Here is a 57,199-nt window from a genome sequence, read left to right as displayed (position 1 = left end):
CGCGGGATCGCTCCCCGGCGACCTGCACAAGCTGTGGCGGGCCCGGTCGCCGCGGCAGTACCACGTCGAGTACGGCTACTCCTGCATGGGATACGAGATTCCGGCGGCCATCGGCGTCGCGCTCGCCGCGCCGGAGCGGCCCGTGTGGGCGCTGGTCGGCGACGGCACGTACCTGATGAATCCCACCGAGATCGTCACGGCCGTCCAGGAGAACCTGCCGATCAAGGTCGTCGTCCTGCAGAACCACGGCTACGCCTCCATCGGCGGGCTCTCGGAGTCCGTGGGCGGCGAGCGGTTCGGCACCGCGTACCGCTTCCGGGCGCCGGACGGGTCGTACACCGAGGGCCCGCTGCCCGTCGATCTCGCGGCCAACGCGGCCTCGCTCGGCATGCGGGTCCTGCGCGCCAGGACCGTCCGTGACCTGCGGGAGGCGCTGCGCGAGGCGCGCGGGGCAGACCGTCCCACATGTGTCTATGTGGAGACGGAAACGGCAGACACAGTGTCGGGGCCGCCCCCGGCGCAGGCGTGGTGGGATGTGCCCGTGGCCGAGACGGCGACCCGGGTGTCCGCGGTCAAGGCCAGGGAAGAGTACGACCGGCACGTCGCTGCCCGACGCCGCCACCTGTGAGAGTAGGGATGCTTGTCATGACGAAGACCGTCAATCACTGGATCGGCGGGAAGGCCGTCGAGGGCGCGTCCGGCAACCACGGCCCGGTCACCGACCCGGCGACCGGTGCCGTCACGACGCAGGTCGCGTTCGCGTCGGTCGACGAGGTGGACGCCGCCGTCGGCGCCGCTCGCGAGGCCTTCGCGACCTGGGGCACGTCCTCGCTCGCCAAGCGCACCGCGATCCTCTTCAAGTTCCGGGCGCTGCTCGACGCCAACCGCGACGCGATCGCCGAGCTGATCGTCGCCGAGCACGGCAAGGTGCACTCCGACGCGCTCGGCGAGGTCGCCCGCGGCCTGGAGATCGTCGATCTGGCCTGCGGCATCACGGTGCAGCTGAAGGGCGAGCTGTCGACGGAGGTGGCGTCCCGCGTGGACGTCGCGTCGATCCGCCAGCCGCTGGGCGTCGTCGCGGGCATCACGCCGTTCAACTTCCCCGCCATGGTCCCAATGTGGATGTTCCCGCTGGCCATCGCGTGCGGCAACACCTTCGTGCTCAAGCCGAGCGAGAAGGACCCCTCGGCGTCGATGAAGATCGCGGAGCTGCTGAGCGAGGCCGGTCTGCCCGACGGCGTCTTCAACGTCGTGCACGGCGACAAGGTGGCCGTGGACCGCCTCCTGGAGCACCCGGACGTCGCGGCCGTCTCCTTCGTCGGCTCCACCCCGATCGCCCGCCACATCCACGCCACGGCCTCCGCCAACGGCAAGCGGGTGCAGGCCCTCGGCGGCGCCAAGAACCACATGCTGGTCCTGCCGGACGCCGACCTGGACGCGGCCGCCGACGCCGCCGTCTCCGCGGCCTACGGCTCCGCCGGCGAGCGCTGCATGGCCATCTCCGCCGTCGTCGCGGTCGGCTCGATCGCGGACGAGCTGGTCGCCAAGATCAAGGAGCGCGCCGAGAAGATCAAGATCGGCCCCGGCAACGACCCGACGTCGGAGATGGGCCCGCTCATCACCGCGGCCCACCGCGACAAGGTCGCCTCGTACGTCACGGGCGCGGCGGCCGAGGGCTGCGAGGTCGTCCTCGACGGCACGGGGTACACCGTCGAGGGATACGAGGACGGCCACTGGATCGGCCTCTCCCTGCTCGACCGCGTCCCGACGACTGCCAAGGCCTACCGGGACGAGATCTTCGGCCCGGTCCTGTGCGTGCTGCGCGTCGACACGTACGACGAGGGCGTGGCGCTCATGAACGCCTCGCCGTTCGGCAACGGCACCGCGATCTTCACCCGGGACGGCGGCGCGGCCCGCCGCTTCCAGCTGGAGATCGAGGCGGGCATGGTCGGCGTGAACGTGCCGATTCCGGTGCCGGTGGGCTACCACTCCTTCGGTGGCTGGAAGGACTCGCTCTTCGGCGACCACCACATCTACGGCAACGACGGCACGCACTTCTACACGCGCGGCAAGGTCGTCACCACGCGCTGGCCGGACCCGTCGGACGCGCCGGCCGGGGTGGACCTCGGCTTCCCGCGCAACCACTGAGCCACCTCCCTCCGGCTCCCGAAGCCCTCGGCCCCCCGGCCGGGGGCTTCGCCGTTGGTTCACCGTTCTACGATGTGTGTGCACTACATGAAAGGCCGTGAGCCATGCCGCACATCGACATCGACTACGCCGACACCCTGTCCGGCGTCCTGGATCTGCCGTCCCTGGTGGCGGAGCTGCATCCCCTGGTCGTGGAGCGGGTGGACTCGGTCGGCGTCGGCAAGACGTTCTGCCGCTCGTCGGCGGCCTTCGTGGACGGCAGGCCCGGCGCACCCTTCGTGCACGTCACCGTGGGCCTGCTGCCGGGGCGCGGCCGCGCCGTGAAGGCGACGCTCTCCGACGACGTGCTGGCGCTGCTCGGCAAGCATCTGTCGGGGGTGGAGGGCGCGACGTACTCGGCGGAGATCCGCGACCTGGATCCTTCCTACCGGCTCCACCCGACGCACTGACCGCAGCCAACCGGTGACCGAGTGTGCATCAGGGCCGTCCGGATTCCGGACGGCCCTGATTCTTTTTTGACGCTCCCCTTGCGGTTCCCGTGCACAGGTCGCAATTCGGGCAGCTAAAGCCCCTGTGTTCATACGCCTGCAATATGAAGGTCATCTTCGGTAGCGGCATGTTCATTGAGGCCTGCCTCGGCAAACTCTTGGGAATGCGAGGCGACTTGGCGTCGGGCCGTGCTGCGGATTCCGTAGGTAAGTGACCGTTGACGTTCCGGTTGTCCCCGGGGTTCGATGACGCGCCGGGAGCCACAGAAACGCGCAGCTCAACCAGCCTTCGGAGGCGATAGCGCTCCCGCCGCATCCCAGACGCATCTCCTGCCGCACGAGTCGATCGGAACCGCGCTCCATGACCGATACGCTTCGCCCGCCCCAGTCCGCCACCACCGAAGCACCTCCGGTGCCGGTGGCCGTCCCGGGTGATCCCCAGAAGCTCAAGCGTTCCATCGGCGTCGTCGGCGGCACCCTCCTCACGCTGTCGTGCGTGACGCCCGCCTCCACGCTCTTCGTCGTCGTCCCCGACCTCTTCTCCTCGCTCGGCACCGCCACCGCGCTCACCATCGCGATCGGCTCGCTGCTCTGCGTGGGCGTCGCGTTCTGCTACTCCGAGCTGGGCACCCTCATCCCCAGCGCGGGCGGCGAGTACGCGATGGTCTCCACGATGGCGGGCCGCCTCGCGGGCTGGCTGGTCTTCGTCCTGTCCCTGCTGGTCGTGATGATCGTGCCGCCCGTCATCGCCATGGGCACGGCCGACTACCTGGCCCCGGTCGTGCACCTCGACCCGTCCTACGCGGGCGCGGGCGTCATGATCTGCGCGACCCTCGCCGGCCTGCTCGACCTGCGCGCCAACGCGTGGATCACCGGCATCTTCCTGGTCCTCGAAGTCGTCGCGGCGGGCGTCGTGGCCGTCCTCGGCTTCGCGCACGCCGAGCGCGGCCCGGGCAGCCTGGTCGACCTGACGGTGGCGTCCGGCTCCGGCTCGGGCGGCTCCGGCGGCGTCGACACCGTCACCGCCATGCTCATCGTCTCCGGGCTCGCCATCGCCCTCTTCGTCACCCAGGGCTTCTCCACGGCCGTCTACCTCTCCGAGGAGATGGACAACCCGCGCCGCAACGTCGCGCGCACCGTCCTCGCCACCCTCGCCATCTCCGCCGTGATCATCCTGGTGCCGGTCATCGCCATCACCATGGGCGCGGAGAGCCTCACGGCGCTGACCGAGGGCGACATCAGCGCCATGGTGGCCGCCTGGTCGAACTCGGCGGTCGGCACGTTCGTCAGCCTCTGCGTGGCCCTCGCGATCATCAACGCGGGCATCGTCATGGTCATCCAGAACTCCCGCGTCCTGTTCGCGTCGGCGCGGGACAAGGCGTGGCCCACCCCGGTCAACAAGGCCCTGTCCAAGCTCGGCGCGTCCGGCGCCCCCTGGATCGCCACGCTGCTCGTGGGCGTCCCCGGCGCGCTCCTCTGCTTCGTCAACCTGGACACGCTGTACGGCGTGACCGGCGTCTCCGTGACCGGCATGTACCTGCTGGTGGCCGTCGCCGCGCTGCTGGCCCGCCGCGGCTCGCACAACCACGCGGCGGCCTGGCGGATGCCGCTGTGGCCCGCGGTGCCGGTGGTGCTGATCGCGGTGCTCGCGTACGTGCTCAGCCAGCAGGAGGCGGCCTACCTCGGCTGGACCGGCGGGATCGTGGTGGTCGCCACCCTGTACTGGGCGCTGTACCTGCGGCCGCGGCGGGACACGCGGTGGCTGGTGAGCGTGCCGGAGGACGGGCAGGGCTGACGCGGCAGACGCGTGGCGGGCTCACGCCCCCACCCGCCGCTCCACCTCCGCCCAGTCCGCCGGGTCCAGCTCGATTGAGCCCGCCCCGTCGAGAAGGTCACGGTCCTTGAACCCGCTGGACGTGGAGACGCACACCACGGGCCCCTCCACGGCGGCGGGCCCCAGCTGCCGGTACCCCGCGAGCCCCGCCGCGGCGGACAGCTCCGCCCACAGCCCGCCCCGCGCCAGCTCGTCCCGCGCGGCCACCATCTCCGCGTCCGTGACGAGCAGCGCCGCGCCCCCGCTCTCCCGCACGGCGACGACCCCGCGGTACCCGCCGACCGACGAGCTGATGGCGTACGCGGCCGTCTCGCCGACCGGCACCTCCGTCGCGGGCACCCCGTCCCGCAGCGCCGCGGCGAGCGGCCCGCCGGCCGCGGGCTCGCAGGAGTAGAGGCGCGGCACCCGGTCGGTCACGCCGATCCTGACCAGCTCCGCGAAGCCCTTCCAGACGCCGAAGAGGAGCTCGCCGTACCCGGTGGGCAGGAACACCGCGCCGGGGACGCCGAGTTCGGCGTGGATCTCGTACGCGAGGGTCTTGTACCCCTCGGGCCCGAACGCGTGTCCGGTGTGCGTGGGCGTCACGTTGCTGACGGGGTGGTAGCCGAACCGCTCCACGATCCGCCGCAGCAGCGGCCAGCGCGCGTCCACGGGCACCGGCAGCACCACGGCGCCGTACGCCCGCAGGAACGCGTCGACCGCGGGAGGTGTGTCCGCCGAGGTGAGGACGGCGCAACGCAGCCCCGCCCGCGCCGCGTACGCCGCCGCGGAGGCGCCGTGGTTGCCGGACGAGGCGACGACGACGCCCTCCGCGCCCGCGCCGACCGCCGCGCTCACGGTGACGCGGTTGATGCGGTCCTTGTGGCTCCAGGTCGGGTTGCGGGACTCGTCCTTGATCCAGAGGCCGTCGCCGAAGGCCACGAGCGGCGTGCCGCCCTCGCCGAGTCCGGGGGCGTGCAGCGGCGGCAGGAGAGGGGCCCATCGGTCGTGGCCGTACGAATGGCGAGGTGCGGGGGTGAAGAGGTCGGCGGGCACCTGGCCGTAGGCGTAGTCGACCTCGACCGGGTACGACACGGTGTCCGTACTGGTGACCGGGCACCCGGCGGTGAGCGGCGGCCACAGCGGGAAGCGGACGGACGGATCACCCAGCGAACGCTGGCCGGTGGCGAGAGAGCCGAGCGGGTCGGGGGAGTTGGACGAGTCGGAGTCCCGGGATGTCATGACGCGACTCTATGGGGCGCGTTCAGGCGGGCGGGGAGGACTCGTTGAGGTAGGTCAGGACGGCCAGGACGCGGCGGTTGCTGTCGTCGTCGTCACTGATGCCGAGCTTGCCGAACATGGAGGTCGTGTACTTGCTGATCGCGCTCTCGCTGAGGAACAGACGGCGCCCGATGGCCTGGTTGGACAGCCCCTCGGCCATGAGGGCGAGGACGGAGTGCTCGCGTTCGGTGAGCCGGTCGAGGCCCCGCCCGGTGGAACCGGCGGACAGCAGTTTCGCGATGACGGCCGGGTCCATGGCGGTCCCGCCGCCCGCGACGCGCTCCAGGGCGCCGATGAACTGGTCGGCGTCGAACACGCTCTCCTTGAGGAGGTAGCCGACGGCGCCCGAGCCGTCGGCCAGCAACTCCCGCGCGTACAGCTGCTCGACGTGCTGGGAGAGGACGAGGACCGGCAGGCCCGGCATCTCACGGCGGGCGGCGAGGGCCGCGCGCAGCCCCTCGTCCGACTGCGTCGGCGGCATGCGGACGTCGATGACGGCCACGTCGGGGCGGAAGGTCCGCAGCGCGTCGAGCGTCTCGGGCCCGGTGGCAGCCGTCGCCACCACCTCGTGCCCGCACGCCTCGATCAGGCGGACCATCCCGTCCCGCAGAAGGTAGAGGTCTTCGGCTACGACGATTCGCATGGCACCGCCATCCTCACACGCGTCGGGCCGCCCGCGGGACTGCTGATTTCCAGAGTGCCGTCGAACACCGCGAGGCGGCGGCGCAGGCCCGCGAGCCCGCCGCCGTCCCGGGCACCGGCCCCGCCCCGGCCGTCGTCCTCGACCTCGGCGACGACGCCGGTGCCGTCCCGGGTCAGGGAGACGCGTGCCCGGGTCGCGCCGGAGTGCCGCACCGCGTTGGTGAGCAGCTCGGCGACGCCGAAGTAGACGGCGGCCTCGATGGGCGGGTCCAGGCGCAGCCCGTCGTCGGCGGTGACGGTCACGTCGAGCGGGACGTCCAGGGCGAGCGCGCGGACGGCGTCGACGAGTCCCCGCTCGGTGAGCACCGGCGGGCTGATCCCCCGTACCAGCTCGCGGAGTTCGGCCAGCGAGGCCACGGCGCCGGCCCGCGCCTCCCGCATCAGCGCCCTGGCCTGCTCGGGGTCGGTCGCCATCAGCTTCTCCGCGGTCGCGAGGGAGAGCCCGAGGCCCACCAGGCGGGCCTGTGCCCCGTCGTGCAGGTCCCGCTCGATGCGGCGGATCTCGGCGGCCTGCGCGACGGTCGTGTCCGCGCGCTGGGCGGTCAGCTCGGCAACGCGGTCGGCCAGCGCCATCGCGGGCGACGGGCGCAGGAAGCGGACAGCCACCGGTTCGAGGAGGCGCCAGGCGTACGGGGCCGTGGCGACCGCCACCACCAGGCCAAGTGCGCCGACGACGCGCACCCCGGCCCCCGCCCCGCCGAGCCCGACGACCGCCGCGGCCACTCCGGCCGGCGGCACACAGGCGGCCAACCCCGCCGTGAACGGCACGATCACCGTGAAGCGCAGGTCGCGCCAGGTGGCGGGATCGGCCCACCGGACCCGCCACTTCTGGTCCATGAGGGCGTCGCGCCGGGTCCGCTCGTAGCCGAAGCCGTTCCACCAGTACCCGGTGGACATCCGCGTCACCGGTCCGGCCTGCCGGTATCCGGCGGGGAGCTCCGTGCCCGTCCACCGCGCGACGAGGTGCCGTACCGCCCGGCAGAGCGGGCGGGACAGCGCGAGCGTGCCCCCGCACCCCAGCACGAACGGCGCGAGCCACGACCACGGGTTCCCTGGCCCCCACCGGATGCCCAGTGCCACGGCGGCGGCCCACACGGCGGGCACCGGCATGCTGACGACCACCACGGCGCACGCCCGCACGAACCCGGTGCCGACGCGCACCCCCGCCGCCCTCCACTTACTCAGCTGACGCATGTTTCTTCCTTCGCCTTCCGTCCCGGTGCTCCCACTCTGCACCGGACGGCGGCCGCGGCCGCCCTGATCGCCAGGGGAGTGGGTCTGGCCCCACCCACCCGTGCGTCCAGACGGATACTCCGCAGGTCACGCGCTCCTTAGCGTCGACGGCATGGAATCCCTCACGCACACCTTCCGGACGATCCGGCTCCTCGTCACCCTCTACGGAGCGCTGAGCGCCGCGCTGCTCGGCACGGTGGCCGTGCTCGCGGCGACCGGACATCCGGTGAACACGTTCATGTGGGTGCGGGCGGTCCTGCTGCCCCTGGTCGCCGTGCTGATCCACCGGCTGGCCCGCTCCGCTTCCCGCGGCTCCCGCCGGGCCGTCGAACGCGTGCGGATCCTCACCGTCGTCATGCCGATCGCCGTCATCGGCGTCGACCTGATCCCCGGCGTCTGCCCGCCGTGGTACGCGGTGACGCAGACCGTCTGCATGCTGCCCGTCATCGGGGCCGCATTCCTCACCTGGCGCTCCGCACCGCCCTCTGCGACGCGTTCCGGCCTCGGCTGACCGACGACCCGGATCCCCCCGCGTACCACCACCGCGGTACGTGGGGCGCGGAGTCTACTCCCCGGGGAGGCGCACGGGTTCAGACCGGCGGCTGCCCCGGTTGTCGGTCCCCGCCCGTACGGTGGACGGCATGGATCTACGACTGCCCAGGCCCAGGTTCCCCGTGCCGCGAGGTCCGCGCCGGCTGCTCGCCACCGCGGCCGCCGTCGCGGTCCTCGCCGGCGTGGGCACATGGTCGGCGGTCGCCTCGGACGACGGCCCGGCCGTGCACAGAGCGGACCGCATGGTCGACACCGGCGAAGCCCGGATCGACACCTCGTACTTCACGGCGGGCGACCCGGACGAGAAGCGGCCCGCCGTCCTCATCGGCCACGGCTTCGGCGGCAGCAAGAGCGACGTGCGCGCGCAGGCGGAAGACCTCGCCAAGGAGGGGTACGCCGTCCTGACGTGGTCCGCCCGCGGCTTCGGCAGGTCCACCGGCAAGATCGGGCTCAACGACCCCAAGGGCGAGGTCGCCGACGTGTCGAAGCTGATCGACTGGCTGGCGACCCGCCCCGAGGTGCGGCTCGACAAGGACGGCGACCCCCGCGTCGGCGTCACCGGCTCCTCGTACGGAGGGGCGGTGTCACTGCTCGCCGCCGGGCACGACAAGCGGGTGGACGCGATCGCCCCCCAGATCACGTACTGGAACCTCGCGGACGCGCTGTTCCCCGACGACGTCTTCAAGAAGCTCTGGGCCGGCATGTTCATCAACACCGGTGGCGGCTGCGAGAAGTTCGAGAAGCGGCTGTGCGCGATGTACGAGCGCGTCGCCGTGGCCGGCAAGCCCGACGCGGAGGCGCGCGAGCTGCTCGCCGCGCGCAGCCCGGTCGCCGTCGGCGACCGCATCAAGGTGCCGACGTTCCTCGCCCAGGGCCAGACCGACTCCCTCTTCCCGCTGAGCCAGGGCGACGCCATCGCCAAGGCCGTCCGCGCGAACCACGCGCCCGTGTCCGTCGACTGGATCGCCGGCGGACACGACGGCGGAGACCGCGAGCGCGACCGCGTCGAGCAGCGCATCGGCACGTGGTTCGACCGCTATCTGAAGGACGACAAGAGCGTCGACACGGGCCCGTCGTTCCGCGTCACCCGCACCGGAGGAATGGACTCCACCGATGGTGCAGCGCGGCAGCGTGGCGCGAGCGACGACCGCTATCCGGGCCTCAGGAGCGGTCCGCGCGCGGTGCCGCTCGGTGGGCGCGAGCAGACCTTCGACAACCCCGCGGGCGCGAGCCCGCCCGCGATCTCCGGGCTCCCCGGGGCCGGCGGCGGCTCGCTCTCCCGGCTGTCCTCCCTGGGCGTCGGCGTCTCCCTGGACTTCCCCGGACAGTTCGCCAAGTTCGACTCGAAGCCGCTCGGCGGCGACCTCCGCATCACCGGGACCCCGACGGTGCGCGCCCACGTGAAGTCCTCCAGCGGCGACGCGGTCCTGTTCGGGAAGGTGTACGACGTCGGGCCCGACGGCAAGCAGCAGGTCCTGCCCTCCCAACTCGTCGCCCCCACAAGGGTGACCGGCGCGAAGGACGGCAAGGACGTCGAGCTGACCCTGCCCGCCGTCGACCACGAGGTGCAGAAGGGCCACCGCCTCCGCCTCGCCCTCTCCTCGACCGACCTCGGCTACGCGTCACCCGTCGAGCCCGCCAAGTACACCGTCTCCTTGAAGAGCGACCTGAAGGTGCCGACCGCGCCCGGCGTGGAGACCGCCGCCGCGCCGCTGCCCTCCTGGGTGTGGTGGCTGCCCGCCGCCGCGGCCGTCCTCGCCCTCGGCCTGCTCGTCACCGCGCGCAGGCGCACCACGGCCCCCGCGCCCGACCCGGAGCTCGCCGAAGTCCCGCTCCGGATCACCGACTTGAGCAAGCGGTACGCCAAATCCACCGACCGGTACGCGGTGCGCGACGTCTCCTTCACCGTGGAGAAGGGCCAGGTCCTCGGCCTCCTGGGGCCGAACGGCGCGGGCAAGACCACGACCCTGCGCATGCTCATGGGCCTCATCCGGCCCGACGCCGGCGAGATCCGCGTCTTCGGCCACGCGATCCGGCCGGGGGCGCCCGTCCTCTCCCGCGTCGGCGCGTTCGTCGAGGGCGCCGGATTCCTGCCGCACCTGTCCGGCCGGGAGAACCTGGAGCTGTACTGGAAGGCCACCGGCCGCCCCGCCGAGGACGCCCACCTGGAGGAGGCGCTGGAGATCGCGGGCCTCGGCGACGCCCTGGCCCGCGCCGTGCGCACGTACTCCCAGGGCATGCGCCAGCGCCTCGCCATCGCCCAGGCCATGCTCGGCCTCCCGGACCTGCTGATCCTCGACGAGCCGACGAACGGCCTCGACCCGCCGCAGATCCGCGAGATGCGCGAGGTCATGATCCGGTACGCGCGCGGCGGCCGCACCGTTATCGTCTCCAGCCACCTCCTCGCCGAGGTCGAGCAGTCCTGCACGCACCTCGTCGTCATGGACCGCGGCCGCCTCGTCCAGGCCGGCCCGGTCGCCGAGATCGTGGGCTCCGGAGACACGCTCCTCGTCGGCCTCGCGACGGACATCCCCGACCCGCTCGTCGAGAAGGTCGCCGCGCTGCCCGGCGTCGCCTCGGCGGTCCGCGCCGACGACGGCATCCTGCTGCGCCTCGACGGCACGGAGCACGCCAGTGCCGTCCGCCTCCTGCCCGAACTGGTCCGCCTGGACGTGCCCGTGGAGTCCATGGGTCCGCACCGCCGCCTCGAAGACGCGTTCCTGACCCTGATCGGAGGCACCGCATGAGCGCCCCCACCTTGGAGCGCCCCACCGCGCCCGGCTACCGCGCGGGCCGCACCCTGCCCCTGCGGGTCGAGGCGGTCCGCCAGCTGAAGCGGCGCCGCACGCTCGTCATGGGCGGCATCATGGCGCTCCTCCCCGTCGTGCTGGTCATCGCGTTCGCCGTCGCGGGCGGCTCGCCGGGCTCCCGCAGCGGCGAGGTGACACTGATGGACACGGCGACGGCGTCCGCCACGAACTTCGCCGCGACGTGCCTGTTCGTGTCGGCGGGCTTCCTGCTCGTCATCCCCGTCGCACTGTTCTGCGGGGACACCGTCGCCTCCGAGGCGAGCTGGTCCTCCCTGCGCTATCTGCTCGCAGCGCCCGTGCCGCGGGCCCGCCTGCTCTGGTCCAAGATGGCCGTCGCACTCGGCATGAGCGCCGCCGCGATGGTGCTGCTGCCCCTCGTCGCCCTGGCGGTCGGCGCGATGGCGTACGGCTGGGGCCCCCTGGAGATCCCCACGGGCGGCACGCTCCCCGCGGGCACGGCGACTCGCCGCCTCGTCATCGTCGTCGCCTACGTCTTCGTCTCCCAACTGGTCACCGCGGCCCTCGCCTTCTGGCTGTCGACGAAGACCGACGCCCCGCTCGGCGCGGTGGGCGGCGCGGTCGGCCTGACGATCGTCGGCAACGTCCTGGACGCGGTGACCGCCCTCGGCGGCTGGCGCGACTTCCTCCCCGCCCACTGGCAGTTCGCCTGGGCCGACGCGATCCAGCCCCGGATGGAGTGGGGCGGCATGATCCAGGGCTCGGCGGTCTCGGTGGCGTACGCGCTGGTGCTGTTCGCGCTGGCGTTCCGTGGCTTCGCGCGGAAGGACGTGGTCAGCTGAAGCGAGGACGCCGCATCGCGCCCTTTCGACGATGCCGCATCGCAACCCTTCGACGATGCCGCATCGCAACCCTTCCGCAACGTCCCGGGCCGATCGTTCGACGCCCCCTCCGCGTCACAGTCGGGAAAGCCGACGACGACACGAGGGGGAGAGATGCGGACCCGGACGACGCGACACGGGCTGCTCGCCGCGGCCATGGTGGGCGGTCTGCTGCTCACCGGCTGCACCGGCGGCAGCAGCGGCAACGGCGCCACCGCGGAGGGCAAGGCCAGGGGCGACGGCTCCCGACCGCTCCCCGCGCCCGCGCCCACCACGCCCGGCGGGGACGACGAGAGCGGCCACCGGGACGCCGCGCCCCCGCCCGACCACCTCTCCACGTTCGCCCTGGACGTCGACACCGCCTCGTACGGCTTCGCGCGGCGCACCCTCGCCGAAGGGCGGCTGCCCGATCCGGCGACGGTCCGGCCCGAGGAGTTCGTCAACAGCTTCCGTCAGGAGTATCCGCGGCCCGACGGCGACGGGTTCAGCGTGAGCGTCGACGGTGCCAGGACAGGGGACGACGGCTGGTCGCTGGTGCGGGTCGGCCTCGCCACCCGCGGCGAGCCGGACGCCGGCGAACGCCCGCCCGCCGCCCTCACCTTCGTCATCGACGTATCGGGATCCATGGCCGAACCGGGCCGTCTCGACCTCGTGAAGAGGTCACTCGGGATCATGACCGACCAGCTGCGGCCCGACGACTCCATCGCGCTCGTCACCTTCAGCGACACCGCGGAGACGGTCCTGCCGATGACCCGCCTCGGCGCATCCGGCACCGGGGACGGTCGCCACCGCGTGCACGACGCCATCGACGGCCTGGAGCCCACCCAGTCCACCAACCTCGAAGCGGGCGTCACCACCGGCTACGACACCGCCGTGCGCGGCAGGCGGGCGGGCGCCACCAACCGGGTCGTACTGCTCTCCGACGCCCTCGCCAACACCGGTGACACCAGCGCCGACGGCATCCTGGAGAGGATCTCCGACGCCCGCCGCGAGCACGGCATCACCCTCTTCGGCGTCGGCGTCGGCAGCGACTACGGCGACGCCCTCATGGAGCGGCTCGCCGACAAGGGCGACGGCCACACCTCATACGTCTCGAACGACGAGGACGCCCGCGAGGTCTTCTGCGAGCAGCTCCCCGCCCACATCGAACTGCGGGCCCGCGAGGCGAAGGCGCAGGTCGCGTTCGACCCGGAGACCGTCGAGCAGTTCCGGCTCATCGGGTACGAGAACCGTGAGGTCGCCGACGACGACTTCCGCGACGACTCCGTGGACGGCGGCGAGATCGGACCCGGCCACACGGTGACGGCGCTGTACGCGGTGCGGGCCGAGCCGGGCGCGGAGGGCCACCTCGCCACGGCGAGCGTGCGCTGGCTCGACCCGGACAGCCGCGCGCCGCACGAGGAGTCGGGCCGGATCGAGGCCGCCGACCTCGACGGCTCACTGCGCGAGGCGGACGAGGGGTTGCGGGTCGCCGCGACCGCCGCCTATTTCGCCGACAGCCTGCGCGCCGCGTCCCCGGCCGGCGGTCACTCCGGACCGGAGCACGGAACGGCCCTCCCCGGCGCCCCGTCCCTGCGTGAACTCTCGGGGTGGGCCCACGCGTTGCCCTCCGGCGGTCGCGACAAGCAGGTACGCGACCTGACCGAGGCCATCGACAGGGCGGCGCGTCTGACCGGTGGGCGGCCCGATGGCGGTCGTGCCGGCTAGGACTTCGCCGGGTGGGTCACGGTGCCGCACAGCTCCCGCTCGGCCCGCACCGGGTCGTTCGGGAAGCGGAAGGACGTGAGGTCCGCGGCCCCCGTCAGGTTCCGCCAGAACCGCCCCGCCGTCAGCGGCGCGCGCGTGGCCGCCCGCAGCTCCGCGAAAGGAGCGCAGCGCAGGGCACGCCGGGCGGCGTCGACGCGGGCGGGGTCAAGCCCGGGGGGCAGGTCGCCCGGAACGCCGCGCTCGGCGACGATCCACTCGTCGGGGAGCCGCTTGTCGTGCCCCACGCGGCCGACGAAGCCCTCGGAGTGGGCCGCCAGCGGGTAGGCGAGCCCGATCGGGTCGAGGGCGGCCCCGGAGAGCGGGATCACGGAGCCGCTGAAGCCGAGCGTGTTGTAGACCCCGGTCACCCCGGGCTGCCGGGCTCCGACCGGTGTCTGGGCCAGGAGCAGCGTGGGCGCGCCGGCCCGCGCCCGGTCCCGTACGAGCCGGGCGTACGACGCGTTGCCCGGATGCCCCGCGAAGTCGTGGTGGAGGGGGTGCGGCGCGGCGTTCTGCCGTACGTACACCCCACGCTCGTCCGCGACGCCGCTCTGCCCGATGTACCCCTCGTACGGAACCCGCAGACTGGCCGCGCACACGGCGGCCCACACCCCGACCACCACGGCGACGACGCTCCACGCCCGTGTGACGGGCACGAGGAAGACGGGCAGCAGCATCAGCAACAGCCCCGGCAGAAACATCCGCCCGTGCATGAAGTCACCGCCCACCTTGATGACGTACACCCAGCAGAGGACGCCGGCGAGGACGGGGGCGAGGGCCGGGGCGAGGAGGGGGGCAAGGGTGGGGGCGGGCAGGCCTGCGGATGTGGGGGCGGGGGTCCCGGTGGACGCGCCGGTGGGGGAGGCAGCGGGACCCCCGGCGGAGGCGGCGGGACGGCCGACGGCTGCGGCAGCGAGCCCGGCGGAAGCCGCAGCAGGATCCCCGGCGGAAGCAGCGCCGGGCACCCCGCCGGACGCGGCGCCGGGAACCCCGGCAGCGCGTGTGGCGGCGGAAGTGGATCCCGGCGCACGCCCCTTGCGCCGCCCCAGCCCCGCCGCCAGAACCCCCGCGCCCAGCGCCGCCAGCGGCAGCCACAGCGCGTACGGACCGGTGAAGTCCCAGAGGTAGTCGAAGCCCCGGCCCCACAGGCTGCGCGAAGCTTCCTTCGTGACGCCGGGCAGCGGCATCAGATGCCCGTAGTAGCCCATGCGGAAGATCTCGTACGAGACGGGCAGCGCCCCCGCGACACCCGCCCCGGCGAGGACGCCTCGCCACGAGGGCCGCGCCATGAGCCACTGCGCGGCCAGGAAGACCGCCGACACCAGGGCCAGATCGGGCCGGACGAGCGGTCCGAGCCCCAGGACCGCGCACGTCACCAGCGACCGGGGCCGGGCGATGAGCGCGAGCCAGGACCCCGCGATCCAGCAGGTGGCCAGGCCGGTCTCCAGGCCGGAGGTGGCGAAGTCCCAGACGGGCGGCAGCGCGAGCAGCACGAGTGCCCCGCAGGGCAGCAGGAAGCCGTCCTCACCGGAGGGCCGGAGGGGGCCGACGCGGCCGACGCGGCCGACGCGGCCCACGCGGCCGATACGGCCCACGGAGCGCAGGGGAGGCACGGAACGCAGCAAGCGCCGTGCCCCGAGCGCGGCCAGCGCGAACCCGGCGGCAGTGAGCAGCAGCCCTCCGTACATCGCCACCGTCGCGATGTCGGCCCCCGTCGCCCCGCCCGCGACGAGCAGCCACTGCCACAGGGTGCCGGTGGACGACTCGGCGCGCTCGCCGGGGTTGAAGACGGGGCCGTTCCCCGCAAGCACCTGCCGGACCGTCCGTACATAGATGTGCCCGTCGTCGGACATCCACCGCCGCTGGAACCCGGCGAAGCCGATGACGAGAGCGGGCAGCAGGCAGACGGCGAGACGGACGGAACGGCCCCGCCATCGCCCGCCCCCGGGCGGCGCTCCGGGGGCGGGCCCGGCGACGGTTTCGGAGCTACGGACGGAGGAGTACGCAGACGTCGTCATGACCGCTACATCGGCGCAGGTCAACGACGGCTTGAGCCACGCCGACGCCCACGCCGGGGCCAGAATCGACGCCGACTCCGACTCCGACGCCGGGGCCCGGCGCCCCCCTCACGCTTTCGGAATGTCGAAGTAGCGCGTGAGCCCGGCGGCCAGGGCCACGTCACCCGCGATCTTGACCTTGCGCAGCATGAACAGGGTGACGGGGCTGGCGTTTCCGGAGACGAGCTTGAGGAACTCGGCGTCGGCCATGACGAGCGTGACCCGCGCCTCCGCGTCCGAGCGCCCCTCGCGGACCACACACGTGCCGTCGGCGATATCCGTCTCGTACACCACGTCGTCGTTGCCGCCGCTGCCCGTGACCTTCCAGCGGATGAGGGCCTTCAGGGAGCCCGCCGCGTCCGGCTTGAACTGCCGCTCCACGCGCCCGAAGACCTCCTTCAGGACGCGCCCGCGCAACTCGCCGTCGTGGGAGATCTCGGCGATCTGCCTGCCGGAGAGGCCCTTCACGATCCGGGCGAACTCCTCGGGCGTGACGCGGGCGAAGTCGAGCTCGGCGATCCTGCTGATGTCGGCGTCCGCCACGGCAATCTCCCCACTGATCAGCAAACTTACTAGGAAGTAAGGTATGTCGCCGCCCAGCCCTTCGCCAAGCGTGGTGATCCCGGCGACCGTCGCCGGAGCCCGCGGCGACCGGACCTGAGCGGACTGTGTCCGTCCCATTGAATTTCTCTTACGTGTCAGTAAGTTGACCCCTGAGTAAGTACCTGGAGCGCGCCGATCACCTGGGAACCGGAAGCCGGGAGCCGTCATGGGCGTACGCAAGGATCTGAAACGGGCACAGCGCCACAGCGGCCTGGCGGACCGGGCCGAGGTCGAACTCATCAGGGACGAACACGGCACGGTGCGCGAGGTCCGAGCCGCCGCGCTCGTGGCACCCGCCACCGCGGGCAGCACCGCCGACATCCCCTTCACCAACGCCGTCGAGGCCCCCGACGCCGTGGTCCTGCGCCGCAAGGAGGGCGGTCAGTGGCGCCCCGTCATCGCGACCGCCTTCGCGCGCGAAGTGACGGAAGCCGCCAAGGGATTGATCGCGGACGGACTCGAACCGGGCGGCCGGGTCGCGCTGATGTCCCGTACCCGTTACGAGTGGGCCGTCCTGGACTTCGCGATCTGGGCGGCGGGCGGCCAGACCGTGCCCGTCTACGCCACGTCGTCGGCGGAGCAGATCGAGTGGATCGTCCGCGACTCGGGCGTCCGCTTCCTCATCGCGGAGACCGCGGAGAACGCGGCGACGGCCGAGCAGGCGCTGGCCGCCCTCGCCGACCCGCCGCGCATCCGGCACCTCGACGGCGGCGCGATGGCGGAACTGACCGCTCTGGGGCGGGAACTGTCGGACGAAGAGGTAGCCAAGCGCAGGGCCGCGCTCACCCCGGACTCCATCGCGACGCTCGTCTACACCTCGGGCACCACGGGCCGCCCCAAGGGCTGCGTCCTCACGCACGGCAACCTGCACGCGGAGGCGGCGAACACCGTCGACCTCCTCCACCCCGTCTTCAAGGAGATCACCGGACAGGTCGCCTCCACGCTCCTCTTCCTGCCGCTCGCGCACATCCTGGGCCGCAGCATCCAGATCGCCTGCATGCTCGCCCGCATCGAGCTCGGCCACTGCCCGAGCATCAAACCCGAGGAACTCCGCCCGGAGCTGCGGGCGTTCAGGCCGACGTTCATCGTCGGCGTCCCGTACCTCTTCGAGAAGATCCACGACACCGGCCGGGCGACCGCCGAGAAGATCGGCCGCGCCTCGTCCTTCGACCGCGCGGAGCGGATCGCGGTGCGCTTCGGCGAGGCGTACCTGAACAAGTTCCTGAACAGGTCGCAGAGCAACAGGTCTCAGGGCAGCAGCTCCCAGAGCAACGGAACCCACGCCGACGGAACGCGTCCCACCAAGACCCCGGGCCCCTCCCTCGCCCTCTACGCCGGCTGGGCGCTGTACGAACTCCTCGTCTACCGGCGCATCCGCAAGGAGGTCGGCGGCCGGCTGCGTTACGCGATCAGCGGCGGCTCACCGCTGGACCGAAACCTCAACCTCTTCTTCTACGCCGCCGGAATCGTCATCTACGAGGGGTACGGCCTGACGGAGACCACGGCCGCCGCCACCATCACGCCGCCGCTCAGGCCCCGCCCGGGCACGGTCGGCCTGCCCGTCCCCGGCACGGCCGTGCGCATCGCGGACGACGGAGAGGTGCTGATCAAGGGTGGCATCGTCTTCGGCTCGTACTGGAACAACCCGGCGGCGACGGACGCCGTGCTGACGGACGAATGGCTGGCCACCGGTGACCTGGGCGCGCTGGACGACCACGGCTATCTCACGATCACCGGCCGCAAGAAGGACATCATCGTCACCTCCGGCGGCAAGAATGTCTCGCCCGCCGTCCTGGAGGACCGGCTGCGCAGCCGCGCCCCGGTCGGCCAGTGCATCGTCGTCGGCGACAACCGCTCGTACGTCGCCGCGCTCGTCACCCTCGACCCCGAGGCGGTGGAGCACTGGCTCACCGTCCGCAAGCGCCCCAGGGACACGCCGCTCGCGGAGCTGGCCCGAGACCCGCAGATGATCGCCGAGGTCCAGAAGGCCGTGGACCACGCCAACGCGGCGGTATCGAGGGCCGAATCGATCCGTAGGTTCGCGATAGTGGAGGGCGAGTTCACGGAGGACAACGGCCTGCTCACCCCGTCCCTGAAGATCAAACGGCATGCGGTGACGGCGGCGTACGCAGCGGAGATCGAGGCGCTCTACGGCGGCTGAGCACACGGCGAGTTGGTGAGGCCGGCGGCGCCGCCGGCCTCACAGGGCCAACGCCCGGGCGGGCGCACGGAGTTCCCGCGACCCGGTGGGGCCACTCCCACGCGGGGCCAAGGCTTTGGTCTTCCGCGCGGGACCAAAGCCACGGCCTTCTGCGCGGGACCAAAGTCCCGTCCTTGATCTCATTCACGTAACCCCGGGCGATCACTGTTGGTCATCTTCTACACATGTGTAAAAGTATGCGCGGCACCCCGGGCGGGGATCCTCTTCGAGGGCTCGGGGTGCCTTCGTATGCACTGAAACGGGAGGGACCCATGAAGAAGAGCACGCGGACGGCGCGGCGCATGACCGGCGGCCTCGTCGCGGCGGTGACGGCGGGGGCCGTCCTCGGGGCGACGGCCCCCGCGGCCGTCGCCGGAGAGGCACCGTTGGCGGCGGCACGGGCGGCCGCCGTGGTCGAGAAGGCGACCGGAACCGCGGATCTGACCGCGCTCGACGGCCGCCGTGGCAGCGGGCGGACGGACGAGGGGAACGTCACGGTCACCGCGCCCGCGAAGGCCGACGGCGACGTGCTGATCGACGCGCCGAACGCCGACGTGTCGCTCGGCGTCACGAAGACGAGGGGAGCCACCGGCGTCGCGGCCGGCGCGGGCACGGTCGTGTACCCCGACGCCGCGCCCTCGACGGACATCGCCGTACAGCCCACGGCGGACGGCGCCGCCCGCACCCTGGTGACGCTCAAGGACCGGAAGGCCCCGACCACGCACGACTTCTCGCTGACGCTCCCCGAGGGGGCGCGGCTGATGGAGGACGGAGAGGGCGGCTTCCTGATCGCCAGGAGCCACAGCGAGGACACCGAGGTCCTGGGCGCGATCGACGCCCCGTGGGCCAAGGACGCGGACGGCGAGGCCGTACCCACCCGGTACCGCCTCGACGGCGACAAGCTGACGCAGACGATCGACACCGACGCCGACACCGCCTTCCCGGTGGTGGCCGACCCGAAGGTCTCGCTCGGCTGGTCCATCTACCTCCGCTTCAGCAAGAAGGAGGTGAAGGACATGGCCAAGACCCCCATGTACCACTTCGCGGCGACGGCCACCGTGATGGCCTGCGCCAAGATCCCCAACGCGGTGGCGGCGGCAGGCTGCGGCGCCGCCCTGACCGCCCAGGCGAGCTCCCTGCGCGGCCAGATGCAGGACGCCGCCAAGGCCAACCAGTGCGTGGAGTGGAAGGTCAGCTACGTAGGGGTCATCACCAACTGGAAGCGCTACAAGTGCTGACGTCAGACCAGTCGACGTCAGACCAGTTGACGACAGACCAGTCGACGGCAGACCAGTTGACGGCAGACCGAGAGAGGAAGACGAAGATGACCACGAAGACGAGCACGAAGAAGGACCTGCTGGTCCTTACCGTCACCTACCTCGCACTCGTGGCCGTCGCCTGGGCAGTCATGGACGGGAACACCGCCCGCTGGATGCTCCTGCTGCTCCCGGTACTGGTGGCGGCCCGCGCCCTCATGCTCCGAGGCCGGGAAAGCCGCAGTACTTCGAGGTGACCGCCCCGGGGCCGGCCGACGGCATCACGGCGTGACGGCCCCCGCCATCAGCCGCAGGGCGTCGGCTGCGTCCGTGTGGGGCGGTACGACCAAGAGGTCCCACCTGCCCCGGCCGGGCGCCAGCAGGCACACCGTGGAAGGCGTGTGCCTGCTGGGGCTCCGGTTCAGTTGCAGGACGTGGTTCGCGATGAGTGTCCGGCCGGGAAAGTCGGACCATATGGCGCTGTTGACGGTGACGTGCGCGATCTGGGGCCAGCTGTGGGGCAGGGCCCCGAGCAGGAGCGGCAGTTCGGCCAGCAGGTCTCCCGTTCTGGGCCACCACACGCCGTCGATGCGGTGCGGCCCGCCGCCGACGGGGGACAGGCGTAGACGTACGAGGGATGGAAGGCGCGGCGGGGCGGGGAGGGGCGTACGGACTGGGGGGCTGAGTGGGGTGATGAAGGGAGTGCGGAGGGTCGTGCTCATGCCGGGCTCCTGCTCGGAGGCTGGTGGATCACGAATGTGCCGGGTGCGATCGGCGCGACGGTGAATGCGGTGGCGGGAGCGAAGGGGACGGGTGAGGGCGGTGCCCATGACCCGTCACTGCCCGTACGTCATGGCCGTACGCCCTGGCGTGGAGCCACCCTCCGACTCCCAGGCCTCCGCACCGGACCCGGAACCGATACCGGAATCGGTACTGAAACCGGTACCGATCCGACCCGCCCCTGTGGCGGCCGCGAGCTGTCCCGCCGCCTCGGCTGCCAAAAGGGCGCTGCCCGTGCGACGGTCCTGTGGATCGCAGGCCGCGGCCATGAGTCGGGCGGCAGCGCCCGCTTCGGTGTCGGGAGGGACGATCAGCAGGTCCCAGCGCCCCGCGCGGTAGGAACGCAGCATGAGTTGATGGGTGTCCTGCTCGTCGCGGAACCACCCGACGTTGACCGTATGACCGTGGACCGGCACCCTGTGCGGGATCACCGGCCAGTGCGTCGGATTGACCGTGACGCGCGTGATGCGTCCCCACGGCGCGTCCAACTGATCGCACAGGGCGGGCAGTTCGCGGTTCAAATCCCGCGAGCGGGGCCACCAGGCGCCGTCGACCAGCCCGGAGGAAGGGCCCGACGGCTTCAATGACAGGCGGGCGGGCGGCTCGTCGGCGGCAGGGGTGCCCAGGAGGGTGGGCGGGGGGCGTCGTTCGGTGAGCACCATCATGGTGTCGACCTGTCCCCGGGCGCGATGCACACGACCCGGTGCTTGGCCGAGGGAGATACCGGCAGAGGAAGCCGGTCAAGAAATGCCCTCGGTACTGTCAGCGTACTCCTGTGGAAGCCCGGACCACGGGTGCGCGACGGCTCCCCGGCTTTCCGGGCCCTGACCCAGGGCGCTTTCCGCCCGTCTTCGGCCCGGGGTTCCGCTTCCGTCTCCGCAGGCCACCGGATCCGCATCCGAACACCGCCGCGTCGGGGCTGGCGGGGGAGGCGCGGCGGGTGGCGGAAAGCCCTCGCCGCCTCCTGTGTCCCGGCGCGCGGTGTGCTTCGCTGGCGAGTCCGGCAGGCGGAACCCGCAGGGGCTGCAGAAGCCGCAGAAGCCGCAGAAGCCGCGGATGAGCCGGGCCCGCAGGGAAGGGAGGAGGGCGTCGGCATGTCCCTGTTGCCCATGTCGCCCCTATCGCCCCTGTCGTCGCTGCTGGCGGCCGCGTCCTGGCTGACCAGCCCCCTGTCCCCGGACGACTATCTCGGGCTGCTCGACCCGTTGCTGTCGGCGCGTCACCCCGCGGGCCGGGTCACCGCCGTGCGGGCGGAGGGGCCCGCGGCGGCCACCCTGGTGATCCGGCCGGGACGGGGCTGGGCGGGGCACCGTCCCGGTCAGTACCTGCCGGTGGGCGTGGAGATCGACGGCGTACGGCATTGGCGTACATACTCGCTCACCACCCCGCCCGACGCACCGGACGGCAACGTCGCCGTCACGGTCAAGGAGGATCCGCGCGGCCGGGTCTCTCCGCACCTCGTGCACCGCACGCCGCCCGGCACGGTCCTGCGACTGGGCCCGGCCCAGGGGGAGTTCGTGCTGCCGGACCCGCCGCCCGGACGGATGCTGTTCGTGACGGCGGGCAGTGGCATCACCCCCGTGCTGGGGATTCTGCGCACCCTGGCCCGTCGCCGCCGGGCACCGACCCTCGATGTCGTACTCCTGCACAGCGCTCCGACACCGGAACAGTGCCTTTTCCGCGCCGAACTGACCGATCTGGCGGCCCGCTCGCGCTGGCTCCGGCTGCACCTGACCTACACGCGTACGGACGGCCGGCTGACCCCGGACCGTATCGTCGGGCACTGCGCCGATTGGCGGAACCGGGAGACCTGGGTGTGCGGCCCACCGGGGCTCCTCGCCGCGGCGGAACGGCACTGGGCCGAGCGGGGAGTCCATGAGCGACTCCGCCTGGAGCGCTTCCGTCCGGCCCCCTTGTCCCCACCCGGCCCCGGAGTCACGGGCGGCCGGGTGCGGTTCGGCCGAACCGGTGTCGAGGCGGACGCCCCCGCGGCCGTGCCGCTGCTGGTGCTCGGCGAGGCCGAGGGCGTGGCGATGCCGTACGGGTGCCGGGCGGGGGTCTGCCACGGCTGTCTCGTCCCGCTCGTGGCCGGAAGGGTCCGCGATCTGCGGACCGGCGAAGTGCACGGCGAACCGGGCGGTTTGATCCAGACCTGTGTCAACGGAGCCACGGGCCCACTCGTCCTGGACGTCTAGGACCTCCCGAGGAGGCAACTCCCCATGGCCACCACCACCTCGACAACAACGACGATCCCCTTCGCCGCCGAAGAGGAGCCCCCGGAAGAGGCAGGCGGAGCAGCCCCGGCGGACGAAGGCGCGTCTGGAGCAACACCGGCGGGCGCATTCGGAGCAGCACCGGAAGGCGCGTCCGGAGCGCCCCCGCAAGGCGCCGAGCGCATCGAGGAGCTAGGAGCGGAACTGGACCGTCTCCGCGCCGAGATCGTCGCGGCGCGCGGCAAGGACGACGCCCGCTACATCCGCACGGTGATCGCCGTCCAGCGCGGCCTGGAGACAGGCGGCCGGCTCGCCCTGGCCGTCTCCCTGTTCCCGCCCGCCTGGCTCGCCGGCACCGCCCTGCTCGCCGCCGCCAAGACGCTGGAGAACATGGAGCTCGGCCACAACATCCTGCACGGCCAGTGGGACTGGATGGGCGACCCGGCCATCCACTCCACGACCTGGGAATGGGACTTCCTCACCCCCGCCGACGCCTGGAAGCACACCCACAACCACCTGCACCACACGTACACGAACGTCGTGGGCCGCGACCGCGACCTCGGCTACACCGTCCTGCGCATGAGCCCCGACCAGCCCTGGCGCCCGTTCCACCTCTTCCAGCCGCTGTACGCGGCGCTGCTGGCGCCCGTCTTCGAATGGGGCATCGCCCTGTACGACCTGGAGGCCGACGCGGTGCGGGACGGCCGCAAGAGCCCGCGCGCGTTCCTCGGAGACCTGGCGGAGCTGCTCGGCAAGGCGGCACGCCAGTCGGCCAAGGACTACGTCCTCTTCCCGCTGCTCGCAGGACCGTCCGCGCTGCCCTGCCTGCTCGGCAACCTCACCGCCAACACCGCGCGCAACATCTGGGCGCACACCATCATCTTCTGCGGCCACTTCCCGGGCGATGTGCGCACCTTCGCCGAGGAGCAGCTGGAGGGCGAGAGCCGTGCCCAGTGGTACCTGCGGCAGATCCAGGGCTCCGCGAACATCGAGGGCGGTGCCCTGTTCCACGTCCTCACCGGCAACCTCAGCCACCAGATCGAACACCACGTCTTCCCGGACCTCCCCAGCAACCGCTACGCCGAGGTGGCCCCGCACCTGCGCAAGCTGTGCGAGAAATACGGCCTGCCCTACGTCACGGGCCCCCTACGGAAGCAGTACACATCGATGTGGCACCGCATCCTGCGCCACGCGCTGCCCGGCTGAGCGAGGGACGGCGCGGCCAGGCGTATCCACGGCCTCTCGAGAGGGCTACGCTGCGAAGCGAGGCCCCGGTCCCCGGCAGCGCGGTCCCGTTCCGCCCGGGGAGAGCCCACTGTGATCCTGGGCGCGCCGACAGCCATGGCCAGAGCGGCGATGTGGCGCCAGGACCGTCGCGACGAGCAGCAGCACCGGTGAGAATCCCTCTCCGGTGCCCCGAGCGTTCCGTGACGACGACCATGAGGCCGCCGCCGGGCGGGCGCGATCAGCGCGTGGTGAGGCAGGTGTCATGGAACAGAAAGCAAGCCTCCAGGAAGACCGGTGGATGATGGCGACCGAGGTGGCCTGGGGCGAAGGGGCGCTGGACCCGGCGGTCGCCGAACTGCGCGCCGAGATCGCCCGGTTGCGCCGGGCTCTGGGCAACCGGGCCGTGATCGACCAGGCTCTCGGCATGATGATGGCCCTGGCTCCGTGCCCGCGGAAGGAGGCCGGCATGTTGCTGGCGGACGTCGCGCAGCGCTGCCGCGTCTCCCGCCAGGAGGTGGCCGCCACTCTCGTCGCCACCTCCGAGGGGAGTCCGTTCCCTGAACACTGGGACCATGCACTGCGCGATGCGCTGCGGCGCCTGCACACGGCAGGCGGGCGAAGGTCATGATTCGGCCGGCCGATGTCCGTGAGCGGGCCGATGTCCGTGAGCGGCGGCAGCTGACGCGGTGGACCCGGATTCGCACCAGACCGGCGTCCTCCAATCGATCTGAGCGGACACCACCACCGCTGAACCGGCTGTGGCCGCCGTGCGGACCGGCTGCCGGGAAAGCGCCGGTCGGCCAGGCCCCGGCGATCGGCACCGACGACGCTCTGCCCGCCGGGCGAGAGGCGGAGGGCCTCAAGCACCACGGGCCGGCCTACGCCCCCGGCACGGGATCACGGGGCGGGGGCAGGTAGACGGTGAGGGCGCGGCCCCTCTTGTCGAGGACGAGAGTGTCGGCGGCGGGACTCACCTCGCCGTCCCGGGTGTAGTCGCCTGCCTCACCCACACCGCCGATGCGCAGCCGGGTGGCGGTGCGCTCCTGGTAGACGCGAGAGCGGGCGAGGGTCCCGGTGAGGAAGGCCGCGATGAGGCGCGTGCGGGCGAACGGATGCTTTCCGTCGACGATGCGCAGGTCGAGGAGGCCGTCGTCGAGAGTCGGACGGTAGGAGGGAGCGAAGCCGGGTGGGTGGTAGCGGCTGTTGCCGGCGAAGAGCAGCCACAGCCGCCGGGGCCGTCCGTCGAGGGTGACGTCGATGGGGGTGCCGTCGGCGAGGACGCGGAGCAGGCCGATGGCGAGGGCCGGCCATTTGCCCAGGGACGTCTCGCGCGCTTCGCGGGCCCGGACGAGTTCGGGGTAGGCGCCGATGCTGAAGGTGTTGAGGAAGTAGGTGCAGGTGCCGTCGCCGGTGATCCGGCCGAGGTCGACGGTGCCGCCGTGGCCCGCCTCCACGGCCTCGGCGGCCTCCCGCAAGGTCGAAAGGCCGAGGTCGGCGGCGAAGTGGTTGAGGGTGCCGCCGGGGAACACCGCGAGCGGCAGCCGGTTGTCGACGGCCAGTACGGCCGCCGCGTTGACCGTGCCGTCGCCCCCGACCACCCCGAGCGCGCCGCCGCGCGCCTGCACCTGCGCGGCGGCCTGCCGGAACACGGTGTGCAGGTTCTCGCCGGCGGCACAGATCCGCAGATCCGCTTTCGGCAGCAGGGCCCGCAGTTCGTCCTCGGCCGGGACGCCGTCCCCGGCGTCGCTGTTGACGACCACGACAAGACCCTCACCGGACGGGAGAGCGGGAACCGGTAGCTTCGGCCAGGCGCTCTCGGCGGGCTCGTCGCGGTGCAGCGGCCACCACCGGCAGGTGGCGACAGCGACCCCCACGCCGAACACGACGTCCGCCAGCACGCGGCCGGGAGCGTGCGCTCCCGCACGGAGGCGGGCGAGGGCGAGGCTCGCAGCGACGGGGACGAGAGCGGTCCCCAGCCGGGGTGCCTCCAGGGTGGCGGCCGTCGCCAAGGCGGCGGCACCGGCCGTGCGGTGGGAGGACACGATCCCGCTCGGCGGGTGCCGGAGCGGTCGCCGCTTGTCGAGCACTTTGGTGGCGGTCCGGATGACGACGGAGGCAAGGGCCAGCGAGCCGGTGCCGCGCAGGGCGGCCCGGCGCGTGCTCCGGTCACCGGTCAATCTCTTCGCGGACAGGGAGGCCGGCTTCGTTCGTTCGCCGGGAAGCGGTTGAAGCGGTTCCTGGGTTCGCATGCCGGCCGAGTACCCCTACCGAGGGTGAACAGACCGCTGCGGGTATGACGCATCACGCCTCGTTACGGGGGCACTCGGCGGCCAGGACGCGCATCGCGCGCCCATCGCTGTGGGGAGAAACCTTGTGATGTCGTCTCAAGCACGGGGAAAGGCGCGGGGAAACGGCCAGGGCGGGGGGTCTGCCGCACACGCCGCCAAGGAAGAGACGCTGACCGCCGCTGGCCGGGCGGGTTTCATGGCGCGCGGGGTCGTGTACGTCCTCATCGGCGCCCTGGCGCTTCAGATGGCACTCGGCAGTGGCGGGGAGTCGGCCGACCGCCAGGGCGCCCTCGACCAGGTCGCCGAGCAGCCCTTCGGGAAGGTGATGCTGTGGGCGCTGGTGGTCGGCTTCGGTTGCATGGCTCTGTGGCGGGGCTCACGAGCGGTGCTCAGCAGGGGGCCCGAACGCAAGGCGGCCTCACGGCTTCTGGACGGCGGCCGAGCCCTCTTCTACGCGTCGGTCTGCTGGGCGACTGCCACCTTCGCCGCGGGCGGCGGCCAGGGATCCAGCGGTAACGCGCAGTCGCAGGACTGGACCGCGACGGTGCTGAAGCTGTCGTACGGACGGTTCCTGGTGGGCGCGGCGGGCTGCCTCCTGATCGGCATCGGCGCCGTACTCGCGGCCCGGGCGGCGATGCGCAAGTTCCTGCGCCAGATGGATACGGGCGCGATGAGCCACCGCACCCGGCAGATCGTGACGGGCCTGGGAGTGGTCGGTGGAGTGGCGCGGGGCACGGTGTTCGCTGCGGCGGGCATCTTCATCCTGACCGCGGCCGTCCGGTTCGACGCCGACGAGGCCAAGGGAGTGGACGCCACGCTCCGCAGCTTCACGCAGACCCCGGTGGGCCCCTGGCTCCTGGTCGCCGTGGCGATCGGGCTGATCCTCTTCGGCGCCTTCTCCTTCGCCTCGGCCCGCTGGCGCCGCATGTGAAGGAAAGTGGGCCAGCCGGACGAAGAGGCCCAGCCGGACAGAGGAAGGTCAGCGCCGGCGACCGCGCCCGCGGGCGGACCATCCGGCGCCCACGCCCGCCGAGTGCAGGGCGAGGAGCGCGAGTCCGACCAGCATGAGACTCGTCGGGCTGAAGACCGTCTCGGTCGAGGTCTCGGCCGCGTGAATGACGAAGGCGATGACGAAGAGCAAGGCCGCCGCGAAAGCCAGCATCTGTCTCCTCCTGCCGATGAACGGCGAACCACGGGCCGCTCCCGTGGCTGCACCGGTGGCTGCCGTGTACCCGTCACACGGTGGATCAGGCAGCGGACATCGCGGGCAGTCGTGGACAGTGGTGGCGGGCAGGCCAAGGCGCTTGGCGTCACAGCGATGACACGGCGACGGGCGTCCGGGGATGAAAGAGCCCCTCACGCGTTTCCGCAGGTGAGAGGCCATTTGCGCCCCCGGCAGGACTCGAACCTGCGGCCAAGCGCTTAGAAGGCGCCTGCTCTATCCACTGAGCTACGGGGGCCGGGTGTGGCCGGGTGGCAGGGGGTTCGGATGTGGGGGTGATCCGTGACCTTGCCGGGGACAAGGATAGGGCTCCCGGGGCCCTGTCCCTGGTGCTTCGCCTCCGCGCCGTGATGTGGAGGTTCGGTGAAGCGGTCCTGATAATCGCAGGCAGGTGCGAATCTCGCATCGCTTTTGGCGTCTCGCGCCCCGGGTGTTGTGCACTCGTTATGCCTGCGCCCCAGTCGCCCCTTCCATCCCCTGTGTCCGATCGGCGCGCAGAGACGGCCATATGCTTCAGAAAGCCGCCAAAATTGGGCATTCTTCGCATGTGGTGACCTTGGACGTACGGCCTCAATTGCTTGACGCACTCTCCGCCCTGCGCGAGCGTGTAGCCGCCGCACGCTTTCCGCTCCCCCTGCCAGGGGCGCCACGCGCGCGTGCCAACCGGGACGAGTTGCTGGCACAGCTCGATGACTATCTGGTGCCCCGGCTCAGGGCACCCGAAGCGCCCCTGCTCGCCGTCATCGGCGGTTCCACCGGCGCCGGCAAGTCCACCCTCGTGAACTCCCTGGTGGGACGGCAGGTCAGCGAGGCGGGCGTGCTGCGGCCCACTACGCGTACGCCGGTGCTCGTCTGCCACCCTGACGATCACCACTGGTTCTCGGGGATGCGGATCCTGCCCGACCTCACGCGCGTGTGGGTGCCCCGGCAGGACCCGGGGGAGGGTGGCGAAGGGGACGACGAGGGCGACGGCGAAGAGGACGTACAGGCGCTCGTCGGCGAGGACGAGCGGGCCCTGCGGATCGAGACCGCGTCCAGCCTGCCCTGCGGGCTCGCCCTCCTCGACGCCCCCGACATCGACGCGCTCGCCGCCGACAACCGCGTCCTGGCCGCCGAACTGATCTCCGCGGCCGACGTGTGGGTCATGGTCACCACCGCCTCGCGGTACGCCGACGCCGTGCCCTGGCATCTGCTGCGTACCGCCAAGGAGCACGACGCCACCCTCGTCACGGTCCTCGACCGCGTGCCCCACCAAGTGGTGACCGAGGTGTCACGGCAGTACGGGGCGCTGCTCACCAAGGCGGGCCTCGGCGACGTACCGCGCTTCACCGTGCCCGAGCTGCCCGAGTCCGCGGGCGGTGGCGGGCTGCTCCCCGCCACCGCGGTCGCCCCCCTGCGCGCCTGGCTCACCCACCGCGTCCAGGAACCCACGGCCCGCGCCCAGGCCGTCGCACGCACCGCGCGGGGCGTCCTGCGCTCCCTCGACTCCCGGATGCCGGAACTGGCGAGCGCGGTCGCCGCCCAGCACGCCGCCGCGCTGCGGCTCACCGCCGCCGTCGACGACGCGTACGAGAACGAGCACGCGCGCGTGCACCGCCGTTTGCAGGCGGGCGGTGTGCTCGCCGGCGGCGCCCTGAAGCGGTGGCGCAGCTATCCGCTCGACTGCGGGGCCGGTGAGCTGCTCGACGCCATCGCCGAGAGCCTGGAGGCGCTGCTGCTGTGCGCCGTCACCGCCGCCGACGAGCGCATCGACGATGCCTGGCGCCGCGAACCCGCCGCGGGCGCTCCCGGCCTCGCCGACCGCGACCCGGAGGCGGAGAGCGCCGAGCACCGCATCGGGATGGCCGTCCGCAGATGGCGGCGCGTCCTGGAGGAGTACGCCGAGGACGAGGTGCGCGGGTTGGAAAGGGTCGACAAGAACGCCCTTCCCGACCCCGAGGTCGTCGCCGCGCTGCTCGCCACGGCGCTGCTCGGCGGGCGCCGGGCACGGTCGGCCGGCGAGGTCCTCGCCGAGCGGATCGGCGCCCAGGGCGCGGTCCGGCTCCTCGACAGGGGCGGCCGCCTGCTGACCGAGTACCTGGAGAAGGTCCTCGCCGCCGAACGGGAGCGCAGGCTCGCCCCTCTCGACGCCCTCGAAGTGCACCCCGAACCCCAGGCCGAGCTCATTGCGGCCCTGTCCGTACTGCAGAAGGAGAGGTGACCGCGGTGACCGCCGTCACTGATCACGCCGACCGCGCCGATCACCCCGACCACAGCGACCGGACCGACCACGAGAGGCGCAAGGAGTCCCCCGGCGGCGGCAGCGAGCGTGAAAGGGCCTGGGACGACGGGCTGATCGCACGGCGCGTCGCGGGCGGCCCGCGGGGCTCGCGCTCGGGCACGCACAGCGGTGCCAGTACCGGCGCGGACACGGGAACCCGCTCGTACGCCCCCTCCGGCAGCCCCACTTCTTACGAAGGGCCCCTGCGCGCCCGGCTCGACGCGCTCCGCGAACTCGTCGGGCTCTCCCGCACCCGGCTCGACAGCGGCACGCTCGCCGAGGCCGGCCGGATCCTGGACGAGGCGGCCGCCCGCCGCAGACTCTCCGAACGGCACACCGTCGTCGCCATCGCGGGCGCCACCGGAAGCGGCAAGTCCACGCTCTTCAACTCACTCGCCGGGGTGATGATCTCCGACACCGGCGTGCGCAGGCCCACCACGGCCGCACCCATCGGGTGCAGCTGGACGGACGGTGCGGCGGGGCTCCTCGACCGGCTGGGAATCCCCGGGCGCCTGCGCCGCCGGCCGCTCCAGGGGCCCGGTGCCGACGAGCTCCAGGGGCTCGTACTCATCGATCTGCCCGACCACGACTCGGCGGTCGGCGAGCACCGTGAACAGGTCGACCGCATCCTGGCCCTCGTCGACGCCGTCATCTGGGTCGTCGACCCCGAGAAGTACGCCGACGCGATGCTCCACGAACGCTATCTGCGGCCCATGGCCGGGCACGCCGAAGTCACCTTCGTCGTGCTCAACCAGATCGACCGGCTCCCCGGGGACGCCGCCGACCAGGTCCTCGACGATCTGCGGCGGCTCCTCGACGAGGACGGCGTCGCGCTCGGCGAGCACGGGGAACCGGGCGCCACAGTGCTCGCGATCTCCGCGCTGACCGGCGAGGGAATGGGCGAACTGCGCGAGACGCTCGGCCAGTTCACCCAGGAGCGTGGCGCGGCGGCCCGCCGCATCTCCGCGGACCTGGACGCCGCCGCGGAACGGCTGCGTCCGGTGTACGTCTCGGGGGCGCGCGGCGGTCGGAACCGCGGGCGGATCGGGCTCAGCGAGGAGGCGCGCGAGGAGTTCGCCGACCGGCTCGCGGACGCGGTCGGCGCGACCGCCGCCGGGGAAGCGGCGGAGCGCGCCTGGCGCAGGCACGCGGGCAAGGCGTGCGGTGACCCCTGGCTGCGGCTGTGGCGCCTGTACGAGGCCCGGCGCTCCCCGCAGGGCGTCCCGACGCAGACCACCCACGTCCCCGCCGACGAGGAGGTGACGGCACGTCAGCGTGTGGAGCAGGCCGTGCGCACGGTCGCCGATCAGGCGGCGACGGGCCTGCCCGCGCCCTGGGGCCAGGCGGTGCGGGAGGCGGCGGTGCGCGGCGCCGAAGGGCTGCCGGAGGCGCTCGACGAGCTGGCGGTGACGGCGGGCGTGCCGACCGGGCGGCCGCCGCGGCCCGGCTGGTGGCCGGTCGCGGTCCTCGCCCAGGCGGCGATGACGCTGCTCCAGATCGTGGGTGGGCTCTGGCTTGTGGGGCAGATCATCGGGATCGCCACGCCGAACCTGGGCGTGCCGGTGCTGCTGATGCTGGCGGGGATCGTGGGCGGCCCGTGCGTGGAGTGGCTGAGCCGGATGGCGGCGCGGGGGCCCGCGCGCCGGTACGGCTACGAGGCGGAACGGCGGCTGCGGGACGCGGCCGCCGGGTGCGGGCGGGCGAGGGTCCTCGATCCGGTGGCGGCGGAGCTGCTGCGGTATCGCGAGGTCAGGGAGCAGTACGTGCGGGTGACGGGAGGGCGCTCCGCGATGGTCTGACGGACCACGTGCTCACCCCAGTGGCCTGACGGATGCCCCGATGGGGTGACGGAGTTTTCCACAACCGGGTGGTTGCCCACAGGGCTCAGCGGGATCGGCGCGACCGGTGCAGTCTGAGATCGCGGCCGTGAGAGCGCGGCGGCGGACACGGACGAGCGGGGGAGAGGTTCGACGATGAACGAGACCTTGGTGACGGTGGTGGGGAACGTGGCGACGACTCCGGTGTACCGGGAGCTGCCGTCGGGACCGGTGGCGCGATTCCGGCTCGCGGTGACGTCGCGGTACTACGACGCCGCGAAGAACACGTGGAACGACGGACACACCAATTTCTTCACGGTCTGGGCCTGGCGGGCTCTCGGTACGAACGTGCAGGGATCCGTGTCCGTGGGCGAACCGGTCATCGTGCAGGGCCGGTTGAAGGTCCGCGACGAAGAGCGGGGCGGGCAGCACTGGACGTCCGCGGACATCGAGGCGGTGGCCGTCGGACACGACCTGTCGCGCGGTACCGCCGCGTTCCGCCGCGTGGGCAGGGCCAACCCGGCACTGACGGAGCCGACGGCCGGGCGGGAGGAAAGCGCCGCCGGGGGACGGGAGAAAGAGCCGGCACCCGTGGGGTGACGACCCATCAGGCCAGGGGACCGAAGTGCGGCATATCGGCGAATCGATGTCGTTGATTTGTCGATAAGCCCAGCTCGGAGCGGTTGTTGGGGATAACGATTCCGAGTCGGATCCGCTGTCCGATGAGATGCGTGGGGCTCGTGATGCGCCGCTTCCTTAGGATGCCGGACGTAGCTCACGGGGCAGTTGGCAGGAGATGCCATGCAGGTGGCAGGCGTTCCTGCCCCTTTCAGTCTGCTGGCGGGACCACCCCCCACGTTGTGAACGGGTCCCGCCCGGAGGGGAATTCAGTGTTTTCTGCGTTGTCCATACGTAGTCGAGGTGCCGCCCGGCTCGCCGCGGTGACCGTGTCGGCGGGTCTGGCCGTGGCGGGCGGAGTCACCCTCGCGGGCCCGGCCGCGGCGGAGGAGGCGCCACAGCACCGGGGCGGCGCGATCGCGACGCTGGGCGGGCTGCAGACGTACGACCAGGCGATCATCCGTGACAACGGCAGCTCGCAGCAGGTGCCCGCCGGACTCTTCGAGATGTCCGTGGAGGGCGGCGGCACCCTGAAGACGTACTGCATCGACATCCTGAACCCCACGCAGAAGGACGCCAAGTACGAGGAGACCCCCTGGAGCGGCACCTCGCTGAACGGCAACCGTGACGCGGGCAAGATCCGCTGGATCCTGCAGCACTCCTACCCGCAGGTGAACGACCTCGCGGCGCTGGCCCGCAAGGCGGGCGTGGGCTCCCTCACCGAGCAGACCGCCGCGGCCGGCACCCAGGTGGCGATCTGGCGGTACTCCGACGGCGCCGAGGTCGACGCCCTCGACCCGAAGGCGGAGAAACTCGCCGACTATCTGTACAAGAACGCGCGCGGCAGCGCGGAGCCCAAGGCGTCGCTGACGCTGGAGCCGCCCGCCGTGTCGGGCCGCGCGGGGGAGCGGCTCGGTCCGGTCACCGTGCGGACCGACGCCGAGTCGGTGACGGTGACGCAGCCCGCGGACTCCGCGGCGAGCGGTGTGAAGGTCGTCGGCAAGAACGGCAAGGCCGTGCAGTCCGCGGGCGACGGCAGCCGCCTCTACTTCGACGTGCCGAAGGGCGCGCCGGACGGTTCGGCCGCACTCTCCGTGCAGGCGTCGACCACCGTGCCGGTCGGCCGGGCCTTCGCCTCCGAGACCAGGAGCCAGACACAGATACTCGCGGGCTCCAGCGAGTCGACGGTGTCCGCGACGGCGACCGCCGACTGGGCCGCCGAGGGGGCGCTCCCCGCGCTCTCCGCCGAGAAGAACTGCGCCGAGAGCGGCATCGACATCACCGCGGTCAACAAGGGCGACAAGCCCTTCACCTTCCGCCTGATGGGCTTCAAGCACACGATCAAGGCGGGCTCCTCACAGACCGTGACGATCCCGCTGCAGGAGGACCAGCCCTACGACTTCACGATCAAGGGGCCGAACGGCGTCGAGAACCGCTTCAAGGGCGTGCTCGACTGCCGGACGGCCGGCGACACGATAGACAGCAAGGCCCAGCCCGTCTCCGAGCCGAGCCCCGCCTCCGCGGGCGGCACCTACGGCGGTGGCGACCTGGCAGAGACCGGCAGCTCCAGCAACACCCCGATGATCCTCGGCATCGCCGTGACGTTCATCGTGCTCGGCGGCGCCGCGGTCTTCTTCCTGCGCAAGAAGGACGCCCCGGCCCAGGCTGCGGACACCTCCACCTCCACGGAGGAGTGAGGCGCCGGTGGCCCCGTAGTCCCGGCGGACAACCATCCGGTTTCCGCCGGGGGGTGGCCGTCAGGCAAGATGGGGTGTATCTGCCCACTCACTGATTGCCGGACGGTTTCTCTTGGCTGAGTACATCTACACCATGCGCAAGACGCGCAAGGCGCACGGCGACAAGGTGATCCTCGACGATGTCACCTTGAGCTTCCTTCCTGGCGCGAAGATCGGTGTCGTGGGCCCCAACGGCGCCGGTAAGTCCACGGTGCTGAAGATCATGGCCGGTCTGGAGCAGCCGTCGAACGGCGACGCGTTCCTCTCGCCGGGGTACACCGTCGGCATCCTCATGCAGGAGCCGCAGCTCGACGAGTCGAAGACCGTCCTGGAGAACGTCCAGGACGGCGCCGCCGAGATCATGGGCAAGCTCAAGCGCTTCAACGAGGTCGCGGAGCTCATGGCGACCGACTACTCCGACGAGCTCATGGAAGAGATGGGCAAGCTCCAGGAGGACCTGGACCACGCCAACGCCTGGGACCTGGACGCCCAGCTCGAGCAGGCCATGGACGCGCTCGGCTGCCCGCCCGGCGACTGGCCCGTCACCACCCTCTCCGGTGGCGAGAAGCGCCGCGTCGCGCTCTGCAAGCTCCTCATCGAGGCGCCCGACCTGCTCCTCCTCGACGAGCCCACCAACCACCTCGACGCCGAGTCGGTGAACTGGCTGGAGCAGCACCTCTCCAAGTACGCCGGCGCCGTCGTCGCGGTCACCCACGACCGGTACTTCCTGGACAACGTCGCCGAGTGGATCCTGGAGCTCGACCGCGGCCGCGCCCACCCGTACGAGGGCAACTACTCCACGTACCTGGAGAAGAAGCAGTCCCGCCTCAAGGTCGAGGGCCAGAAGGACGCCAAGCGCGCCAAGCGACTCAAGGAAGAGCTCGAGTGGGTGCGGTCCAACGCCAAGGGGCGCCAGGCCAAATCCAAGGCGCGTCTGGCGCGCTACGAGGAGATGGCCGCCGAGGCGGACAAGATGCGGAAGCTGGACTTCGAGGAGATCCAGATCCCGCCGGGCCCGCGTCTCGGCAGCATCGTCGTCGAGGTCGAGAACCTGTCCAAGGCCTTCGGCGACAAGGTCCTCATCGACGACCTGAGCTTCACGCTGCCGCGCAACGGCATCGTCGGCATCATCGGTCCGAACGGCGCGGGCAAGACCACGCTGTTCAAGATGATCCAGGGCCTCGAGCAGCCCGACTCCGGCAAGATCAAGATCGGTGAGACGGTCAAGGTCAGCTACGTCGACCAGGGCCGCGCCAACATCGACCCGAAGAAGACGCTGTGGGCCGTCGTCTCCGACGAGCTCGACTACATCAACGTCGGCCAGGTCGAGATGCCCTCGCGGGCGTACGTCTCCGCCTTCGGGTTCAAGGGGCCGGACCAGCAGAAGCCGGCCGGGGTGCTCTCCGGTGGTGAGCGCAACCGCCTCAACCTGGCGCTGACCCTCAAGGAGGGCGGCAACCTCCTCCTCCTCGACGAGCCGACGAACGACCTGGACGTCGAGACCCTCTCCTCGCTGGAGAACGCGCTCCTGGAGTTCCCGGGTGCCGCTGTCGTGATCTCCCACGACCGGTGGTTCCTCGACCGGGTCGCCACGCACATCCTGGCGTACGAGGGCGACTCCAAGTGGTACTGGTTCGAGGGCAACTTCGAGTCGTACGAGAAGAACAAGATCGAGCGCCTGGGCGCCGATGCGGCCCGTCCGCACCGCGCCACCTACAAGAAGCTCACGCGAGGCTGAGGCGGCTGTGGCTCGACACATATACCAGTGCCCGCTGCGCTGGTCGGACATGGATGCCTTCGGGCACGTCAACAACGTCGTCTTCCTGCGGTATCTGGAAGAGGCGCGCATCGACTTCATGTTCCGGCTCGCGCCCGGTGACGGGTCGCCGTCGTTCTCCGGCGGGTCGGTCGTGGCCCGGCACGAGATCGACTACGTACGGCCGTTGGTGCACCGGCACGAGCCGGTCACCGTCGAGTCGTGGGTGACGAAGATCGGTGCCGCTTCGCTGACCATCGCGTACGAGATCAAGGACGCGGAACAGGTGTATGTGCGGGCCTCGACCGTGGTCGTGCCGTTCGACCTGGAGGCGCAGCGGCCGCGGCGGATCACCGCCGAGGAGAGGTCGTTCCTCCAGGAGTACGTCGACGACAGTGCCGACAGTGGCTCGGGGGCGCTCGCCGCATGACCTCGCGGCTCCACTTCGCCGATGCCGGGGAGGCGGCGGACCTCGCCGCCTTCCTGGCCAGGCTGATCCACTACGACAAGGCAGCCGCCGTACGGCTGCAGGCCGCCGGGGACACGCTCGCCGTGTTCGGGCGGCCGCCGTCGTTCGAGGTGCTCGTCGTCCGGACGGCGCGGCTCGCCAAGCCGTACGAACACGGGATCGACACCGCGCTGGACGTCACCGTCTCGGCCGGTGAGTTCCTGGAGCGCGTCGGTGAGTCGGCGGAGTCCCTGGAGAGCGCGGGGGTCGCCGATGTCCCGGAGGCCGTCACCGGGCCGCCGTGGGCGGGCGTGCTGCCGCCGCGCGGCGGCTGGCGGCCGGAGCCGGGACTTCCGGCTCCGGACGCGGTGCGGTCCCTGGTCAAGCAGGCCGTGGCCGAATTCCGGGCCCGCGTCGAGGAATTGCCCGCCGAGCGGCGGGTGCGGGCCGAGCTCGACCGGCTCGGGCGGGAGATCTGGTCCCGGCCCGTCGGCGACACCGAGCTGCCCGTACGGGCCGCGCACGCGGCGCAGACCCTGGGATTCCTGCGCGGAGAAGCGCTGACACTGCTGTCGGCCGGGGCGTGGCTGCGGTTGCGTACGGCCTACGGATCCGTCGCCGTGCGCCGGGCGGGTGCTTCGGGGCTCTCCGTCACACCCGCCTAGCCTCGCGGCGCTCTGAGGGGCGGCCTGAAGGGGTGGTCAGCCCTCGGAGTTGACCATGGACGCCGCCGCGTACGTCAGGTAGTTCCAGAGCGTGCGCTCGTGCTCCTCGGAGAGGCCGAGCTGGTCCACCGCCGCACGCATGTGCTTCAGCCAGGCGTCGTGCGCGGCCCTGTCGACCGTGAACGGCGCGTGCCGCATGCGCAGCCGGGGGTGGCCGCGGTTGTCGCTGTACGTCCGGGGACCGCCCCAGTACTGCATCAGGAAGAGCGCCAGGCGCTCCTCGGCCGGGCCCAGGTCCTCCTCCGGGTACATCGGTCGCAGCAGCGGGTCCTCCGCGACCCCCTGGTAGAAGAGGTGCACCAGGCGTCGGAAGGTCTCCTCGCCGCCGACCTGTTCGTAGTAGGTCTGCTCCTGAAGCGTGCCGCGCGGGATCTCGTTCACGCGTTCCATGGTCTCAGACGGGACGGCCGAGGACGGAAGGCTTAGGACCATCGCCTCGCATCGACGGCGACGGCGCAGCACAGTGGACCTATGGAACCCGATCCTGTGCTGCTCACCGAGGCCCGGACCGCCCTCGTGCGCGAGATCGAGGCGAGCGGGGCCTGGCGGGACGACCCGGCCTGGCGGGAGGCGTTCAGAGCCGTGCCCCGGCACCTGTTCGTGCCCTACTACTACCTGGGAGTCGTCGGCGGATACGAGCGGCTGTGGGGCGAGGACCCCGACGACCGGCGCCGTACCCGCTGGCTGCGCGGCGCCTACGCGGACGCCCCGCTCGCCACCCGGGTGCGCGACGGGGAACTCGTCTCGTCCAGCAGCCAGCCGTCCCTGATGGCGAAGATGCTCGTCGAACTGGACGTACGCGAAGGCGACCGCGTCCTGGAGATCGGCGCGGGCACCGGCTACAACGCGGCGCTGCTCGCCCACCGGCTCGGCGACGACCACGTCACGACCGTCGACCTCGACCCGGAGATCACGGAGTCCGCGCGGCGGCATCTGGCGGCCGCCGGGTACCACCCCGCCGTGGTGACGGGCGACGGCGCGGCCGGCTGCCCCGAGCGCGCGCCCTACGACCGGATCATCGCCACCTGCACCCTGAGCTCGGTGCCCAGGGAGTGGCTCGCCCAGTGCCGCCCCGGCGCTCGCATCCTCGCGCCCCTGGCCACCGGGCTGATCGCGCTGACCGTGCGGGACGCGGAGCACGCCGAGGGGCGTTTCCTGCACACCCCCGCGTACTTCGTGCCGCTGCGCGGCGGCGGCGCGAGGGCCCCGCAGGAGCAGCACATCGGCGGACTGCCGCGCAAGGCGTTGCAGAACGAGCTGTTCCGCTTCCTTCTGGAACTGACCGCGGGCAGCCTCGATCCGCACGAAGCGCTCGCGCTGTGGCAGCGCGAGGGGCGGCCGGTGCGCGAGCGCTTCGGGATCACGGTGAGCGGGGCGTACGAGTGGGCCTGGCTGGACGACCCCGAAGGGCCGTACGTCTGGCCTCTCTGACGGTTTGCCTCGGCCTCGCCTCGGTCTCGCCCCAGCCTCGACTCAGTCCCGGCGGATCGTGATCGTCGTCCAGGCGCCCACGTGCACCTGGTCGCCGTCCTGGAGCGGGACGGGGACGAACGGCTGGATCGGGTCCTCGCCGCCGTTGACCGTCGTGCCGTTCGTCGAGTTCTGGTCGACGACCGCCCAGCTGCCGTCGGGCTGCTGGACCAGGACCGCGTGCTGGTGCGAGACGCCCGGGTCCTCCGGCGGCACCGACAGGTCGATGTCCGGGGTGTCACCCGTGGAGTGCCGACGGCGGCCGATGCTGATCTGGTTGCCGGCCAGCGGGCGCTGCTGCTCCGGCGAGTACGCGGGCAGGTTCAGCCCCGACGCCTCGGGGCCGCTGCGCTGCATCATCGCCATGAAGTACTCGCGGTCGGGACCGATCGTCACCGTCCAGGTGCCGGGACCCTGCTCGGCCTGCGGAGCCTGCGGCTGCTCGGCGCCCTGCTGGAAGGACTCCTGCTGGAAGGGCTCCTGCGGGAAGGACTCCTGCTGGGACGGGGGCGAGGAGGGGGGCGAGAGCACCCAGTCGTCGTCTCCGCCGCCGAAGGAGGGGCCGCTGGGGCCGCTGGGGCCGGGCGGCGGCGGGGGCGGGCCCTGCGGGCCGCCCTCCTGCGGGAACGCGGGGGGCGCGGGCGGGCCCGGCTGCTGGAACGCCTGGGGGGCACCGGGGGGTGCCTGACCCGGACGACCGGGCTGCGGGCCGGGCTGGCCCGGCTGACCGTGACCCTGGGGGCCGTGGCTCTGCGGACCGTGCCCCTGCGGGCCCGGACCGGGCTGACCCGGGATCGGCTGACCGTGGCCCTGCGGACCCTGGCCCTGCTGGCCGGGTCCCTGCTGGCCAGGTCCTTGCCGGCCAGGTCCCTGAGGGCCGGGCCCGTGCGGACCGGAATTCTGCGGACCGGGACCCTGAGGGCCACCCGGGCCCTGCGGACCCGGACCCTGCTGGCCGCCACCGGGACCACCGGGACCACCGGGACCACCGCCGTTGCCGAACGGCGGGATCGGCTCCGCGGGCCGGTTCACCTGCGAGGGACGCGAGCCCTGGTACTCGTACCCGGGCGGCGGCTGCTGCTGGAACTGCTGCGGCGGGTTCGGACCCGGCGGCATCCCGGGGCCGGAGCCCGGACCCCGCCCGGGACCGCCGCCGGGACCGCCGTGCGTGGCCGGCAGCGGCGGGTTCGGCGCGGCAGGCGTGTACGACGTCGCCGTGTTGGTGAGGAAGTTCCAGCGGCACTCCTCGCAGAACGGCGCGTTCGCCTCGCGGGGGGTGCGGCACTGCGGGCAGAGCTGGCCCTCCGGAGCCGGATCCGGCACGGCGGCCAGATGCGGGCGCCCCGGCGCGGGCTGCGGGAAACCCGGGTCCTGGCCGGGCGGCGGCGGGGGATAGCCGTACCCGGCCGGGGGCGGCGGCGGGGGAGGCGGCGGTACGGCACCGGCCATGCGGTGACCGCAGACCTCGCACCAGTCGTCGGAACCCGACTGGTGTCCGTTCGGGCAGGTCGGCATGTCGGCGCTTCCCCCTCTCCTTCTCCGGCCCGAGGGCCGTACGTACTGCGTCTGTGCTGCTTCTGTACTGCTTCTGTACCGTCCGCGGCGCCGGAGCGCCGCGCTACCGCTCTGTCACGAGCGGTTACTGCTTCTTCACGCGAACAGTTTTCGTCGACCGTGTCTCGAGTGTCATCTCGTCGGCCTCGGCGACCTTCGCCTTCAATCGAACAGTACCTGCCGCGGCATCCACGACGTCCACCACCTTCGAAAGCAGTTTCGCCGTATCGGCGTTGCCCGAGGCGCTCGCGAGCTGGACGGCGCGGCCCAGTTTGGCCGTCGCCCCGTCGACATCTCCCGATTTGCGGGCGTCCAGTCCCTGCTGGATGACTTGCGCCAGTTCGGCCTGGCCGGTGTAGTGCGCGACCTGCGGATTCATCGAGGTGGAGGCCGCCATGTCGTCCGTCCACACCGCCCGCACGAGGCCCTGCGACAGCGTCTGCGCGCTGCCGTCCCCCTGCGGCACGACCAGCGAGACGCGGGCCGCGAGCATCTCCTGGCCCAGCTCGGCACTCGGCACCTGCACACAGATGTGGTAGTCGCGGGACTCGTCGCCCCAGGACCCCGTGGGGTAGTCCCCGGCGCGCGGTCCGGCCTCCGTGCGACGGTCCGTCAACTCCTCGACCCGGGGCGCGACTTGCTTGACGAACTTGATCTCGACGCCCATCGGCGTCCACAGCCGCAGGCTGACGTCGGCGACCTCCTTGCCCATCGCCGTCTCCATCATCTGCGTGAAGTCGGCGGCGAGCCCGGCCGGATCGGCGACGATGTCGGCGGTGCCGAGCAGCGCGGAGGCTATCCCTGTGACCTCCTTCACCTCCCAGTCCGTGCCGACGCCGCGGGCGTCGCAGGTGAAGCGGCCCGCGCAGGAGTCGAGCGCGGCCTTGAGGTCGTCCGGCGACTCGTGTTCGTTGCGGCCGTCGGTGAGCAGGATGCCGTGCCGGACCGCGGTCGGGGCGATGTCGGCGGAGGCCAGGAGGCGGTCGGCCAGGCGCAGCCAGGTGCCGATCGCCGTGCCGCCGCCCGCGCTCAGCCTGCGCAGCGCCTGCTTGGCCTGTTCACGGGTCTGCGGTCCCGCCACCGCGAGGCGGCCGCCGCCCGGATAGACCTCCTTGGCGATGTGCGTGCCGCCGATCACTGCGAAGTGCACGCCGTCGCGGAGCGCGTCGATGGCGGCGGCCGTCGCGTCCCGCGCGCCCCGCATCTTCGTCGGCGGATAGTCCATCGAGCCGGAGCAGTCGACCATGATCGCCACGGCGGCGTCCGGGCTCCGCCCCGCCGCGTACAGGTGCGGTGCGCGCACCGCCGATCCGATCGTCCCCCCACCGGTCGACGTGACCGTGGCGATGGCGTTGACCTCCCGGCCGCCCTCCGGGAGGTACTCGTTCTGATAGACCTCCACCGAGAACTGCGGCACGTTCGGTTTCGAGAAATTGGCCATGGAACTGCTCCCCCTCAGATCCTGAAAAACCTCACGGCCCCACGAGCCGGTACGGCCCCCCGCCCGGCTCCGGGCCGCTCCTGCCTCTGTCTAGGCCGATCCTGCCCCTTGCGGCACGTACGGGAACGGGACGACGGCCACTGTTACGTTGTCGTGGCCCCCGCCGTCCAGCGCGTGACCGACGAGCACCTGGGCGCTGTGCAGCGGCCGGTCCGCGGCGTCGGCGGGCACCGCGTCGGCCATCTCCTCGACGGCTTCCGCGTAGTTCCACAGCCCGTCCGTGCACACCACCACTACACCCGCACGGTCCGGTTTGAAGGAAGCGGTGTGCGGCTCCAGTTCGTACGCGTCGGCGCCGAGCCAGCCCGTGATGGCGTGCGCGCGCTCGTCGGCATAGGCCTCGGCCTCGTTCATCAGGCCCGCGGCGACCATCTGTGCGGCCCACGAGTCGTCCTCGGTCAGGCGGACGGTGGGACCGCTGCGGTCGTCAGGGACCCAGTAGGCGCGGCTGTCGCCGACCCAGCCGACGACGAGCAGGCCATTGGCGACGACCGCGCCGACCAACGTGCAGGCAGGCGCGTTCTGATGGGGGCTGTGCTCGCGGGCCGACGCGGGCTCGGCGGCGAGCGCGTTGACGGCGTCGGCCGCCGCGAGGATCGCCTCGTGCATCGCCTGCTGCGGGTGGGTGCCGCGCGGCAGCGCCGCGAGCAGCGACTCGTTGGCGGCGCGGGACGCGGCGAGCGAGGCCTCGTCCGGGCGGGTCGCCGAGGAGACGCCGTCGCAGACGATCGCGACGACGGCGGGGGAGCCGTCCGACAGCGCGGCTGCGGAGATCGCGAAGGCGTCCTCGTTGCGGTGGTGGCGCAGGCCGCGGTCACTGACCGCGGCGACCGCGTCGAGCTCCTGCTCCATGTGGTCGCGCTCGCGCGGCTGGGCGTGCCCGCAGTTCTCGCAGTACCCGTCCGGGTCCACCCGCCCCGAGCGGCAGGCCACGCACAGCTTGGTGCCGGCGGGGGGCGTGGGATCGGGCATGTCCGTACGCGGGTCTGTGGCGGCCGGGGGCGCGGTCCCCGCGGCGCCGGGGGCGGGCAGCGGGTACTCGTCCGGCTCGCCCAGGCCGTCGGGGTGCTCCGGGGCCACGGCCTCGGGGGCGGCGGGCAGTTGGCCGCCCGCCGAGTCGGTGCCCCGCAGGTCCGTCGGGAGGTGGGTCGGCACCGGCGTGTCGGAGCTGTCGACCTCCGGAGCGTCGGGCCACTCCGACGGGTCCCCGTCCGGGACGGCGCTCCCCGACCGCGCGGATCCGTTGGGGGAGACGTCCGGCCGCGGTGGCACCGCCGACAGGTCGAACCCGCACGCACCGCAAAACAGGTCACCCGACTCCAGCGGCTCCTCACAGCTGGGGCAGGCAGACAGCTGGGGCATCTGCGACATACTCACACCCACGTCCGGGGGCGGAAACGGTTGGCCCGTTCCACCAGTTCGATCCTCTCATCGCCACCCTGTGCGAGCCGGGCCAGCGTCCGGTACGAACGCTCCAGACCGAACCGGAGTCCGCGCTCGTCCAGGTCGCTGCCGAGCAGTACGGTCCGCGCGCCGGCGGCGGCCGGTGGTGCGGAGACGTGACCAGAGTGCCTACCGGAGAGTACCCAGTCGAGCGCCGTCCCCAGAACCTCGGTCGACAGACGCTCCCTGCGCACCGCGTCGAGACCGAACCCGGCGAGCGCCTCGATCTGGCCCGCGGCCGCCCTCAGGTCGTCCAGCAGAGCGGTGTCCGACGAGACCGCCGCCGTGTCCGGCGCCAGCCTCTGCCGCAGCCGCGCCCGCACCGCCGCGACCCGGGCCGCGGTGTAGTGGATGGACGACTCCGGCACCGACTCCAGGGTGCGCACGGCACCGGCCCTGTCGGCGGCGGCGAGCTGCACCCGGGCCAGGCCGAACGCGGCGCTGACATAGCTGGGGTCGGTCGTCCACACCAGGCGGTAGTACTCCGCGGCGTTGTCCAGCTGGCCGAGGACCTCCGCGCAGACGCCGAGCGCCAGCTTCGGCGCGGGCTCGCCGGGGAACGCGTCGTAGACCGCGTCGAAGGAGAGCGCCGCGCTCTCGAAGTCGCCGGTCGCGAGGGCCGCGACGCCCCGGTACCAGACCACCCGCCAGTCGTCCGGGTGCTGGAGCTCCAGCTCGGCGAGGGCCTGGGCGGCGGGCGCCAGTTCACCCATGGCGAGCCGGGCGCGCAGACCGCGCAGCCGCAGCTCCAGGGAGTCGGCGGGCGCCGCGCCCAGCGCGGTGATCAGCTCGGCGGGCGCGGAGGCGATGAGTCCGGCGAGGAAGCCGGCGTTCGGGTCGTTCGGGTCCACGAGGGGGACGGGCAGCGCGAGGGCGGTCGCGGTGGCGTCGATGGCCCGCACGATCCCGGTGCCGCCCGCACCGCCGGCCTCCCCCGGGGCCCCCGCGACGGCGCGGGCGCCCAGCCGGGACACCTCCCCGGTCAGCTCCGCGAACAGCTCCGTGTCAGGGACCTTCACCTCGGGGCCGAACAGCGTGGAGAGCGCGGGCCGCGGCAGCCCCGTCTGCAGCGCCACGACCTCCCGCAGGACGCCCGTCAGCTGCTCGGCCATCTCCTGCGCGGAGGCGAAGCGGCGGGCCGGGTCCGGGTCGGTGGCGCGGACCAGGAGGCGGTAGAAGGACTCGTACTTCCGGAAGACCTCGATGTTGTCCGGGTCGGGCAGGGAGTCCACGAACACGTTCGTATAGCCCTGGAAGTCGAAGGTCAGGACCGCGAGCGTACGCGCCACCGTGTAGAGGTCGGAGGCCACCGAAGGCCCCACTTCGGCGACTTCGGGGGCCTGATACCCGACCGTGCCGTAGATCGCGGACTCGTCGTCGTCCATCCTGCGGACCGCGCCCATGTCGATGACCTTGAGCTGACCCTCGGTCTGGATGGCGTTGTCGACCTTGAAGTCGCAGTACAGGAGATTGCGGCTGTGCAGATGGCCGAGGGCTTCGAGGGCCTCGATGCCGTACGCGCACGCCTGCTCGACCGGCAGCGGATCGCGTCTGCCGTCCGGTGTGCGGCGGCTGTTGGCGATCTCCTTGAGGGACTTGCCGCCGACGTACTCCATGACGATGTAGCCGTCCATGGAGCCGGTGCGCTGGTCGAGGTGCTCGACGAAGTTGTAGATGCGGACGATGTTCGAGTGCTCGATCTCGGCGAGGAAGCGGCGCTCGGAGATCGCCGCGGCCATCGCGTCCTGGTCGCCCGTGTCGAGGAGGCCCTTGAGGACCACCCAGCGGTCGGACACCGCGCGGTCGATGGCGAGATAGACCCAGCCGAGGCCGCCGTGCGCCAGGCAGCCGACGACCTCGTACTGGCCGTGCACGATGTCGCCGGTGTTCAGCTTCGGCACGAAGGAGTAGGGGTGGCCGCACTTGGTGCAGAACCCCTCCGTGCGGCCGGGCCGCTCGCCGCGCGCGCGGCCCACCGGCGCACCGCAGTCGGAGCGGGAGCAGAATCGCTTCCGCTCGGGCACCTCGGGGTTCTTCTGCACCGCCTCGCGCGGGTCGGGACGCGGCACGTCCGGCACGGTGACCAGGCCGACGCCGAGCCGCCCGCGGGCCGAGGACGAGGCCGCCGAGCCGGAGCTGCGCACCGACACCGACCGGGACGTCGAACCGCCCGAAAGGGACCGCGAGAGCCGGCCCGAGACCGACCTGCGCGAGGACTGCGAGCGGGACGAGCGCGAGGACGACCTGGAGGACGACCGCGAGGACGAGCGGGCGCTGGAACTGCCGCTGCCGCGCGACCCCTTGCCGCCCGCCGTGATGCCGGTCGGCGTCGATCCGACCATGCCGTTCGGCGCGACGACCGGGGCGAGTCCGCAGGTGTCGCAGTACAGCTCACCGCCGCCGAAGTCGTCGTAGCTGCCGGTGCATGTGGGGCGCTGACACTGACGCTGGCTCACGATTCCCCCGTCCGGTCGGCGGGCCCGCCCTGCTGCGGGACCCTCGGCGCGAGCACTTCGGCGGCGGCCTGCTGATAGCGGAGGACCGCCTGCTCCGCCACGCGGAGGTCGCAGGGCGCGCTCCACAGCATCCGGCGCGCCGCGTCGTACCGCTCGATGAGCAGCGGGTCCTCGGCGTGGCCGTGCCGGGCGACCTTCGCCTTGTACGCGTCGAGCCGGCCGCGCAGTTCGGCGCGGACCGCGAGCGGTGCCGTGACGGCGCCCAGCGACTCGCGGGCGCGCAGCAGCTCGTCCTCGGCCTTCTGCTCCAGGGACTCCAGGAGCGGGGAGAGGCGGTGCCACTGGCCGTGCCTGCGGTACTCGGCGGCGGTCGCCAGCTGTTCCTGCAATGCGGTCGGCGGGCCGCTGACGGCCGGCACCTCGGAGGCGGCGATCTTCGCGAGGACCTCCCCGCGCGCGGAGCGGGCCTCGGCGAGGGTGCGGTCCGCGCGGGAGAGCACGTCGCGCAGCTTGCCGAGGCGGGCCTCCGCGTCCTGGCGGACGGTGAGCACCGCGTCGATCTCACGGCGCACCTCCTCCAGGGCGCGTGCCTCGCGGTCGTAGCGGTCGGTCGCGGGACGGCCGCCGCCGGGGGCCGAACTGCCCTGCGCGGGCTGCCAGAAGGCCAGCGGGTCGGAGACCACCTGCTCGCGCAGGGCGGTCAGGGTGCGGGTGATCCGCTCCAGGTCGTCGCCCGAGGGGTGCTCCCCCGGCCGTACGCCGACGGAGTGCGCGAGCTGGCGGGTGCGGGCCAGCTCGGCGGCGAGCAGGTCGATGCGGGCGGGCAGCGCGGACCACACGGCGTCGGCGGCGACGACCATGTCGAGGGAGTGCGCGTACAGGTCGTTCATCCGGGTCACGAGCTCTTCGAGCGTGAAGCGCTCGGTCAGCCTGGCGGGGCCGGTGATCGACGAGGAGGCGCCCGACGAGGTGCCGCCCGCGACGGTCACGGACTCGCCGCGCAGCAGTTCGGTCAGCTCGGCGAGGTCGTCCCTGCTGGGCCAGCGCCGGCGCTCGCGCACCTCGTGGGCCGTGCGCAGGGCGCCCGCGTACGCGTCGAAGTAGGCCCAGAGGAGCGTGATCCGGCTCTCCGTGGCCGCCCAGCGCTCCTCGGTGACGCCGGTGAGCCTGGCGCCTTCGAGGAGGCGGCGGCCCGCGTGGTCCTGGAGGGCGAGGAGCGAGGTCTCGATCGCCTCGTGCTCGGCGTCGAGCCGCGCCAGCGCACGGTCCACCTCGTCCCGGTCCATCACCGGACCGGGGGGTCCCGTGACGCTCATCGATCACCTCTCCGCTGTGCGTTGCCGTGACTCTTCAATCGTGACTCTTGAGTCGTAACTCTTCAGTCGTACCAGGTCGGTTGTCGGCTCCCGGTCAGTCCCGGTACTCGGGGGCCGGCGGGCCCGGCGACTTGCCGAGGCCGCCCTTCAGCCACTTGTCGTACGACTTCTCCCAGCCGTCCTTCGTGTCCTTGCGGTAGTCGTCGAGGACCTTGTTGACCCGGCGGACCAGGTCGTCCGAGCCCTTCTTCATCGCCACGCCGTAGTGCTCGGTGGTGAACGGCTCCTCGCCCTTGAGCTCGACCGTGGGGTCCTGTGCGGCCTGGCCCGCGGCGAGCGCGCTGTCGGTCACCACGGCGTCCACCTCGCCGAGCTGGAGCCGCACGAGGCAGTCGAGCTGGTTCGGCACCGTGGTGGAGATGTCGGCGCCGAAGTCCTTCTTCTTGAGCTCTTCCTCGGCGATGGAACCGGAGGCGGTGCAGATCTTCTTGCCGGCGAGCGAGGAGTTGTAGCCGGTGATGTCCTTCCGCTTCTTCGGGGCGAGGACCTGCTGGCCCGTCTCGAAGTACCCGGTGGAGAAGTCGACGTCCTTCAGGCGCGCGCAGTTGACGGTCATCGTGCGGACGACCATGTCGACCTGGCCGCTCCGGATCGCCTCGATGCGCTGGTTGGTGGGTATGGCGCGGAAGACGATGGCGTCGCGGTCGCCGAAGATCTCCTCGGCGATCTCCCGCGCGAGGTCGATGTCGAAGCCTTCGAGCTCGCCGCCCGCCTTGTTCGGGTCGCGGTAGCCCCAGCGGTAGCTGTTCTGGTCGACGCCGACGACGAGCTTCTTGATCTCACGGTTCTTGATCCGGTCGATCGTCGGGCCGTCCTTGGACGAGGGGCGCAGGCTGCGGTCGTTGCAGTCGTCGGCATCGGCCCGCGCGGGCGCGGCCACGGTGGTGCCGGGACCTCCGCGGTCCGCGCCGTTCCCGCCGGTGCCGCGGTCCGGGAGGACCAGGACGAGCGATCCCGCCAGGGCGCAGGCGAGGCCCATCGCGCCCACGCCGCCCCAGCCGCGCAGCCTGGCCGTGCCGCGCGGCGTCGCCGTGCCGGGTCGTGTCCGCATCGTCCGCGCGCCCCCTGCCACCTCTGGCCCCATCACCTCTGGCTCCATCACCGGTACTCCGAAAGCCTGCGGCCGATGCCGAGCACGGCGCCCGCCGCGCCGAGGACCGCGAGGACGGCGGCGCCGACCGCGAGGCCGCTCATGGCGCCCCTGCCGTCCTGTGCCGCCCGCTGGAACTCGCGCTGCTCGTGCGCCAGGGCCCGGTCGAGGGCCGCGTCCACGTTGTCGAAGCACTCGCCGGTCGGCTTGTCGGCCTTGGCGCCGATGACCTTGTCGAGGGCTCCCTGATAGTCGCCGGAGTCGTCGCTGGAGCGGGCCACCTTGTGCCGGTCCTTCCATACGCCGACGTTCTCCGCGGCCTCGGCGACCGGGTTCTTCCCGGCGTCGTCGTCGGCGAGCTCGGCCGCCCTGCCGAGCAGTCCGCTGTCGGCGCCGCCCAGCTGCTTCATCTGCGCGCGGTACGCGACGTCGAACTTGTCCTCCGACTCGCCGCGCACCTCGGTGGTCTCGGCGCCGCGGCTGACCAGGGTGAGGTTCTCGTTGCCCCGGGCCTTCAGGGAGCTGATGCGGGCGTCGTTCAGGACGTTCAGGGAGCGCACGCCGTCGTCGTACGACTCGTTGAGGCCCGAGCGCGCGACGGTGTGGCCGACGACGAGCCAGAGCAGCACGACGGTCGCGGCCGCCGTCGCGGCGAGCAGGCCGTGGTTGAACACCCGGTTCGTGCGGCGGTAGTTGCGGTGCTGGGCCCAGCCGAGCGCGGCGATCGCGAGGACGCCGAGGGCGATGGCGAACCAGGGGTACGGCTTGGCGTTTCCGTAGTCGGAGCTCAGCCGGGCGTTCTCCGCCTTGTAGAGCTTCTCGGCGGCCGGGAGCATCTGGGTCTGCATCTTGTCGTTCGCGTACCGCAGGTAGGCGCCGCCCAGCGGGAGGCCCTGGCGGTTGTTGGCGCGGGCGCGCTCGATCAGGCCCGTGTACTCGGGGAGGAGCTTGTTCAGCTTGCCGACGGAGGCCGCGGACGACGAGTCCGAGCCCGCGTTCGACGCGGCGGTCGCCAGCTTCTCGGAGGCGCGCTCGATGTCGCGCTCGTACCGTGCGCGGACGGCGGCGGGCTCCTGGCCGCCCGCGAGGAAGCCGCTGGACGCCGCGGTGTTGGCGTCCGCGAGCGAGCGGTAGATGGCGGCGGCGTCGGCGCTCAGCGGCTGGCTGCGGTGCAGCACGTCGTCCGCGGCGGCCGAGCGCTCCGTCATCTGCCAGGTGGTGACCGCCCCGAACGCGACGACGAGCAGGGCCAGGACGGCACCGATGATGCGCAGCCTGCCCGGTTCCGTGGTCGCGGCGGCGCGCAGCCGGTCGACGCCCTCGGACCACGCGGTGCGGCGGCGCGCGGGGGTGCCGGCGGTGGTGGCCGCGGGCGGCGCGGGCGGCATGCCGGGCGCGGGCGGCGTGCCCGGTGCCTGTGGCGGCACGGTCGGCATCGTCGGCGCGGGCCGTCCCGGTGCCTGCGCGGGCGCGGTCGGTGCCTGCCCGGGCGGGCCCGGCGGCACCGCGCCGCCGTTCGGCGGATGTGTCACCTTGACCTCGACCTCCCCCTCGGTCATCGGACGGGTCTCTCCGCCCGGCACGCGCGGAGCGGGAAGAAGTGCACGGCCGCAAGTATTGCCGCAGGGACAGACATCCGCACAGGCCTTGACTCGATCTTGTGCGGATCCCCGCCTCGGAACCCCCCGCCCCTGCCCCGGAACCCCCTGCCTTGGAACACGAGATCGAGGGGTGTTCGGTTCCCTCCCCTAGTAATGCGTCCGCACGCGCGCGTACACCTCGGGCGGGGCCCCCACCCGGTCGAGGCCCAGCAGCGCCGCGCCGAGCACGGGACGCGCGACGACCACTTGGGGCACCGCCTTGGGCGCCCGTTCCATCAGCAACGCCCGCACCCGGTCGTCCAGTTGCGGGTGGCGCGCGGCGAGGACGCTGCCGCCGAGCAGCACCGGCGCCTCCTCGTCGAGCAGCCCGAGCCGCTCCAGGGCCACGGTCGCCATGGCCACGACCTCGTCGGCCATCCGGTCCACAAGCGACCGCGCCACGGCGTCGCCCGCCGCCGCGGTGGCGAACAGCACCGGCGTCAGCTCGTGCCGGCGCACCGGGGCGATGTGGCCGAGGTGCAGCGCCTCGATCAGCGCGTACATGGAGACCAGGCCGAAGTGCGCGGGCAGCGTCTCGCGGAGCGCGGTCGCCGGGCCGCGGCCGTCCTCGGCGCGCGCGGCGTGCCACAGCGCCTCCTCGGCGAGGCCGCCGCCCCCGCCCCAGTCGCCGGAGATGCGGCCGATGGCGGGGAAGCGTGCGGTGCGCCCGTCCGGCAGCATGCCGACGCAGTTGATGCCCGCGCCGCACACCACGGCGACACCGCGCGGCTCGGCGTCCTCAAGGAGCCCGGCGCGCAGCACGGCGAAGGTGTCGTTGCGCACGTCGACCGAGGACCCCCACCCGCGCCGCCGCAGCGCGTCCCCCAACTGCCGCTCCTCGACCGGCAGATCGGCGTTGGCGAGGCACGCGGACACATGACCCACGGAGTCGACGCCGGCCTCGGCGAACGCCCGCGTCACCGCGTCCGCGAGCACGTCCACTGCAGTCTCGACGCCGACCTTCGGCGGCTGGAACCCGCCGCCGCGGGCTGCGCCGACGACGCGCCCGTCGGCCGCGACCACCGCGACGTCGGTCTTGCTGTTGCCCGCGTCGATCGCGAGCACGCTCGTGCCTACGCCCACGCCAGGTGCTCCCGGTTGTGCGCGATCAGGCTGTCGGTGAGCTGCTCGGCGTACGCGTACTGGCCGACGAGCGGGTGGGCGAGCAGCGCCTTGAAGACGCGCTCGCGACCGCCGTGCAGCGCGGCCCGCAGCGCCAGGTCCTCGTACGCGGTGACGTTCGCGACGAGCCCCGCGTACAGCGGGTCGAGCTCCGGCACGGCGAGCGGTTTGGCGCCCGTGCCGTCCACCGCGGCCTGCACCTCGACGACCGCGTCGTCCGGCAGGAACGGCAGCGTGCCGTTGTTGACGGTGTTGACCACCTGGTAGGGGCTGCCGCCGTTGCCGAGCAGCGAGGCCGCCAGGTCCACGGCGGCCTCCGAGTAGAAGGCGCCGCCGCGCTTGGCGAGCAGCTCCGGCTTCTCGTCGAGCGCCGGGTCGCCGTACATCTCCAGCAACTGCCGCTCCATCGCCGCCACTTCCGCGGCGCGCGACGGCTTCGTCCGCAGCTCGTCGACGACGGCGTCGTGCTGGTAGTAGTAGCGCAGGTAGTACGAGGGCACGACACCCAGCCGGTCGACGATCGCCCGCGGCATGCGCAGGTCCTCGGCGACCGCGTCCCCGTGCTCGGCGAGCAGCTTGGGCAGGATGTCCTCGCCGCCCGGGCCCCCGAGACGTACACCCGTCTCCCACGTCAGGTGGTTGAGCCCCACGTGGTCGAGGTGCACCTCGCCCGGCGCGACGCCGAGCAGCTTCGCGAACTTGCGCTGGAAGCCGATCGCCACGTTGCACAGGCCGACGGCCTTGTGCCCGGCCTGGAGCAGCGCCCGCGTGACGATGCCGACGGGGTTGGTGAAGTCGATGATCCAGGCGTCCGGATTCGTACGCCGTACACGCTCGGCGATGTCCAGGACGACCGGGACGGTGCGCAGGGCCTTCGCCAGGCCGCCCGCGCCGGTCGTCTCCTGGCCGACGCAGCCGCACTCCAGCGGCCAGGTCTCGTCCTGCTGACGCGCCGCCTGCCCGCCGACGCGCAGCTGGAGCAGCACCGCGTCGGCGTCCGCGACGCCCGCGTCCACGTCGGACGTGGTGACGATGCGGCCCGGGTGGCCCTGCTTGGCGAAGATGCGCCGGGCGAGGCCGCCCACCAGCTCCAGGCGGTCGGCCGCCGGGTCCACGAGGACGAGCTCCTCGATCGGCAGGGTGTCCCTCAACCGCGCGAATCCGTCGATGAGTTCAGGTGTGTAGGTCGACCCTCCGCCGACCACTGCGAGCTTCATATCGGTTCTCAGCCCTTTACTCCGGTGAGGGTGACGCCTTCGACGAAGGCCTTTTGTGCGAAGAAGAAGACGATGATGACGGGGGCCATGACGAGCAGCGTCGCCGCCATGGTCATGTTCCAGTTGACGCTGTGGGCGCTCTTGAACGACTCGAGGCCGTAACTCAGCGTCCAAGCGCCGGGGTTCTGCGCCGCGTAGATCTGCGGGCCGAAGTAGTCGTTCCAGCAGTAGAAGAACTGGAAGAGGGCGATGGCGGCGATGCCGGGCTTGGCCATCGGCACGACGATCTTCACCAGGGTGCGGAACTCGCCGCACCCGTCGACCTTCGCCGACTCGATGTACTCCTTGGGGATCGTCAGGAGGAACTGCCGCAGCAGGAAGATCGAGTAGGCGTCGCCGAACGCCATCGGGATGATCAGCGGCCACAGCGTGCCCGACAGGTGGAACTGCTGCGCCCACACCAGATACATCGGGATCACGATGACCTGCGGCGGCAGCATCATCGTCGAGATGACGAGCAGCATCGCCGTGCGCCGGCCGCGGAAGCGGAACTTGGCGAGCGCGTACGCCACGGGGATCGCCGAGCAGACGGTGAAGAGGGTGCCGAGACCCGCGTACATGAGCGAGTTGCGCCACCAGTCGAGGAAGCCCGGCGTCTCGAACACGGCCTTGTAGTTCGACCAGTGCCAGGAGTCGGGCCACAGCTCGCCGCTCATCGCCTGCGAGTCGCTCATCACCGACGTCAGGAAGACGAAGACGAACGGCAGGACGAACAGCAGCGCGACGGCTATCGCGACGCTGTGCACGGCGATCCAGTGCAGGATCCGCTTGCGGCGGGCGCGGGCGGCGGCGGGCCCCCGGTTCGGGGCGGTCCGTTCGGTGGCCGCGGGGGCGGGCGCGCTGAGAGTCGTGGATGTCATCGAAGTCCTCAGTCCTCCGCCGCGAGCAGCCCGGAGCGCTTGCGCATCAGGAGCATCGTCACGGCCATGGCGATGGCGAAGAGCACGAGCGAGAGCACGCACGCGGCGCCGGTGTTGAAGTTCTGGAAGCCCATCTGGTAGACGAGCTGGGGGACCGTGAGGGTCGAGTGGTCCGGATAGCCGGGCTGGATGACGGATCCGGGGCCGATGTTGACGCCGGAGGCCACCTTCCCCGCGACCAGGGCCTGCGTGTAGTACTGCATGGTCTGCACGACGCCCGTGACCACGGCGAACATCACGATCGGCGTGATGGCGGGCCAGGTGACGTACCGGAACTTGGCGAACGCCCCGGCGCCGTCCAGGTCGGCCGCCTCGTACTGCTCCTTCGGTACGTCGAGCAGCGCGGCCATGAAGATCACCATCAGGTCGCCGATGCCCCACAGCGAGAGCAGCACCAGCGACGGCTTGGCGGTGTCCGGGTCGTTGAACCAGTTGGGCCCGGAGATGCCGACCGCCCCGAGCATTTCGTTGACGGGTCCCGTGCCCGGGTTCAGCAGGAAGACGAAGGCCACGGTGGCGGCCACCGGCGGGGCGAGATACGGGATGTAGAAGGCGGTACGGAAGAACCCGACGCCCGTCTTGATCTTCGTGATGAGCAGCCCGAGCGAGAGCCCGAAGACCACCCGCAGCGCCACCATGATCACGACCAGCCAGAGCGTGTTCCACAGGGCAGGACCGAAGAGGGGCATCTGCTCGAAGACGTACTTCCAGTTCCGGAGGCCCACGAACGTGGGCTCCTTGATCTGGTTGTAGTGCATGAACGAGAAGTAGACGGTGGCGATCAGCGGATACGCGAAGAAGACGCTGAAGCCGACCAGCCAGGGGGAGAGGAAACCGAGCGTGCGCAGTCGGCGGCGCGCGGGATTGGAGAGGGTCATTGCCATGACGGGGGTCCTCAGCTCTTCAGCTCTTCGACTGGAGGGTGTCGGCGTCGATCTGCTCGTCGAGCTTCTTCAGCCCCTTGCGCAGGTCACCCACGCGGCCGGCTTCCACGGAGTACGAAAAGTCCCCCAGGGAGACGACGTACGCGCCGCCGTTGACGGAGGGCGGCAGGGCCTTGCTGTGCTTGTTCGCCAGGATGTCGAAGAAGGCCCGGAAGGTCGGATCGGCGTCCAGGTCGGGCGACTTGAGCGCCGCGAACGTGGAGGGGACGTTGTGGATGGCGTTCGCGAAGCTCACGACCTGCTTGGTGTCGGCGGTCAGGAACCGCACCAGCTCCCAGGCGGCGTTCTGGTGCTTGCTGCTGTGCGCGATGCCGGCGACGGTGCCGGTGATGAAGCCCCGCCCGTACGTGTCGGCCTGGTCGTCGGGGACGGGCAGCGGTGCCACGCCCCAGTCGAACTCGGCCTTCGCCTCCTTCAGCATCAGGCCACGCCACTCGCCGTCCAGGAGCATGGCCACCTTGCCTGTCAGGAAGGCGTTCTGACTGGACATCTCGTCGCCGAACGTGAGCCGGAACTTCTCCAGATCCTGGAACCCGCCCTGTACAGCGGCGATTTGGCGCATGGTCTTGAAGAAGTCGTACGACGCGGGCTCGTCGGCGAGCCGTGAGGTGCCGTCCGCGTCGAAGTACTTCGGCCCCCACTGCGCGAAGAGCCGATCGGGACTGTTCTGATAAAAGCGGAAACTGGGCATGTACCCAACCCGCTCATACGAGCCCTTGCCACCGCCCCCGCCACTCTTGCCGCCGCGCACGGTCAGCTTCTCGGCGACCTTCTTGAACTCGGACATGGTGCGGGGCGGCCGCTTGATCCCGGCTTCGGCGTAGGCGTCCTTGTTGTAGTACATCCCGAAGGCGTCCGCGAGGAGCGGCAGCGCGCACTGGTTGCCGCGGTAACTGGTGTAGTCGAGCAGCGTCTTGGGGAATGTCTTGTGCTTGTCGAGCCCGGTCTTCTTCATGAACGGGTCGAGGTTCACCCACATCCCGGAGTCGCAGTACTGGCCCACGTTGTTGGTGGTGAACGAGGACACCACGTCCGGGGCCTTGTCGCCGCCTGCGCGCAGGGCCTGGTTGATGGTCTCGTCGGAGATGTTCCCGGTGGCCTTCACGTCGATGTTCGGGTGCAGCTTCTCGAATCGGTCGATGCTGTCGTTGATGGCCTTGACCTCGCCGGGCGTGGCCCAGCCGTGCCAGAACTTCAGGGTGACCGGCTTGGTCGGGTCGTCGTTCGCGCTGCCGACGCTCGGGTTGGCGCAGCCGGAGAGCAACAGACCGGCTGCGGCGAGCGCCGCGGACGCGCAGGTGGGCATGCGCCATCGCGGCATGGCGGACTTCCTTTGCGGGGAGGGGAGTTGGGGGACTTCGGTGCTTGCCGGGGCCTCAGGCCGTGTCGAACACCTGGTCGCGGGCCTGGGTGAGGGCCGAGCGCAGGGCGCCGGTGAGGATCGGGTCGCCGTCGAGTTCGCTGATGCGGATCTGCGGGCGGGGCAGCGCGAGCCCGGTCAGCTCCTCCTCGACCCTGGCGCGCAGCTTGTCGCCGCCCGCCTGGGAGACGGAGCCGGAGAGCACGACGAGTTCGGGGTCCACGACGGCGACGACGGCGGCGATGCCGGTGGCGATGCGCCGGGCGACCTCGGCGAGTGCGGTGTCGTCGGCCATGACGTCCGCCAGTGTCGCGTCACGGCCGCCGAGTTCACGCACGACGTACGCGGAGACAAGACTCTCGAACCCCCCGTCACCACCGCCGTCACCCTTTGCCCCCCTGCGTACCAGCGGGGCGCCCGGCAGCGGCATGTAGCCGATCTCGCCCGCGCCGCCGGTCGCGCCGCGCAGCAGGGTGCCGCCGAGCACGATGGCGGCGCCGACGCCCTCGTCGAGCCAGGTCAGCACGTAGTTGTCGTAGTCCTGGGCGGCGCCCTCGTACTGCTCGGCGACGGCGGCCAGATTCACGTCGTTCTCGATGTCGACGGGCGTGCCGAGGACGGCGGCGAGATCGTCGCGCAGCGTCCGCGAGTGCCAGCCCGGCAGGTGCGGGGCGTAGCGCAGCTGGCCGGTCTGCGGGTCGATGGCGCCCGGGGTGCCGATGACGGCGGCCCGCAGGTCCTCGTGGCCGAGCCCAGCCTGGCGCAGGGCGCCGTCGACGGCCTCGGCGACCAGCTGGGCGGTGCGGTGGCGCACGTCCTCGGCGACGGCGTCGGCCTCGACGCGCGCCTGGCCGAGCACGGTGCCGGTGATGTCGGCGACGAGGGCGGTGATGCCGTTCGGATCGGCGGAGAGCGCGGCGACGTGGCCGGCGCGCGGGTCGATCTCGTACAGCAGGGCGTTGGGCCCGGGGCGCCCGCTGAGGCTGCCGGTGGTGTGCACGAGGCCGGCGGCTTCGAGCCGCCCGAGAAGCTGCGAGGTGGTGGGCTTCGAGAGCCCGGTCAACTCACCGATACGGGTGCGGGTGAGGGGGCCGTGCGCGACGAGGAGGTCGAGCACGGCACGGTCGTTCATGGCGCGCAGGACGCGGGGGGTCCCGGGGGTGCCCGGGGTACCCGGTGAGCCCGGGGTGCTGCCTGCTGCCATGACGCCCACCTGCCTGCCTGTCGGCCGCTAACTGTTAGGAAACTTTCCAATTGGTGAGGACCGTACGGCTGGCGTGAATGGGGCGTCAATAGAGGGCGCGGCCAGGGCAACCAAGTCGTTACCTGGGGGCCGCCTTCGGCGTACGGAGACTTCGGTGGGCCGGGGACGTTGACGGTCACCGGGGCCGCCCGGTTTTTGCGGAGTGTGGCGCCTCCGGGCCGGCAGTAAAGGGCGCTCCGCTGCGCTGCGCGTCGGCTCCGCCGATTCCGCTCCGCTCCACCCTTGACTCCCGCCCCTCCACCGCACGTTGACTTTGACCCGGACGGCCAGGGGTGGGGCCGACGGGGGGCCTGGGTTGGGCCATCCCCTTTCGCTGCCGGGTGCGGCCCGGCCCAACGTGCGCCGACGTCACCGTCGGGGCTCGGCCCTCGGCTTCGCCGCTCGGGTCATCAGCTCTCGCGGCCGGGTGCGGACCGGCCCATCGTGGGCGCGGGCTACGCTCGGGGCGCGGCTGCCCGGCTGGCCGGGCCATCACCCTTCATTGCCGGGTGCGGGCCGGTCCATCGTGTCCGGTCGGGCACCTACTTTGGAAAAGTTGCGAATGGGGAGGCCGCGCGCCCCCCCTGCCACGCCCCGCGCGCCGTCACGCAGGGCCGGTCATGGAGGGATTGTGGCGCGGTGGGCTCGGATGCTGGGGGCGCATGGGCTGTTCAGGGGGCGTGCGGCGAACGCATTCGCAACTTTCCCAAAGTAGGTCCCCGAGGGGAGGCCTCTCCCGCCCGGCCGGGAGGGCGCATCAGTCGTGAAGAGGGGGCGCGCGGTCTCCCCATTCGCAACTTCGTGAAAGTTGGTCCCCGAGGGGCGGCCTCTGCCTCCCGGCCGGGGCGGCGCATTGGTCGTGAAGAGGGGGCGCGCGGCTCCTCCATTCGCAACTTCGCGAAAGTTGGTCCCCGACAGGCGGCCTCCCCCTCCCAGCCGGGCGGCGCATTAGTCGTGGAGGGGGGCGCGCGGCCTCCTCGTTCAC

Annotated in this window: 46 protein-coding genes and 1 tRNA gene (1 of these 47 cut by a window edge); 23 read left to right on the top strand and 24 right to left on the bottom strand. The window is 72.1% G+C overall.

All coding sequences use genetic code 11. The features are described from left to right. From iolD to ACZ7LU_RS35600, 4 genes are all read left to right on the top strand, one after another. Positions 1–628, top strand: the final stretch of a protein-coding gene (iolD, locus tag ACZ7LU_RS35615) for a 3D-(3,5/4)-trihydroxycyclohexane-1,2-dione acylhydrolase (decyclizing) (RefSeq protein WP_471919121.1). It extends 1,262 nt beyond the left edge of the window; the window shows 628 of its 1,890 coding nt (coding positions 1,263–1,890); its start codon lies off the left edge, out of view; its stop codon occupies positions 626–628. 17 nt (positions 629–645) lie between these two features. Next, positions 646–2,148, top strand: coding sequence for a CoA-acylating methylmalonate-semialdehyde dehydrogenase (gene mmsA, locus ACZ7LU_RS35610; RefSeq protein ID WP_468716869.1), 1,503 nt, complete (start codon positions 646–648; stop codon positions 2,146–2,148). 104 nt (positions 2,149–2,252) lie between these two features. After that, complete coding sequence (locus ACZ7LU_RS35605) at positions 2,253–2,597, top strand: tautomerase family protein (protein WP_471919120.1); 345 nt, start codon at positions 2,253–2,255, stop codon at positions 2,595–2,597. Between the two features lie 400 nt (positions 2,598–2,997). Beyond that, positions 2,998–4,431 carry an APC family permease gene (locus ACZ7LU_RS35600; RefSeq protein WP_470982059.1) on the top strand — a complete coding sequence of 478 codons (1,434 nt, stop codon included), beginning with the start codon at positions 2,998–3,000 and terminating at the stop codon, positions 4,429–4,431. 21 nt (positions 4,432–4,452) lie between these two features. On the opposite strand, the gene ACZ7LU_RS35595 is transcribed toward ACZ7LU_RS35600, so the two are convergent. Genes ACZ7LU_RS35595 through ACZ7LU_RS35585 form a run of 3 tightly spaced genes read right to left on the bottom strand, consistent with a single transcriptional unit; the run spans position 4,453 to position 7,626 of the window. Next, entirely contained in the window at positions 4,453–5,691 is a 1,239-nt protein-coding gene (locus ACZ7LU_RS35595) for a threonine synthase (RefSeq protein WP_471919119.1), read from the bottom strand. A gap of 22 nt (positions 5,692–5,713) precedes the next feature. Then, positions 5,714–6,373 (bottom strand): response regulator transcription factor, encoded by a 660-nt coding sequence (locus ACZ7LU_RS35590; protein ID WP_398297926.1) that lies wholly within the window; start codon positions 6,371–6,373, stop codon positions 5,714–5,716. Continuing rightward, positions 6,358–7,626, bottom strand: coding sequence for a sensor histidine kinase (locus ACZ7LU_RS35585; protein WP_471919118.1), 1,269 nt, complete (start codon positions 7,624–7,626; stop codon positions 6,358–6,360). Before ACZ7LU_RS35585 ends, ACZ7LU_RS35590 begins: the two co-directional genes overlap by 16 nt. 151 nt (positions 7,627–7,777) lie before the next feature. Between ACZ7LU_RS35585 and ACZ7LU_RS35580 the strand changes: the two genes are divergently transcribed. The 4 genes from ACZ7LU_RS35580 to ACZ7LU_RS35565 all read left to right on the top strand — a co-directional run bounded on the left by ACZ7LU_RS35580 (position 7,778) and on the right by ACZ7LU_RS35565 (position 13,573). Continuing rightward, on the top strand, positions 7,778–8,176 hold the full coding sequence (locus ACZ7LU_RS35580) for a hypothetical protein (RefSeq protein ID WP_471919117.1): 399 nt from the start codon (positions 7,778–7,780) through the stop codon (positions 8,174–8,176). 130 nt (positions 8,177–8,306) lie between these two features. Then, positions 8,307–10,964 carry an alpha/beta fold hydrolase gene (locus ACZ7LU_RS35575; RefSeq protein WP_471919116.1) on the top strand — a complete coding sequence of 886 codons (2,658 nt, stop codon included), beginning with the start codon at positions 8,307–8,309 and terminating at the stop codon, positions 10,962–10,964. Next, positions 10,961–11,827, top strand: coding sequence for an ABC transporter permease (locus tag ACZ7LU_RS35570; protein ID WP_468311655.1), 867 nt, complete (start codon positions 10,961–10,963; stop codon positions 11,825–11,827). The genes ACZ7LU_RS35575 and ACZ7LU_RS35570 overlap by 4 nt, the downstream gene beginning before the upstream one ends. A gap of 153 nt (positions 11,828–11,980) precedes the next feature. Continuing rightward, positions 11,981–13,573 carry a vWA domain-containing protein gene (locus tag ACZ7LU_RS35565; protein WP_471919115.1) on the top strand — a complete coding sequence of 531 codons (1,593 nt, stop codon included), beginning with the start codon at positions 11,981–11,983 and terminating at the stop codon, positions 13,571–13,573. Here ACZ7LU_RS35565 and ACZ7LU_RS35560 read toward each other — a convergent pair. Both ACZ7LU_RS35560 and ACZ7LU_RS35555 read right to left on the bottom strand, forming a co-directional pair. Further along, positions 13,570–15,630 carry an arabinofuranosyltransferase AftB family protein gene (locus tag ACZ7LU_RS35560; RefSeq protein WP_471919114.1) on the bottom strand — a complete coding sequence of 687 codons (2,061 nt, stop codon included), beginning with the start codon at positions 15,628–15,630 and terminating at the stop codon, positions 13,570–13,572. The two genes, ACZ7LU_RS35565 and ACZ7LU_RS35560, sit on opposite strands and share 4 nt — an antisense overlap. A gap of 108 nt (positions 15,631–15,738) precedes the next feature. Continuing rightward, positions 15,739–16,212 (bottom strand): SCP2 sterol-binding domain-containing protein, encoded by a 474-nt coding sequence (locus tag ACZ7LU_RS35555; RefSeq protein ID WP_471919113.1) that lies wholly within the window; start codon positions 16,210–16,212, stop codon positions 15,739–15,741. A 226-nt stretch (positions 16,213–16,438) separates the two neighbouring features. Between ACZ7LU_RS35555 and ACZ7LU_RS35550 the strand changes: the two genes are divergently transcribed. The 3 genes from ACZ7LU_RS35550 (at position 16,439) to ACZ7LU_RS35540 (ending at position 19,985) form a co-directional block, all read left to right on the top strand. Then, positions 16,439–18,433, top strand: coding sequence for an AMP-dependent synthetase/ligase (locus ACZ7LU_RS35550; protein WP_471919112.1), 1,995 nt, complete (start codon positions 16,439–16,441; stop codon positions 18,431–18,433). Positions 18,434–18,744: 311 nt separating this feature from the next. Beyond that, on the top strand, positions 18,745–19,710 hold the full coding sequence (locus ACZ7LU_RS35545) for a hypothetical protein (protein ID WP_471919111.1): 966 nt from the start codon (positions 18,745–18,747) through the stop codon (positions 19,708–19,710). Positions 19,711–19,796: 86 nt separating this feature from the next. Then, complete coding sequence (locus tag ACZ7LU_RS35540; protein ID WP_470982067.1) at positions 19,797–19,985, top strand: hypothetical protein; 189 nt, start codon at positions 19,797–19,799, stop codon at positions 19,983–19,985. A 24-nt stretch (positions 19,986–20,009) separates the two neighbouring features. On the opposite strand, the gene ACZ7LU_RS35535 is transcribed toward ACZ7LU_RS35540, so the two are convergent. Beyond that, entirely contained in the window at positions 20,010–20,309 is a 300-nt protein-coding gene (locus ACZ7LU_RS35535) for a DUF5994 family protein (protein WP_471919110.1), read from the bottom strand. A 255-nt stretch (positions 20,310–20,564) separates the two neighbouring features. Continuing rightward, positions 20,565–21,170 (bottom strand): DUF5994 family protein, encoded by a 606-nt coding sequence (locus tag ACZ7LU_RS35530; RefSeq protein WP_471919279.1) that lies wholly within the window; start codon positions 21,168–21,170, stop codon positions 20,565–20,567. Between the two features lie 432 nt (positions 21,171–21,602). Here ACZ7LU_RS35530 and ACZ7LU_RS35525 point away from each other — a divergent pair, with 432 nt between their 5' ends. From ACZ7LU_RS35525 to ACZ7LU_RS35515, 3 genes are all read left to right on the top strand, one after another. Then, the gene (locus ACZ7LU_RS35525) at positions 21,603–22,703 is read left to right on the top strand and encodes a ferredoxin reductase (RefSeq protein WP_471919109.1); all 1,101 of its coding nucleotides are present in this window, start codon (positions 21,603–21,605) and stop codon (positions 22,701–22,703) included. A 24-nt stretch (positions 22,704–22,727) separates the two neighbouring features. Further along, positions 22,728–23,927 (top strand): fatty acid desaturase family protein, encoded by a 1,200-nt coding sequence (locus ACZ7LU_RS35520; RefSeq protein WP_471919108.1) that lies wholly within the window; start codon positions 22,728–22,730, stop codon positions 23,925–23,927. Positions 23,928–24,210: 283 nt separating this feature from the next. Next, positions 24,211–24,576, top strand: coding sequence for an ANTAR domain-containing protein (locus ACZ7LU_RS35515; RefSeq protein WP_471112778.1), 366 nt, complete (start codon positions 24,211–24,213; stop codon positions 24,574–24,576). A gap of 250 nt (positions 24,577–24,826) precedes the next feature. On the opposite strand, the gene ACZ7LU_RS35510 is transcribed toward ACZ7LU_RS35515, so the two are convergent. Then, positions 24,827–26,125: a diacylglycerol/lipid kinase family protein gene (locus tag ACZ7LU_RS35510; protein ID WP_471919107.1), complete on the bottom strand. Its 1,299-nt coding sequence runs from the start codon at positions 26,123–26,125 to the stop codon at positions 24,827–24,829. A gap of 199 nt (positions 26,126–26,324) precedes the next feature. On the opposite strand from ACZ7LU_RS35510, the gene ACZ7LU_RS35505 reads away from it, so the two are divergent. After that, positions 26,325–27,167: a DUF1206 domain-containing protein gene (locus ACZ7LU_RS35505; RefSeq protein WP_468311632.1), complete on the top strand. Its 843-nt coding sequence runs from the start codon at positions 26,325–26,327 to the stop codon at positions 27,165–27,167. A 48-nt stretch (positions 27,168–27,215) separates the two neighbouring features. Here ACZ7LU_RS35505 and ACZ7LU_RS35500 read toward each other — a convergent pair whose 3' ends face one another. Together ACZ7LU_RS35500 and ACZ7LU_RS35495 are read right to left on the bottom strand one after the other, a co-directional pair. Further along, on the bottom strand, positions 27,216–27,398 hold the full coding sequence (locus ACZ7LU_RS35500) for a hypothetical protein (RefSeq protein WP_468311630.1): 183 nt from the start codon (positions 27,396–27,398) through the stop codon (positions 27,216–27,218). 225 nt (positions 27,399–27,623) lie between these two features. Further along, positions 27,624–27,696: transfer RNA gene (locus ACZ7LU_RS35495), tRNA-Arg, on the bottom strand. A 270-nt stretch (positions 27,697–27,966) separates the two neighbouring features. On the opposite strand from ACZ7LU_RS35495, the gene ACZ7LU_RS35490 reads away from it, so the two are divergent. The 7 genes from ACZ7LU_RS35490 to ACZ7LU_RS35460 all read left to right on the top strand — a co-directional run bounded on the left by ACZ7LU_RS35490 (position 27,967) and on the right by ACZ7LU_RS35460 (position 36,758). Next, a complete protein-coding gene (locus ACZ7LU_RS35490; protein ID WP_468082901.1) occupies positions 27,967–29,658 on the top strand; it encodes a dynamin family protein in 1,692 nt (563 codons plus the stop codon). 5 nt (positions 29,659–29,663) lie between these two features. Beyond that, the gene (locus tag ACZ7LU_RS35485) at positions 29,664–31,517 is read left to right on the top strand and encodes a YfjP family GTPase (RefSeq protein ID WP_471919106.1); all 1,854 of its coding nucleotides are present in this window, start codon (positions 29,664–29,666) and stop codon (positions 31,515–31,517) included. A 174-nt stretch (positions 31,518–31,691) separates the two neighbouring features. After that, positions 31,692–32,135 (top strand): single-stranded DNA-binding protein, encoded by a 444-nt coding sequence (locus ACZ7LU_RS35480; RefSeq protein WP_468716841.1) that lies wholly within the window; start codon positions 31,692–31,694, stop codon positions 32,133–32,135. Between the two features lie 302 nt (positions 32,136–32,437). Next, positions 32,438–33,850 (top strand): Cys-Gln thioester bond-forming surface protein, encoded by a 1,413-nt coding sequence (locus ACZ7LU_RS35475; RefSeq protein ID WP_471919105.1) that lies wholly within the window; start codon positions 32,438–32,440, stop codon positions 33,848–33,850. A gap of 112 nt (positions 33,851–33,962) precedes the next feature. Next, positions 33,963–35,627, top strand: coding sequence for an energy-dependent translational throttle protein EttA (ettA, locus tag ACZ7LU_RS35470; protein WP_398297881.1), 1,665 nt, complete (start codon positions 33,963–33,965; stop codon positions 35,625–35,627). 7 nt (positions 35,628–35,634) lie between these two features. Further along, on the top strand, positions 35,635–36,075 hold the full coding sequence (locus ACZ7LU_RS35465) for an acyl-CoA thioesterase (protein ID WP_468082908.1): 441 nt from the start codon (positions 35,635–35,637) through the stop codon (positions 36,073–36,075). Beyond that, on the top strand, positions 36,072–36,758 hold the full coding sequence (locus ACZ7LU_RS35460) for a DUF8185 domain-containing protein (RefSeq protein WP_468311603.1): 687 nt from the start codon (positions 36,072–36,074) through the stop codon (positions 36,756–36,758). The genes ACZ7LU_RS35465 and ACZ7LU_RS35460 overlap by 4 nt, the downstream gene beginning before the upstream one ends. 36 nt (positions 36,759–36,794) lie before the next feature. Here ACZ7LU_RS35460 and ACZ7LU_RS35455 read toward each other — a convergent pair whose 3' ends face one another. Continuing rightward, positions 36,795–37,208, bottom strand: coding sequence for a globin (locus ACZ7LU_RS35455; RefSeq protein ID WP_362987569.1), 414 nt, complete (start codon positions 37,206–37,208; stop codon positions 36,795–36,797). A gap of 81 nt (positions 37,209–37,289) precedes the next feature. Here ACZ7LU_RS35455 and ACZ7LU_RS35450 point away from each other — a divergent pair, with 81 nt between their 5' ends. Then, complete coding sequence (locus ACZ7LU_RS35450; protein WP_398297873.1) at positions 37,290–38,249, top strand: methyltransferase domain-containing protein; 960 nt, start codon at positions 37,290–37,292, stop codon at positions 38,247–38,249. A 42-nt stretch (positions 38,250–38,291) separates the two neighbouring features. Here ACZ7LU_RS35450 and ACZ7LU_RS35445 read toward each other — a convergent pair whose 3' ends face one another. The 13 genes from ACZ7LU_RS35445 to ACZ7LU_RS35385 all read right to left on the bottom strand — a co-directional run bounded on the left by ACZ7LU_RS35445 (position 38,292) and on the right by ACZ7LU_RS35385 (position 56,175). Further along, entirely contained in the window at positions 38,292–39,803 is a 1,512-nt protein-coding gene (locus tag ACZ7LU_RS35445) for an FHA domain-containing protein (RefSeq protein WP_471919104.1), read from the bottom strand. 124 nt (positions 39,804–39,927) lie between these two features. Continuing rightward, on the bottom strand, positions 39,928–41,283 hold the full coding sequence (locus ACZ7LU_RS35440; protein ID WP_398297869.1) for a vWA domain-containing protein: 1,356 nt from the start codon (positions 41,281–41,283) through the stop codon (positions 39,928–39,930). 90 nt (positions 41,284–41,373) lie between these two features. Beyond that, the gene (locus ACZ7LU_RS35435) at positions 41,374–42,714 is read right to left on the bottom strand and encodes a PP2C family protein-serine/threonine phosphatase (protein ID WP_471919103.1); all 1,341 of its coding nucleotides are present in this window, start codon (positions 42,712–42,714) and stop codon (positions 41,374–41,376) included. Between the two features lie 2 nt (positions 42,715–42,716). Then, positions 42,717–45,245, bottom strand: a complete 2,529-nt coding sequence (locus tag ACZ7LU_RS35430) for a serine/threonine-protein kinase (RefSeq protein WP_471919278.1) — start codon at positions 45,243–45,245, stop codon at positions 42,717–42,719. After that, positions 45,239–46,558, bottom strand: coding sequence for a hypothetical protein (locus ACZ7LU_RS35425; protein ID WP_468560411.1), 1,320 nt, complete (start codon positions 46,556–46,558; stop codon positions 45,239–45,241). Before ACZ7LU_RS35425 ends, ACZ7LU_RS35430 begins: the two co-directional genes overlap by 7 nt. Positions 46,559–46,652: 94 nt before the next feature. After that, on the bottom strand, positions 46,653–47,669 hold the full coding sequence (locus tag ACZ7LU_RS35420) for a glutamate ABC transporter substrate-binding protein (RefSeq protein WP_471919102.1): 1,017 nt from the start codon (positions 47,667–47,669) through the stop codon (positions 46,653–46,655). Positions 47,670–47,716: 47 nt separating this feature from the next. Further along, positions 47,717–49,267, bottom strand: a complete 1,551-nt coding sequence (locus tag ACZ7LU_RS35415; protein WP_471919101.1) for a hypothetical protein — start codon at positions 49,265–49,267, stop codon at positions 47,717–47,719. Between the two features lie 189 nt (positions 49,268–49,456). Continuing rightward, positions 49,457–50,431, bottom strand: coding sequence for an N-acetylglucosamine kinase (locus ACZ7LU_RS35410; RefSeq protein ID WP_471919100.1), 975 nt, complete (start codon positions 50,429–50,431; stop codon positions 49,457–49,459). After that, positions 50,422–51,687: a 6-phospho-beta-glucosidase gene (locus tag ACZ7LU_RS35405; RefSeq protein WP_471919099.1), complete on the bottom strand. Its 1,266-nt coding sequence runs from the start codon at positions 51,685–51,687 to the stop codon at positions 50,422–50,424. The genes ACZ7LU_RS35410 and ACZ7LU_RS35405 overlap by 10 nt, the downstream gene beginning before the upstream one ends. 8 nt (positions 51,688–51,695) lie before the next feature. Then, positions 51,696–52,607 carry a carbohydrate ABC transporter permease gene (locus ACZ7LU_RS35400; RefSeq protein WP_471919098.1) on the bottom strand — a complete coding sequence of 304 codons (912 nt, stop codon included), beginning with the start codon at positions 52,605–52,607 and terminating at the stop codon, positions 51,696–51,698. Positions 52,608–52,615: 8 nt separating this feature from the next. Next, entirely contained in the window at positions 52,616–53,551 is a 936-nt protein-coding gene (locus tag ACZ7LU_RS35395) for a carbohydrate ABC transporter permease (protein WP_398297855.1), read from the bottom strand. Positions 53,552–53,570: 19 nt separating this feature from the next. Continuing rightward, complete coding sequence (locus ACZ7LU_RS35390) at positions 53,571–54,932, bottom strand: ABC transporter substrate-binding protein (RefSeq protein WP_471919097.1); 1,362 nt, start codon at positions 54,930–54,932, stop codon at positions 53,571–53,573. 55 nt (positions 54,933–54,987) lie between these two features. Then, entirely contained in the window at positions 54,988–56,175 is a 1,188-nt protein-coding gene (locus ACZ7LU_RS35385) for an ROK family transcriptional regulator (RefSeq protein ID WP_471919096.1), read from the bottom strand. Between the last annotated feature and the right edge of the window lie 1,024 nt (positions 56,176–57,199).

Source organism: Streptomyces sp. NPDC039462, assembly GCF_055639375.1.
The sequence above is the reverse complement of the archived record's forward strand: the minus strand, read 5'-3'. Positions and strand labels throughout refer to the sequence as shown.

What these genes read in the sequence shown, in the direction of transcription:
- mmsA (WP_468716869.1), top strand. Translation starts at nt 646, where the DNA reads ATGACGAAGACCGTCAATCACTGGATCGGCGGGAAGGCCGTCGAGGGC.
- ACZ7LU_RS35605 (WP_471919120.1), top strand. Translation starts at nt 2,253, where the DNA reads ATGCCGCACATCGACATCGACTACGCCGACACCCTGTCCGGCGTCCTG.
- ACZ7LU_RS35600 (WP_470982059.1), top strand. Translation starts at nt 2,998, where the DNA reads ATGACCGATACGCTTCGCCCGCCCCAGTCCGCCACCACCGAAGCACCT.
- ACZ7LU_RS35595 (WP_471919119.1), bottom strand. Translation starts at nt 5,691, where the DNA reads ATGACATCCCGGGACTCCGACTCGTCCAACTCCCCCGACCCGCTCGGC.
- ACZ7LU_RS35590 (WP_398297926.1), bottom strand. Translation starts at nt 6,373, where the DNA reads ATGCGAATCGTCGTAGCCGAAGACCTCTACCTTCTGCGGGACGGGATG.
- ACZ7LU_RS35585 (WP_471919118.1), bottom strand. Translation starts at nt 7,626, where the DNA reads ATGCGTCAGCTGAGTAAGTGGAGGGCGGCGGGGGTGCGCGTCGGCACC.
- ACZ7LU_RS35580 (WP_471919117.1), top strand. Translation starts at nt 7,778, where the DNA reads ATGGAATCCCTCACGCACACCTTCCGGACGATCCGGCTCCTCGTCACC.
- ACZ7LU_RS35575 (WP_471919116.1), top strand. Translation starts at nt 8,307, where the DNA reads ATGGATCTACGACTGCCCAGGCCCAGGTTCCCCGTGCCGCGAGGTCCG.
- ACZ7LU_RS35570 (WP_468311655.1), top strand. Translation starts at nt 10,961, where the DNA reads ATGAGCGCCCCCACCTTGGAGCGCCCCACCGCGCCCGGCTACCGCGCG.
- ACZ7LU_RS35565 (WP_471919115.1), top strand. Translation starts at nt 11,981, where the DNA reads ATGCGGACCCGGACGACGCGACACGGGCTGCTCGCCGCGGCCATGGTG.
- ACZ7LU_RS35560 (WP_471919114.1), bottom strand. Translation starts at nt 15,630, where the DNA reads ATGACGACGTCTGCGTACTCCTCCGTCCGTAGCTCCGAAACCGTCGCC.
- ACZ7LU_RS35550 (WP_471919112.1), top strand. Translation starts at nt 16,439, where the DNA reads ATGGGCGTACGCAAGGATCTGAAACGGGCACAGCGCCACAGCGGCCTG.
- ACZ7LU_RS35545 (WP_471919111.1), top strand. Translation starts at nt 18,745, where the DNA reads ATGAAGAAGAGCACGCGGACGGCGCGGCGCATGACCGGCGGCCTCGTC.
- ACZ7LU_RS35540 (WP_470982067.1), top strand. Translation starts at nt 19,797, where the DNA reads ATGACCACGAAGACGAGCACGAAGAAGGACCTGCTGGTCCTTACCGTC.
- ACZ7LU_RS35530 (WP_471919279.1), bottom strand. Translation starts at nt 21,170, where the DNA reads ATGGTGCTCACCGAACGACGCCCCCCGCCCACCCTCCTGGGCACCCCT.
- ACZ7LU_RS35525 (WP_471919109.1), top strand. Translation starts at nt 21,603, where the DNA reads ATGTCCCTGTTGCCCATGTCGCCCCTATCGCCCCTGTCGTCGCTGCTG.
- ACZ7LU_RS35520 (WP_471919108.1), top strand. Translation starts at nt 22,728, where the DNA reads ATGGCCACCACCACCTCGACAACAACGACGATCCCCTTCGCCGCCGAA.
- ACZ7LU_RS35515 (WP_471112778.1), top strand. Translation starts at nt 24,211, where the DNA reads ATGGAACAGAAAGCAAGCCTCCAGGAAGACCGGTGGATGATGGCGACC.
- ACZ7LU_RS35505 (WP_468311632.1), top strand. Translation starts at nt 26,325, where the DNA reads ATGTCGTCTCAAGCACGGGGAAAGGCGCGGGGAAACGGCCAGGGCGGG.
- ACZ7LU_RS35500 (WP_468311630.1), bottom strand. Translation starts at nt 27,398, where the DNA reads ATGCTGGCTTTCGCGGCGGCCTTGCTCTTCGTCATCGCCTTCGTCATT.
- ACZ7LU_RS35490 (WP_468082901.1), top strand. Translation starts at nt 27,967, where the DNA reads ATGCTTCAGAAAGCCGCCAAAATTGGGCATTCTTCGCATGTGGTGACC.
- ACZ7LU_RS35480 (WP_468716841.1), top strand. Translation starts at nt 31,692, where the DNA reads ATGAACGAGACCTTGGTGACGGTGGTGGGGAACGTGGCGACGACTCCG.
- ACZ7LU_RS35460 (WP_468311603.1), top strand. Translation starts at nt 36,072, where the DNA reads ATGACCTCGCGGCTCCACTTCGCCGATGCCGGGGAGGCGGCGGACCTC.
- ACZ7LU_RS35455 (WP_362987569.1), bottom strand. Translation starts at nt 37,208, where the DNA reads ATGGAACGCGTGAACGAGATCCCGCGCGGCACGCTTCAGGAGCAGACC.
- ACZ7LU_RS35450 (WP_398297873.1), top strand. Translation starts at nt 37,290, where the DNA reads ATGGAACCCGATCCTGTGCTGCTCACCGAGGCCCGGACCGCCCTCGTG.
- ACZ7LU_RS35445 (WP_471919104.1), bottom strand. Translation starts at nt 39,803, where the DNA reads ATGCCGACCTGCCCGAACGGACACCAGTCGGGTTCCGACGACTGGTGC.
- ACZ7LU_RS35440 (WP_398297869.1), bottom strand. Translation starts at nt 41,283, where the DNA reads ATGGCCAATTTCTCGAAACCGAACGTGCCGCAGTTCTCGGTGGAGGTC.
- ACZ7LU_RS35435 (WP_471919103.1), bottom strand. Translation starts at nt 42,714, where the DNA reads ATGTCGCAGATGCCCCAGCTGTCTGCCTGCCCCAGCTGTGAGGAGCCG.
- ACZ7LU_RS35425 (WP_468560411.1), bottom strand. Translation starts at nt 46,558, where the DNA reads ATGAGCGTCACGGGACCCCCCGGTCCGGTGATGGACCGGGACGAGGTG.
- ACZ7LU_RS35420 (WP_471919102.1), bottom strand. Translation starts at nt 47,669, where the DNA reads ATGCGGACACGACCCGGCACGGCGACGCCGCGCGGCACGGCCAGGCTG.
- ACZ7LU_RS35415 (WP_471919101.1), bottom strand. Translation starts at nt 49,267, where the DNA reads ATGACCGAGGGGGAGGTCGAGGTCAAGGTGACACATCCGCCGAACGGC.
- ACZ7LU_RS35405 (WP_471919099.1), bottom strand. Translation starts at nt 51,687, where the DNA reads ATGAAGCTCGCAGTGGTCGGCGGAGGGTCGACCTACACACCTGAACTC.
- ACZ7LU_RS35400 (WP_471919098.1), bottom strand. Translation starts at nt 52,607, where the DNA reads ATGACATCCACGACTCTCAGCGCGCCCGCCCCCGCGGCCACCGAACGG.
- ACZ7LU_RS35395 (WP_398297855.1), bottom strand. Translation starts at nt 53,551, where the DNA reads ATGGCAATGACCCTCTCCAATCCCGCGCGCCGCCGACTGCGCACGCTC.
- ACZ7LU_RS35390 (WP_471919097.1), bottom strand. Translation starts at nt 54,932, where the DNA reads ATGCCGCGATGGCGCATGCCCACCTGCGCGTCCGCGGCGCTCGCCGCA.
- ACZ7LU_RS35385 (WP_471919096.1), bottom strand. Translation starts at nt 56,175, where the DNA reads ATGGCAGCAGGCAGCACCCCGGGCTCACCGGGTACCCCGGGCACCCCC.